Annotated in this window: 43 protein-coding genes and 2 riboswitches (2 of these 45 only partly in view); of the genes, 5 read left to right on the forward strand and 38 right to left on the reverse strand. The window is 33.6% G+C overall.

The features are described 5' to 3' along the window. The 4 genes from C8C83_RS06200 to C8C83_RS06215 form a co-directional block, all read right to left on the reverse strand. Positions 1-1,488 carry the 5' portion of a hypothetical protein gene (locus tag C8C83_RS06200; protein WP_121327087.1) on the reverse strand. 1,890 nt of this gene lie to the left of the window's left edge, so the window shows 1,488 of its 3,378 coding nt (coding positions 1-1,488); its start codon is at positions 1,486-1,488; its stop codon lies beyond the left edge, outside the window. A 41-nt stretch (positions 1,489-1,529) separates the two neighbouring features. Then, positions 1,530-3,185 carry a T9SS type A sorting domain-containing protein gene (locus C8C83_RS06205; protein WP_121327089.1) on the reverse strand — a complete coding sequence of 552 codons (1,656 nt, stop codon included), beginning with the start codon at positions 3,183-3,185 and terminating at the stop codon, positions 1,530-1,532. Between the two features lie 252 nt (positions 3,186-3,437). After that, positions 3,438-4,028, reverse strand: coding sequence for an outer membrane beta-barrel protein (locus C8C83_RS06210; protein ID WP_121327091.1), 591 nt, complete (start codon positions 4,026-4,028; stop codon positions 3,438-3,440). A gap of 184 nt (positions 4,029-4,212) precedes the next feature. Further along, a complete protein-coding gene (locus C8C83_RS06215) occupies positions 4,213-4,794 on the reverse strand; it encodes an outer membrane beta-barrel protein (protein WP_121327093.1) in 582 nt (193 codons plus the stop codon). 144 nt (positions 4,795-4,938) lie between these two features. Between C8C83_RS06215 and gldA the strand changes: the two genes are divergently transcribed. Both gldA and C8C83_RS06225 read left to right on the forward strand, forming a co-directional pair. Beyond that, positions 4,939-5,835, forward strand: a complete 897-nt coding sequence (gene gldA, locus C8C83_RS06220) for a gliding motility-associated ABC transporter ATP-binding subunit GldA (protein ID WP_121327095.1) — start codon at positions 4,939-4,941, stop codon at positions 5,833-5,835. Positions 5,836-6,325: 490 nt separating this feature from the next. Next, positions 6,326-8,449 carry an outer membrane beta-barrel family protein gene (locus tag C8C83_RS06225; RefSeq protein ID WP_132011694.1) on the forward strand — a complete coding sequence of 708 codons (2,124 nt, stop codon included), beginning with the start codon at positions 6,326-6,328 and terminating at the stop codon, positions 8,447-8,449. A gap of 517 nt (positions 8,450-8,966) precedes the next feature. Here C8C83_RS06225 and C8C83_RS06230 read toward each other — a convergent pair. The 21 genes from C8C83_RS06230 to C8C83_RS06330 form a co-directional block, all read right to left on the reverse strand. Then, entirely contained in the window at positions 8,967-10,133 is a 1,167-nt protein-coding gene (locus C8C83_RS06230) for a PepSY-associated TM helix domain-containing protein (RefSeq protein ID WP_121329967.1), read from the reverse strand. A 97-nt stretch (positions 10,134-10,230) separates the two neighbouring features. After that, positions 10,231-11,475 carry a DUF4374 domain-containing protein gene (locus tag C8C83_RS06235; protein WP_121327097.1) on the reverse strand — a complete coding sequence of 415 codons (1,245 nt, stop codon included), beginning with the start codon at positions 11,473-11,475 and terminating at the stop codon, positions 10,231-10,233. Positions 11,476-11,510: 35 nt separating this feature from the next. Continuing rightward, complete coding sequence (locus tag C8C83_RS06240) at positions 11,511-13,859, reverse strand: TonB-dependent receptor (protein WP_233566017.1); 2,349 nt, start codon at positions 13,857-13,859, stop codon at positions 11,511-11,513. Between the two features lie 288 nt (positions 13,860-14,147). Beyond that, complete coding sequence (locus tag C8C83_RS06245) at positions 14,148-15,560, reverse strand: pyridoxal-dependent decarboxylase (RefSeq protein WP_121327099.1); 1,413 nt, start codon at positions 15,558-15,560, stop codon at positions 14,148-14,150. 129 nt (positions 15,561-15,689) lie between these two features. Continuing rightward, positions 15,690-16,913: a dicarboxylate/amino acid:cation symporter gene (locus C8C83_RS06250; RefSeq protein WP_121327101.1), complete on the reverse strand. Its 1,224-nt coding sequence runs from the start codon at positions 16,911-16,913 to the stop codon at positions 15,690-15,692. A gap of 317 nt (positions 16,914-17,230) precedes the next feature. Then, entirely contained in the window at positions 17,231-17,884 is a 654-nt protein-coding gene (locus tag C8C83_RS06255) for a class I SAM-dependent methyltransferase (protein WP_121329969.1), read from the reverse strand. A 178-nt stretch (positions 17,885-18,062) separates the two neighbouring features. Further along, positions 18,063-19,019 (reverse strand): methylenetetrahydrofolate reductase [NAD(P)H], encoded by a 957-nt coding sequence (gene metF, locus C8C83_RS06260; protein WP_121327103.1) that lies wholly within the window; start codon positions 19,017-19,019, stop codon positions 18,063-18,065. 78 nt (positions 19,020-19,097) lie between these two features. Next, entirely contained in the window at positions 19,098-21,773 is a 2,676-nt protein-coding gene (gene metH / locus C8C83_RS06265; protein ID WP_121327105.1) for a methionine synthase, read from the reverse strand. A 494-nt stretch (positions 21,774-22,267) separates the two neighbouring features. Continuing rightward, positions 22,268-22,717: a hypothetical protein gene (locus tag C8C83_RS06270; RefSeq protein WP_121327107.1), complete on the reverse strand. Its 450-nt coding sequence runs from the start codon at positions 22,715-22,717 to the stop codon at positions 22,268-22,270. A gap of 52 nt (positions 22,718-22,769) precedes the next feature. Next, on the reverse strand, positions 22,770-23,207 hold the full coding sequence (locus C8C83_RS06275) for a hypothetical protein (protein WP_132011695.1): 438 nt from the start codon (positions 23,205-23,207) through the stop codon (positions 22,770-22,772). 4 nt (positions 23,208-23,211) lie between these two features. Beyond that, positions 23,212-24,216 carry a homocysteine S-methyltransferase family protein gene (locus tag C8C83_RS06280; protein ID WP_121327111.1) on the reverse strand — a complete coding sequence of 335 codons (1,005 nt, stop codon included), beginning with the start codon at positions 24,214-24,216 and terminating at the stop codon, positions 23,212-23,214. 317 nt (positions 24,217-24,533) lie between these two features. Next, positions 24,534-24,647: riboswitch (SAM riboswitch) on the reverse strand. A 213-nt stretch (positions 24,648-24,860) separates the two neighbouring features. Next, positions 24,861-25,673, reverse strand: coding sequence for a hypothetical protein (locus tag C8C83_RS06285; RefSeq protein ID WP_121327113.1), 813 nt, complete (start codon positions 25,671-25,673; stop codon positions 24,861-24,863). A gap of 26 nt (positions 25,674-25,699) precedes the next feature. Continuing rightward, a complete protein-coding gene (locus C8C83_RS06290; RefSeq protein ID WP_121327115.1) occupies positions 25,700-26,059 on the reverse strand; it encodes a TfoX/Sxy family protein in 360 nt (119 codons plus the stop codon). Positions 26,060-26,206: 147 nt separating this feature from the next. Then, on the reverse strand, positions 26,207-27,259 hold the full coding sequence (locus C8C83_RS06295; protein WP_121327117.1) for an NAD(P)/FAD-dependent oxidoreductase: 1,053 nt from the start codon (positions 27,257-27,259) through the stop codon (positions 26,207-26,209). A gap of 213 nt (positions 27,260-27,472) precedes the next feature. After that, on the reverse strand, positions 27,473-28,054 hold the full coding sequence (locus tag C8C83_RS06300; protein ID WP_121327119.1) for a bifunctional precorrin-2 dehydrogenase/sirohydrochlorin ferrochelatase: 582 nt from the start codon (positions 28,052-28,054) through the stop codon (positions 27,473-27,475). A 129-nt stretch (positions 28,055-28,183) separates the two neighbouring features. Then, positions 28,184-28,957, reverse strand: a complete 774-nt coding sequence (gene cobA, locus C8C83_RS06305) for a uroporphyrinogen-III C-methyltransferase (protein ID WP_121327121.1) — start codon at positions 28,955-28,957, stop codon at positions 28,184-28,186. Beyond that, positions 28,950-31,040 carry a HEPN domain-containing protein gene (locus tag C8C83_RS06310; protein WP_132011696.1) on the reverse strand — a complete coding sequence of 697 codons (2,091 nt, stop codon included), beginning with the start codon at positions 31,038-31,040 and terminating at the stop codon, positions 28,950-28,952. Before C8C83_RS06310 ends, cobA begins: the two co-directional genes overlap by 8 nt. Positions 31,041-31,122: 82 nt before the next feature. Continuing rightward, entirely contained in the window at positions 31,123-32,367 is a 1,245-nt protein-coding gene (locus C8C83_RS06315) for a GTP-binding protein (protein WP_121327123.1), read from the reverse strand. Positions 32,368-32,514: 147 nt separating this feature from the next. Then, positions 32,515-33,420 (reverse strand): sulfate adenylyltransferase subunit CysD, encoded by a 906-nt coding sequence (cysD, locus tag C8C83_RS06320; protein WP_121327125.1) that lies wholly within the window; start codon positions 33,418-33,420, stop codon positions 32,515-32,517. Positions 33,421-33,787: 367 nt separating this feature from the next. Further along, complete coding sequence (locus tag C8C83_RS06325; protein WP_121327127.1) at positions 33,788-34,498, reverse strand: phosphoadenylyl-sulfate reductase; 711 nt, start codon at positions 34,496-34,498, stop codon at positions 33,788-33,790. A gap of 27 nt (positions 34,499-34,525) precedes the next feature. Beyond that, a complete protein-coding gene (locus tag C8C83_RS06330) occupies positions 34,526-35,428 on the reverse strand; it encodes a sulfite exporter TauE/SafE family protein (RefSeq protein ID WP_121327129.1) in 903 nt (300 codons plus the stop codon). Positions 35,429-35,742: 314 nt separating this feature from the next. Here C8C83_RS06330 and C8C83_RS06335 point away from each other — a divergent pair, with 314 nt between their 5' ends. Then, the gene (locus C8C83_RS06335; protein ID WP_121327131.1) at positions 35,743-36,525 is read left to right on the forward strand and encodes a sulfite exporter TauE/SafE family protein; all 783 of its coding nucleotides are present in this window, start codon (positions 35,743-35,745) and stop codon (positions 36,523-36,525) included. Positions 36,526-36,611: 86 nt separating this feature from the next. Here the strand turns inward: C8C83_RS06335 and C8C83_RS06340 are convergent, their stop codons facing one another. The 11 genes from C8C83_RS06340 to C8C83_RS06390 all read right to left on the reverse strand — a co-directional run bounded on the left by C8C83_RS06340 (position 36,612) and on the right by C8C83_RS06390 (position 50,483). Beyond that, complete coding sequence (locus C8C83_RS06340; RefSeq protein ID WP_099710601.1) at positions 36,612-37,022, reverse strand: Rrf2 family transcriptional regulator; 411 nt, start codon at positions 37,020-37,022, stop codon at positions 36,612-36,614. 209 nt (positions 37,023-37,231) lie between these two features. Further along, complete coding sequence (locus C8C83_RS06345) at positions 37,232-37,759, reverse strand: alpha/beta hydrolase (RefSeq protein WP_121327133.1); 528 nt, start codon at positions 37,757-37,759, stop codon at positions 37,232-37,234. Between the two features lie 94 nt (positions 37,760-37,853). Next, the gene (locus C8C83_RS06350) at positions 37,854-39,026 is read right to left on the reverse strand and encodes an aminotransferase class I/II-fold pyridoxal phosphate-dependent enzyme (protein WP_121329970.1); all 1,173 of its coding nucleotides are present in this window, start codon (positions 39,024-39,026) and stop codon (positions 37,854-37,856) included. Between the two features lie 139 nt (positions 39,027-39,165). Then, the gene (locus tag C8C83_RS06355; RefSeq protein ID WP_121327135.1) at positions 39,166-39,591 is read right to left on the reverse strand and encodes an OsmC family protein; all 426 of its coding nucleotides are present in this window, start codon (positions 39,589-39,591) and stop codon (positions 39,166-39,168) included. Between the two features lie 77 nt (positions 39,592-39,668). Beyond that, on the reverse strand, positions 39,669-42,083 hold the full coding sequence (gene thrA / locus C8C83_RS06360; protein WP_121327136.1) for a bifunctional aspartate kinase/homoserine dehydrogenase I: 2,415 nt from the start codon (positions 42,081-42,083) through the stop codon (positions 39,669-39,671). A gap of 1 nt (position 42,084) precedes the next feature. Further along, entirely contained in the window at positions 42,085-43,068 is a 984-nt protein-coding gene (locus C8C83_RS06365; protein ID WP_233566018.1) for an alpha/beta fold hydrolase, read from the reverse strand. Positions 43,069-43,146: 78 nt separating this feature from the next. Then, positions 43,147-43,255: riboswitch (SAM riboswitch) on the reverse strand. A 265-nt stretch (positions 43,256-43,520) separates the two neighbouring features. Next, a complete protein-coding gene (locus tag C8C83_RS06370) occupies positions 43,521-43,712 on the reverse strand; it encodes a hypothetical protein (RefSeq protein WP_121327140.1) in 192 nt (63 codons plus the stop codon). Positions 43,713-44,326: 614 nt separating this feature from the next. Beyond that, entirely contained in the window at positions 44,327-45,415 is a 1,089-nt protein-coding gene (locus C8C83_RS06375) for an aspartate kinase (protein WP_121329971.1), read from the reverse strand. 152 nt (positions 45,416-45,567) lie between these two features. After that, the gene (locus C8C83_RS06380) at positions 45,568-46,872 is read right to left on the reverse strand and encodes an O-acetylhomoserine aminocarboxypropyltransferase/cysteine synthase family protein (RefSeq protein WP_121327142.1); all 1,305 of its coding nucleotides are present in this window, start codon (positions 46,870-46,872) and stop codon (positions 45,568-45,570) included. Between the two features lie 70 nt (positions 46,873-46,942). Next, positions 46,943-47,134, reverse strand: coding sequence for a hypothetical protein (locus C8C83_RS06385; RefSeq protein WP_121327144.1), 192 nt, complete (start codon positions 47,132-47,134; stop codon positions 46,943-46,945). A gap of 502 nt (positions 47,135-47,636) precedes the next feature. Further along, on the reverse strand, positions 47,637-50,483 hold the full coding sequence (locus C8C83_RS06390; protein WP_121327146.1) for a TonB-dependent receptor: 2,847 nt from the start codon (positions 50,481-50,483) through the stop codon (positions 47,637-47,639). 534 nt (positions 50,484-51,017) lie between these two features. On the opposite strand from C8C83_RS06390, the gene metK reads away from it, so the two are divergent. Continuing rightward, positions 51,018-52,268: a methionine adenosyltransferase gene (metK, locus tag C8C83_RS06395; protein ID WP_121327151.1), complete on the forward strand. Its 1,251-nt coding sequence runs from the start codon at positions 51,018-51,020 to the stop codon at positions 52,266-52,268. 307 nt (positions 52,269-52,575) lie between these two features. Here the strand turns inward: metK and C8C83_RS06400 are convergent, their stop codons facing one another. After that, entirely contained in the window at positions 52,576-54,042 is a 1,467-nt protein-coding gene (locus tag C8C83_RS06400) for a M28 family peptidase (RefSeq protein ID WP_121327153.1), read from the reverse strand. A 177-nt stretch (positions 54,043-54,219) separates the two neighbouring features. Between C8C83_RS06400 and C8C83_RS06405 the strand changes: the two genes are divergently transcribed. Continuing rightward, the gene (locus C8C83_RS06405) at positions 54,220-55,995 is read left to right on the forward strand and encodes a DUF4153 domain-containing protein (protein WP_121327155.1); all 1,776 of its coding nucleotides are present in this window, start codon (positions 54,220-54,222) and stop codon (positions 55,993-55,995) included. A 60-nt stretch (positions 55,996-56,055) separates the two neighbouring features. Here C8C83_RS06405 and C8C83_RS06410 read toward each other — a convergent pair whose 3' ends face one another. Beyond that, positions 56,056-57,671, reverse strand: partial view of a hypothetical protein gene (locus C8C83_RS06410; protein WP_121327157.1) — the 3' portion only. 607 nt of this gene lie beyond the right edge of the window; only the last 1,616 of its 2,223 coding nucleotides appear in the window; its start codon lies beyond the right edge, outside the window; the stop codon is at positions 56,056-56,058.

Below are 57,671 nucleotides of genomic sequence, written 5' to 3' on the forward strand. Positions count from 1 at the left end.
ACTCTTTATTTCCTTAACATATCGATTTGCTTCATAATCAAAAACAGTATAACCTCCTTCGGGATATATAATCTTTTCCAGAATTCCTGCTTTCATAATTATCTCATCAGCTTTCCTGTCTCCAGTGCCAAAACTTATATTTACTTCTTTTACCGCTATTGTTTTAATTACACCCACACTTGTTGTTGGAGGGATTAATGATCCTGTATTATTGTTCATATATCCCCAATAATCCTGAGCTGTTGTTCCTCTGCTTTTTAGTGGAGTGTTGTTGTATTCAAAACTATATTTTGTATTGTTAATAACATTTTTGACTTCTTTTAATCGCAATGCATAATATTTACTTTTTTGTATTTTTTCATTCTTTGCCAATGGATCTCCAACAGCGACCGGAGATATTCCTCCATTTCTATGATAGTAATCATAAGTAAAATCAGATTTTTTAACCAATGTATTTTTACTGTTAATTATCGAATATACCTCAACTGAATTTAGCTTATAATCATCTGCTAGATCTTGTCGATCAAGAGTTGATATAAAATCAATTTTACCATTTGGAAAAATAATAGTTTGTAAAAACTGTTTTTTAATTTTTACAGAATTCCCACCATCTCCCCTTGGATAATTTCCTTCAATATAAGGAGTGGTTCCTCCACTACTGTACACTACATTTTCGCTTGTTGCTACTGAGTAATCAATACTATTAATTGATTTATACTGAAAAGAAACGATTTCTGTTCCGTTTACGGCTATCATTTCTGTTAGATACCACGCTGAAATAAAATCTTGTCCCATGGATTGAACTAATTCGTTGGGATTTGATGTTACTTCTACTACTTCAATGCCTTGAAGATTTTTACCAAATTTATAGATGGTTCCATCATCTTTAATGATTTCAATTTCGGTATCCGAAATTATCCTAACCTTAGTATTTTGAAAATCTCTGAAATAGGCTTTATAAGAATCATTCTGATCAAAATAGAAGGATCCGGATAGTCCCGGTGCACTAACTATATATTCATCTGGTGCTGTATCTCGTTCACCTTTTTGCATATAATACAGCGCTTTGTAGTTTTCTCCAGTAAAAGCAAAACTGCTAGATAGTGCAGGAATAGGAGTCCAAAATTTTTGACTACTCAATGCGCTATCTGGTCTTCCTTTTGTATTTCTTACAATAGCTCCACCTGCATTTAAATTCCAACCAAGTCCGACCCACGAAGCGGTTTCGTTAAGTTGTATACCTGAGGTATTATAACTAAGTGATATCGGCACTGATAGCGCTTTGACCGCAATATTGTAGATTGGCACACTTACACTAAGTTTTCCTGTAAAATAATCCACCGGATAGAAACCTTGTTTGGCAAATGATGCTGCATTAGGACTTACAGGAAAATAATCAGGCAAGTCATTGGTTACTTGTGCAGTGGAACTATATGCAAATAAAACTAACATACACAAATGCGCTATTTTTTTTACTATTTCTTTCATTTTTATTAAAATTTGATGTTACGCAAAATGATTTTCATCACCTAATTTTTCCCTTTTCTAATCACTTTCACGCCATCGCTTTGTACATTCGTCTTTATATTTATCACATAAATTCCCTCTGCGTAGTAACTAAAATCAACCGGAATGGTTTTTCCGGATATATTAAATTGCTGTAGAATCCTGCCCGCCATATCAACAACAGTTGCAGTACCTGTTTCATACTCGTAGCCTATAATAATATTGGTATAAGTGACCACAGGATTGGGAATTACTTCTATGCTTTTTCTTTTGAGCTTATCCGGTTTTAATTGGTCTTTTACTTTTACAACCCAAAAATCATTACCTCCAATACTGGAATTTTTATTCTTTGAAGTGCTTGATTTTGATGTTCCCGCCATAAGATATCCGCCATCTCGGGTTTCAAACAATTTTTGTAATACATCTTCTCCATTACTTCCAATGATTTTCTCCCAGATTTTTTCGCCTTTTTCATCAATTTTCAGAGCGATATAGCCTTCTTCTTTATTCTTTTTTGTAACTCCCGTCGCTTTGCCTATTATTCCTTCTCTTGAAATATTTTCGCTCTGAGAATATCCTCCAACTAAGTAAGTTCCATCTGTATTTTCAATTAGTGAGGTTAAAATATCTGTCTTGCCAAAATCATAGGTTTTACTCCATACAACTGCTCCTTTTTCATCTAATTTTAAAACCCAGTAATCTGTACCATTACTAACAATACCACCTAATGAAGTAAGCGGGCTGGTACTGTTCGAATTTCCTCCTGCTATGTAGCCACCATCTAGTGTTTGATGAATTACATACAATTGATTATCTCCATTGCCTCCGTAACTATTTTGCCATTCGATTGCGCCTATATTGTCGATTTTCAGAATCCAGTAATCTCCTATTCCTTTAAGAGCTTCTGTTTTGTCGCCAGATTCAGGTGAATTAGAATATCCGCCCAAAATGTATCCGCCATCTATAGTTTGCTCCATACTTCTTAATATATCTGCATATTCTCCGCCGTATGTTTTTTGCCATTCTATCGTTCCGGTTTTATCGAGTTTTATGATCCAGTAATCCATATTCCCACGACTCTTTTCTGATTTATTGTATAGATCCGGTTTTTCTAATGAAGATGATCTCTCTATTAAATCCTCCGTTATTTCCGGACTTGAAGATGATGAACCTCCCAACATATATCCTCCATCTCTGGTCTGAAAAGCGCATAATAATTCATCCTGACCAGTTCCTCCAATAGTTCTTTGCCATTGTTCTGTTCCTGTTGCGTCTAGTTTTATTACCCAAAAATCAGTACCTCCTTTGCAAGGATCTTTTTTCTGAAAATCATTTGTAGAATTAGAAGTTCCGGCAAGAATGAAACCGCCATCTCTTGTATTCTTAATACTTTGTAATACATCAAAGCCGCTTCCGCCAAAACTTTTCTGCCAATCGAGATCTCCAGTTTCACTCATTTTCCAGATCCAGTAATCCAGATCGCCGTTATTGTTTCCTTCTTTATTACCGGTTTTATCAGATAAGGAACTTCCCGCTAGTATAAAACCATAATCAGCTGTAGGTTGAGCATCAAAAAGATAATCGGCGTGAATACCACCATAGGTTTTTTCCCAGAGAATATCTTGAGATTGCATTATTAGAGGAAAAAGAAATAAGAGCAGTAAGTAGTGATTTTTCATATTTTGGTATTACGTGACGGAAAAACAAATTAAAAACTGTAAGTTTTAACTTATTTTTAAGAACGTAATACTAGGGAGATTAAACAAGAACCACAATACCCACTTTTGGTGATTTTTTATAAAAAACTAAACCCTCTAATTATAGGGTTTATAATTGAAAAGCAAAAAGTTTATTTAAATCTCATTTTCTATAAAACGAAAAAAGCATCCGCCGCCGCGAATGCTTTTCTGAAATTGAATTATATCCTAAAATTAAAAATTCTTTGAAATCCCTACAGAAAATGCCTGACCAAAAGTAAAATCAAAACTATTTCGATCTGTTCCGCTATTATTGTCATTATCAAAATTCATACTTCCATAATTTAAACCTCCAATATTGAAGTTTAAACCAAAGCCCTTATTAACATTGATGAAAATTGCCGGAGTAATTCCAACATAAAATCCATTGCCTTTGTTAGTTGTATTAATCAGTCCGTTTCTGGTTGTAACTTTGCTGTTTTGATACCCCATTCCTAAATCAGCGTAAGCAGAAAAAGTTTGATTTAAAGGTTTAGAATAACGCAAAAAACCTCCTAAAGAAAAGGTATTTGTTTTTGATTCATAGACAGTACCATCTTCATTTTTTACCGTTGAAACCGCACCTGTAAGACCTGCAGTCCAATTTTCATGAAACTGATATCCTACTTTGGGTGAAAAACTGAAATAATGATAATTATTCTCAAAAGCTTCATGTCCACTGTTTTGAGAATTATAACCAATACTTCCCATAACTAAAACTGACCCTTTTTGGGCATTTGCAAAGCTAAATATAGCTAATGCAGCGATAACTAGAATTTTTTTCATAAGTGTGATATTTAAATTTTAGTAATCTTTTAACAAGAACAATGCCATCGCTGCTAAACTTTAAATAACTAACAAACATTCAGGTAATTACACAAGCATTTAACAAGCCTAAAAAGCTTTTAGACATAAAAAAAAGCATCCGCCGCGGCGAATGCTTTTCTGAAATTGAATATAAAACTTAAGATTAGAAGTTTTTAGAAACTCCAATGTTAAATGTTTGTCCAAAATTGAAGTAGAATTTACTGTAATCAGCACCGTTGTTATCATAACTTAGTGTTTCATATCCTAAACCACCAATACTGAAGTTTAAACCAAAACCTTTTTTCATGTTAATGAAAAGAGCTGGAGTTATACCTACATACATACCATCTGCTTTAGATTTTGCGAAAGCATTTCCTGGACCGTATACTTTAGACTTAGCATTTTGAAAACCAGCACCCATATCAGCAAAAATAGAGAACGTTTGGCTTAATGGCACTGAATAACGAACGAATGCTCCTATTTTGAAATTATTATCTTTAATTTCTCTAGTTCCATTGTCATCCTTAGCAGAAGCTACTGTAAATTCACCCCCAACAGTCCAGTTGTCATTAAATTGGTAACCAACTTTAGGAGAAAAGCTAAATTCATTGTTTGTAGCTTCACCAAATTGATATTCTGATTTTTCAGAAGTGAATCCGATGTTTCCACCAACTAAGATTGTTCCTTTTTGTGCATTTGCAAAACTGCAGATAGCCAATGCAGCCATCACTAGAATTTTTTTCATTGTAATTATTTTTTAATTTACTTTCCTTTTAACAATAACGGTGCCGTAGCTGTTGGCTTTTAAGTTTTTTTTATGATTTCTTTAAAAGATAAAAATGTAGCAATCGAGCGTATTTCTGTTTACTTTTGTACCAAATAAAAAGTCATGTCGATAGAAGTAAACAACATATCAAAAAGTTACGGATCTCAAAAAGCCCTAAATTCAATTTCGTTTTCTATTCAAAAAGGAGAAATTGTTGGATTTCTTGGTCCAAATGGTGCAGGAAAATCTACTTTAATGAAAATTTTGACCACTTATTTATTGGCAGATGATGGCTCAGCCCTTGTAAATGGTCACGATGTCATGACAAACGCTAAAGAAGTGCAACGTTCGATTGGATATTTACCAGAGCATAATCCGTTGTATTTAGATTTGTATGTTCGTGAGTATTTGGCTTTTAATGCCGATGTTTATAACGTGCCAAAATCAAGAATTGAAGAAGTAATTCAACTGACAGGACTGACACCGGAGAGCCATAAAAAAATAGGACAATTGTCTAAAGGATATCGCCAGCGTGTGGGACTTGCAAATGCTTTACTACACAATCCTGATGTTTTAATTCTGGACGAACCAACTACCGGTCTGGACCCGAATCAGTTAATGGAAATTCGAAATGTAATTAAAAATGTAGGGAAAGATAAAACGGTTTTTTTATCGACTCACATTATGCAGGAAGTCGAAGCTATTTGTGATCGTGTCATTATTATTGACAAAGGAGAAATTGTTGCCGATAAAAAATTAGATCATTTAGTTTCTGAAAATAAAGAACAAGTTATCGAAGTAGAATTTGATTATCAGATCCAAGAACAACTTTTGGCAAAACTCCCAAATATTACTTCTTATATTAACATTCATGATATGACTTGGGAATTAACTTTTGTTGCCGAAAAAGATATGCGTCCGGCAATATTTGATTTCGCCAACGAAAACGGATTAAAAACACTTCAATTAAATCAAAAAAATAAAAATCTGGAAGCTGTTTTTAGAGAAATTACCAAATAAGTTTTCAATTTACAGTCTCAGTTTTGCAGACAAAAAAGCAATTTATTCCATTTTGGAATAAATTGCTTTTTTTATTGAACATCATTTCTCTTCGCTGTTTTTCCCGAAATGTTAAGTCTTATTTTTTCTGGCTTTGTTGCCAAAATTCTCCCTTTAATCTAAACTTTTTACTTTTTTACAAAATCACGAACAACTAGCTATCAGCTTGTTAGAATTTCTTGTTGCAAATTTTAACTATATTTATTTAGACTTAATATAAATAGTGTTATATTTGAACTCTGAAACTCTAAATTTCCTGACATGTTATCAGCATTCGGCCTCATAAAGAATACTTTTTCTAAGCTTTTAAATTATATTTTACTTCTTCGAAATACAATTTCTGATAAACTAGAGAAAATAGTTTTAAAGTAGAAAGCTCTACCTAAAACGAGTTTTTTCTTTTCGAATAAAAACATCAAAATCCTTATCCAAAAAAATCAATCAATATATAATGAAGAATATTTTAACATCTATTATGCTCGCATTTTCAGTCTACGGGTACTCTCAGACGGAAAAAGAAAGCGACAGCATTGTCGAAACCTCGATCAATGTTTTGGATGAAATTGTTATCACAAAAAAGAAAGTTTTATATACTCAAAAATCAGACAGATTAGTTTTTAATGTAGAAAATAGTATTGTTTCTGAAGGCGGAACTGCTCTTGACGTTTTATCGCGCGCTCCGGGTGTTGTCGTTTCTCAGGATGGCGAATTATCGATTCGTGGACAACAAGGTGTTGGTGTGATGATTAATGGCAAACTAACACAGCTTTCGCAAAAAGAGCTTGCCAATTATTTAAAATCGACAACCTCATCAAACATTAAACAAATTGAAGTTATTACGAATCCTTCTTCGAAATATGATGCCACCGGAAAAGCCGGAATGATCAATATTATTCTAAAGAAACCAAATGCCGGCGGTCTTAAAGGAACGGTTTTTACCAATTATGGAAGAGGCCGAAAAAACAGAACGAATTCTGGTGTAAATCTTAGTTATAATAAAGAAAAATTTGGGGTTTACGGAAACTACAGTTACACTTTTAGAGGTGAAGAGGAACGCAAAGAATTCGATCAGAATCAATATACAGATAATACTCGTCAAACAATTTCGACAAAAAATCATCAAACATCAACGACCGATGAACCTTTGACTTCGAACAATTTTAAGATAGGAACGACTTATGAAGTTTCGCCTAAAACAAATCTGGAAGTTTATATTGATGCAAAATTAGGTCGATACGAAAACATCGCAAACGGTAGAAATACATTGCTAAATGCTATGGATCAAGTCCAATTTGATGCTTCTACATATAATGATAGTAGAGAAAAATGGAATGATTACACGTATGCTTTTTCAGGTGTTCATAAGTTTAATACCGAAGGAAAAAATATGTCTTTTGATTTTGAATATGAAACTTCAAAATTCAGATCAAATCAATTTCAAAGTGCCACAAATATAGATCAGTCCAATACAAATGTTATCAATGACCGAAGAGGTTTTATTCCGTCGCAATTGAAAGTTTTTACCGGAAAAGTTGATTTTACAAATCCTTTAAAAGAAAAACAATCTATAGAATGGGGTTTTAAAGCGAGTATAAAAAACAATGATAATCCATCTGTTTATGAATATAAAGACAACAATCAGTGGATTATTGATCTTAACTCGACGAATCATTTTGAGTATAAAGAACAAATTTATGCGGCTTATGCCAATTATAAATACCAACTCGAAAACTTCAACATTCAAGGCGGTTTAAGAACGGAATATACTACCATAAATATTTTGCAGAAAACCTTAAACGAAGAGCATAAAGACGATTATTTAAAATGGTTTCCGAGTGTTTCTCTAAAATACGAATTAAGCTCCAATCATTCTTTGCATGCTTCTTACAGTAAAAGAATTAACAGACCAAGTCAATTTGATTTGAATCCGTTCCGTTTCTATGATGATTCGTTCAACTATTCTCAGGGAAATCCGAATTTGGTTCCTGAAATTACACATTCAACTGAAATTGGATATGCCTGGAAAAGTGCCTTTATGGCTTCGTTATATTTCAGCAAAACCAAAGATGTTTTTACAGAAGTATATGTGTATAATCCGGCGAATAACACAACGGTAACTTCCCAAATTAACGTGGACAAATCGTATAATTACGGCGCTAATATTACTAATACTGCCGAAATTTATAAATGGTGGTCAGTAAATACGCTTTTCAATATTTTCGAAAATAAATTCATGGGGAATGTAGTAAATACAGACAAAATCGATCCTATTGTTACCTTGAATTTAAGTGTACAAAACTCTTTTACAATCTCTGAAAGCTGGAAAGCCGAAGCAAACGCACAATACCAGTCAAAATCTAATCTGGGCATTTATGAAAGAGATGCTTTCTTTGATTTTAGCATCGGAATTTCGAAACAGGTTTTAGCCAATAAAGGAAATATCAAATTGAATATTACGGATATTTTCAACACTAATAATTTTCACATTAATTCGGTTATCGCACAAACGAGCATTAATAAAAGATACGATCTTGACAACCGAATTGCAACAATAGCCTTTACCTATAGAATATAATATTTGGATCTTTGGTTTCCTTGTTTTTGTTTTTTTTTTGAATGAAAGAGCCTGTTTGTAGTTAGCAGGCTCTTTTTATTTCTTGTTTATAGATTAATAGATGGAGAAAAATGGCACGCGGATGATACGGGTTTAAACGGATTTATGCTGATTTTTTTATTTTATTTTGTTGTGTTTATAAACTTTTTGTCATCTCGATTTTTATATAAACCCATTTTTCTCTTCAACGGATTAAAATCCGTTACTACAATATAAATCATTCCTTCGGAATTTTTCTTTAAGAAGTTCCAGAGGAACAAAACATATTGTAGGGATGGATTTTAATCCATCCTTCACAAGAAGCTCCATAACGTTGAGTTACACATTTTTGCGGGACTTCGGCTTCGCTCAGCCTGACAACGTTTTTTTTGATTTATTTCTTTATTTATAACGCATAAAAAAGTCTTTTGGAGAATATTACTTCTCACAAAAGACTTTAGAAACTAACTAACAAAAAGGTCTAAAAATCAAATAAGTATTATGCTTTTGACTTCTGTTTTTTCTTTCTTCCCCACCAAATATAAAATCCGGTAATGGGTAAACTGGCACATATTAAACTGGCGGTGAAATATATAATCTTGGTCGGAATTCCTCCTATTGCACCAATGTGAAGGCTATAATTAGATCGCATTAACCAATCTGAAAAACGTTCGTTGTTGATGTGTTTTTGAGAATTTGGAAGTAATTCAAGCGTTTTAGAATCAAAGTATAAATCTCTCCAAATACCTTTATGCATATCTGTGCAGGCATAAATATCTTCTTTTGGATCATCCGGAAAATGAATTATTACAGCTTCTTTATTTTCTTTGGCAATTTCTGTTCTCACTTTTTTCCAAATAAAATCGGCGGCAGCCAACTTATCAATTTGTTGTTTGGATAAAGTGTCTTTTTTAGCAGAAACAACTTGTTCTTTTTTATCTTTCTCGTCTGCCCAACCTCCGCTAATCCAATACGTGCTTTCGCGAAGCCAATGAAAACTCATTAATAATCCTGTAAAAGAAATTAATACTGCCAAGATGAGCGCATAAAATCCCATAACGTTATGTAGATCATAATTAAGGCGTTTGAATTTGGCATCCCATTTAATTTTAAAACTACTATTTCGGGTTGTTTTATTCCATTTTTTCGGAAACCAAAGTATAAGTCCGCTTATGAGCAAAAAGAAGAAAATAAACGTTGCCCAAGCTGTTATTTGAGATCCAATTTCACGATCCAGCCAAAGATTCCGATGCCCTTCATCAACAATATGAAAAAAATCTTCATGGTCTACCATTCCGGTGATTTTACCGTTATAAGGATTTACATAAATCAACGAATCCGATTCTATATCGACTTTAACTGATTTATCTAAACCATTATACCAAACGCCATGAATTTCTTTATTGGGTAAAACTTTATGAACAGCAGCGTAAATTTGCGAAGGCGGTAATAATTCCTCCGGGCTTTGAGCTTCAACATTTAACCAAGGCGATGTAAACTGTTTTATTTCGGGTTCAAAAACCAAAATGCAACCTGTAATTGCCATAATAAACACAATTATTCCGGAACCCAATCCAAGCCATAAATGCAGCCAGGCATTGATTTTACTAAAACGTGATTTTCCTTTATTGGGTGGTTTACTGGAACGGCTTTTAAAAATATTCATCGAAGTATAATTTGAAAAAAATAATGCTTTTAAGTAATACATAAAAAGGCCTGAGGATTACCGAAATAATACCTCAAGCCAATTATAAAAAATTAATTTAGTAAGTCAATTTACCAATCGCTGGCAAGTAAAGACCTTCTTTGATAAGTGCTCCGGCTTTTGCAGTTCCCGTTGCAATATCTATTTGATAAACGCGAGCCTGATCACCTGTTACGAAACTTTTGTATGCTTTTCCGTTTTCAACAAACATACTGCTTAGTCCAAAGAATTCATCTCCTCCGTGATCCGGTAAACCTGTAACAGCTACGATCGTTTTTGCAGATAAATCAAGAATTGCTGATTTAAAAATTGGCTTTGTATTCAGGAAACTATATACTGCATTTGCCGCATCTACATCATTAGGAATGTAAGAGATAAAAACTTTTTCTCCTCCTAACGGATATGCCGCCAAAACTTTTCCTTTTAAAGTGCTTGCTTCAAGGTCAAAGAAGTAACCCGGATCAAATTTTGCATCTCCTTTTTTAATACGTAAAACACCCGAAGTAACCGTTTTAACAGGATATCCACCCGCACGAGCATTAGATGAGAATGTATAAATATCTCCAGACTCAGTTTGCACAATTCCTGTATTTGTGTAATACATTCCAATGGCAGTTGTTCTTGTATCTTTTATTGTAGTTACATATTCTAAAGACGGATATTTGTAAACTCTTACCGTAGCATCAGATGATAATACTTTATTTGTTCCATCAGAAACATCTTTAATATAAACCGGTACAAAAAGTTTGTCTCCGGAAACTGCAGCTCCGGTTGGCCAGTACAATACTTTTTTATTTTCAGGAGAAACTGTAAAATCATTGAATTTTCTTCCATCAATAGAAACCGTTGTTGGGTTGTAAATCATAAGTTCATAATCTGATGAACTTCCATCCCAGGTTGCACCAATATTGATCATTTTTTTATCATCTGTATAACCTACAGCATAAGATGATTCGAAAGCAAGTTTATCTCCGGCTACTAATTTTCCGGTGGTATTAAGGTGAAATGAAACTGATCCTTCGTCATTTGTGCTTAATGCAAAAAATGTATTGTTAGCAGGAAAACAACTTCCATCTTGCTCAATTCCGACTCCTTTTGCACTAATTTCTCCAGTCATTAATTGATCTGTAGAAGCAAAGTCTAATATATACTGCGTATAATCTGCCAACCAATAAGAGGCAACGTATTTAGTACCATTTACAGCTGGCGTATCGTCTTTTGCTGCATCATCACTGCTGCATGAAAAAATAGTTAAGGACAGAAAAGCCAATGCAAAGCATTTTGCGAATTTGTTTACAAACATGATTATAATTATTAAGGGTTATTATTAAAATTGAATTACTGAAGAAAGTATCTGAACTTTACTGAAAAAGCACGTCCCGGTTTTTGAACTTTGAAATAATCGTACACTTTTACATCTGTAATATTTCGACATTCAAAAGCCATATTGTATTTTCCGTTCAAGAAAGAATAGGCAACCATTGCATTTTGAGTAAATTGTTCCGGAATTGATTTTTTAGTATCTAAACTTCCTAAAACAGGCCAGGTCAGATAAAAAGCATCGATATAATTTGCACTTACATTTAGAGAAAGTCTATCGTCTTTATATTTGATGTTTTTAAAATTAAAAGTCAAATCAGCATTTCCGTAGAAGATTGGAACGTTTGGCAATTGCGCATCATATAATACATCCGGACTCGTAGTTCCTACTTTGTATTTGTTTTTATTGAGGCTTTTTTGATAGGTTCCATTTACTTCAAAAGTCACTAAATCTTTATAACCATATTTAAGAACACCATCAATACCTGTTATTTGCACATTTTGAAGGTTTTCAAAAACAGTTTTATCTCCAACTTGCTGTTCTCGAATAAAATCTTTGGCTTCTCTGTAAATCAAACTTGTCTCTGCCGCAAACTGATTTTTATTTTTTTGAGTAAGAAATGCCAATCCTAAATTTGCATTATCACTACTTTCCGGTTTTAATCCTATGTTGCTGTTTATTATTAGCCCGTCTCCAAGCATTTCTATATCCGAAGGCAAACGGTAAGCATGTTCGTAAGATCCTTTTATTTGAAATTTATCTGATAAATGATACGCCGCCGTAGCTCCATAACCAAAGTTCGTTGACGAAGTAGATTCACTGACATTATTAAAAATCATTTTGGTAGAAAGGTCAAACATTTTCCCAAATCCCGAAATCGCCAATCTATTGTCTAAACCGCTAAAATTATAGCCTAATCCTAAAATATTTTTATCAATAGTAGGTTCCCCAAGTTCTACTACTTTTAAGTACTCTTCGGTTTCTTTTCGCTTATATCCCAGATAAGAATAATTTACAGCGATCGAATGTTGCTCATTTAGCTGATATTTTAAATTTGTTGTCACCTGCGCATTCGCCTCATCATAAACATAGATCGTTTTGTTTCCTAATTCGCCTTTATCATTGGCTCCGGCAAATTGTCTGTAGACATAATTTCCTGTCCAGTCATAAACCCTTGAAGAAGTATCAACTGAACGGTTATTTACCAAAGCATAAGTGCTGTTAATGTTCAACGTTAATCCTTTTGTAAAAAGATCACTTTTTTTAAATTTTAATGAAGTAATAAAACTTTCACTATCAGTAAAGGCTTGTCCAACGACTCTTTGCATTGTTCGACCTTGCTGAATTTCTTTTTTATTCCCCGCCATAGTAAAACCAACAAGCAAATAATCAGCAAAACTTTTGTTCTTAAAACCAGCTTCTGCCATTATAGTTCCGGATTTATAACCATCGTGAAAGTGCTTGTATTTTTGTTCGGGCAAAAACTTCGATGTGTTTTTATCTACAACACTTACATCTACTTTATAATCGTTGTCTGAGTAATTTGCAAAGGCGTTTATGTTTGCAATAAAACCATCTCTGCCAGAAAATCTGGTATTAACAGCAGCTCTGTGTGTATTAAACGAACCATAACTGTAAGAAGCATCAACATAACGGCTTACATTTTTATTAGTAACGATATTTACTGCACCACCCAAAGCATCTGCGCCCAATTCTATAGGAACCACTCCTTTGTAAACATCGATTCTTTCCGCCATATTTACGGGAATATTATTCAGCGTAAGCGCAGAACCATAGCTATCCATTGGAACTCCATCTAGAAAGAACTTCACTTGATTTCCTGAAAATCCGTTCAACGAAAAATTAAAAGCAGATCCTAAACCTCCATATTCACGAATACGAACTCCTGTAGTTTTATTCAAAACCTGATTTAAATCGGCAGACGTATTGTATGTCTTTTTCAGATCAATTGCGGTAATATTATACGCTTGTTCGCGTGCTCGTTGTACTTTAGATTTTCCTGTTATAGCAACTTCACTTAAAGTTGCCATATCTTCTTCCATCGTAATATTCTGAGTAAATTTTCCGCCTTGTTTTAGATAAATGGCTGTTTCTGTTGTTTTATAACCAACATGAGTAACAGACAAAACATAATTACCTGCATCTGCGTTTATTTTATATTCTCCTTTTGAGTTTGTCAAAGTTGCGTATTCCGTTCCTTTTAGTGCTACCGAAACTCCTTCAGCAGGTTTTCCAAGATTGGTTACGATAACCCCAGTTAAGCTTACTTTGTTTTTTTGTGAATACCCTTGAAGTGAAGTAAAAAAAATCGTAATCAAGAGTAATAATCTACCTATTTGCATCATTTAAGTTTGGTTTGAAAATTAAATTAGCAACAAAATTAGGGTCTCCAAAGAGTTTTTCCAATTTATTTTTAATTATTCTAAATAAAAATTATAATTAACTTTTAAATCGAAGAATCAATAAAAAATATCCGTATCCTTAACAAATAATTAAATTTAAATTAAGATTTGCTTAAAATTAGCTATCGAAAAAGTTATAGTATTTAAGCTCAATTTTAGCAAAGACTTGGAATTAGCGCATAAAAAAGCCCGCTTATCAAATAAGCGGGCTTTAAAATTTTAAAGATTTTATTATATTTCCAGATCTAAAATTGTTTCTTTTAGCTCTTCCATTACAATCTTAACGTCATTTTCTGTTGTACGCCAATTCACAAAAGAAGCTCTGATTCCTTTACGATTTTGATACACTGTTGGCGTCATAAACACTTTTCCCCTGTCGTTTAAACGAGTCAAAAACTCACTTACTTTATCCTGATTGTGATTTCCTTTTAAAGTAAAACAAACATTATTTAATCGAATTGGCGCCAGAAGTTCAAAATTCCCATTTTCAATAAGTTCATTTCCGAAGTGCAAAGCAAGATGAGCGCTATTTTCTATAATATCCTGAAAACCATCTTTTCCATAAGCCAACAAAGAAAACCAAACTGGCAAAGCTCGCAATCGTCTTGAGTTTTCCGGCACTACATTTAAGTAATTAAAATTTTCTAACGGATTACCTAAATAAGGTGCATTTGAATTTTGAAAAGTTTCGATCTGTAAATTTGTATGTTCTTTTTTAATCAAATAAAAAGCACTTTCATAAGGCACATTTAGCCATTTATGACAATCAATAGTAATACTGTCTGCTCCTTCCCATCCTTCTACAAGATGTTTGTATTTTTCCGAAACAGCAGCAAATCCACCGAAAGCAGCGTCAATATGCCACCAGAATTTGTATTTCTCTTTTAGCTTTGCAATAGCTTTAAAATCATCAAAATCAGCCGTATTTACCGTTCCTGCACTCGAAATTAAGATGAAAGGTTTTCCGTCTAACTTTTTAATATTTTCTTCTAAATCAATTATATCTATTGCTTCACGATTACCTTCTATAGTTTTTATTACGGTATAATTGTTACTTCCGATACCTAACATTGCCAGTGTTTTTACAGAAGAAGAATGTGGTGTTGCAGTTAGAATATTTATAGTTTCAGAAATTCCGTTTTTCGCAAAATCTTTCCCTAATTGGTTTCCAAACCATTGTCGTGCAACTCCCAGACAGGTAAAATTTGACATTGTCGCACCAGTTACAAATCCGCCTAAAAAAGAATCCGGTAATCTTAATAATTGCAATAACAGATTGATGGTTTCAAATTCTATCAATGCCGAGTTTCCTCCTTGTGATTTTATCGATTGCGCATTTTGATCATAAACAGACGACAACCAATCTCCCACAAGAGAAGCCGGAGTAGATCCTCCGGTTACAAAACCCAAATATCTTGGTCCCGAAGAAGCAACCATTAAAGGTGCCAATCGTTCTTTAAATTCTTCTAAAGTTGCTAATGATCCTAAACCTGATTCATTTAAATTTCTTGTTGTTGGATCAATTGATTCTTTTTTGGAAGTTGGAACATTTTCAATATTATTCAAGAAATCTATTCCTTGTTGTTTTGCCTGATTAAGAATATTTTCGATATCGTTTAAATCATGCTGAAGTGCTAAATTCATTATATATTGCTGTTTTAGTGCTTAAATCCATAACTTTTCGTTGCTAAAAAATAGCCCCAAAATCGCATAGATTAAGCGGATTAATATTGATTTAAAATAAGTTTTTTGTATTTGTTTAAAAGAACTGTGCTACCACTTGGTTTTTTCAGAGAATCGCGAAACCATCATAGAACAAATTACATCTCCGTTTGCATTCAATAAAGTTGCGATTGGATCAACAAGAGTTCCTAAAATCATGGCAACCGGCAAAGCTTGTTCCATTGGCAATCCATAAACGGTAATGGCGAGAACTTCTCCTATATAGCCTCCGTTTGGAATTCCGCCTTCGACAATCGACACTATTATCGTAATTCCTAATGCTAAAAGAATAGTTGACGGCGAAGTAAAATCTTTTCCAAACATGGCAAAGAGAAAGGTTATTTTTAAAATAGACGACATACTCGAACCGTCTTTATGTAATGGCGCTCCAAGCGGAATAACTAAATTCCGAACATGTTTTGGTATTCCCATTTTTTCAGCTGCATCCAGATTTGCCGGAATAGTTGCGATACTGCTGCAAGTTCCAATTGCCGTTAAGGAAGGCGTGATATTATTACTCCAAAAAACTACAAAAGCTCTTTTCGCTCCAGCTACTAAAGCATACAAACTAAAAAACACAAAGAAATAAAACACACAAGCGGCATAATAAACTCCTAATGGTTTGGCATAAACACCAAATAATTGCGGACCATAATAACTAACCTGATAGGCAAAATAAGCACCTAAACCTATTGGAGCCAATTTCATAATCATAGTCAAAAGCTGTTTCATAACTTCGTTTCCTGAGTCTAGAAAACTCTTGAAAGCATTACCTTTTTCTCCTGACTGCAAAGTGGCAAATCCTATTAGAAAGGAAAAGATAATAAGCGCCAACATACTTTTTCGGGACAATAATTCATAAAAATCATTTGTCGTAAGCAATTGTGCTATTTGATCTCCAACACTTCCGGATTTAATATTTTCAAGCGGAATTTTAGTAATTATAATGTTCTCATGAATTGGAAAAAGAGAAACAGCGATAATCATAACAATAGCCGAAATAAGAAGTGTTCCTAAAAAAACTGCAATCATTATAACAAATAGTCTTCCCAGCTTTTCTGTTTTTTCCAGATTAGCAATAGAGGAACTTATTGTAAAGAAAACAAGCGGAATAATTGCTGTGAAAAGCAAGTTTAGGAATATATCTCCCAAAGGTTTTATAACAGCAACTTTTTCTTTAAAAACTAACCCAAAAATACTCCCCAATATAATACCGCCCAAAAGCAATAATACACTGCTGTAGCTTTTTAGAAAATTGATTTTTTTAACCTCCATAATTTAATCGTATTACAATTTGGGAATAGAAATGTGAAAATAAAAATCAATTAAATTACTCAAAAATTGAGCACTAAAATTATTTTTCACCGCCACAGATTAAAATAATTTCAAATGATTTTTTAATTTATGCGAATTAAATGTGCCGTTAGGCACTAAATGTCGGCAGACCGTAGTTGGCGTGTCGTAGGTACGCAATAGATATCGGTTTGTCGCGTACCTACGGCACGCCAAATCTATTTTAATTCATGATTTCTACCAACATTTAGTACCTTACGGTACAAAATAAAGAGTTTACGTCATGAATTCGCTAACCATTATTTTTCTAAAACCAAAGTAGTAAAAGCTCTGTCGACTAATTCTCCTGTTTTGCTTTTTACTTTTTCGGTTAAAGTTTCCTTATTTATGATTTTGAAAGCCGATTTTTCAATTAGTTTTTCGGCTTTTTCAGTGCTGTAAAGTTCAAATTCAAATTGAGTAAAAGGAAGTTGCTTCATAAAACTTTCTTCGGCAAAAGTGATGCAGAAAATTCCTTTTGGCTGTAAAACTCTATAAATTTCTGAGAGCAATTTTTCTGGCTCTTGCCAAAAATAGATCGTGTTTACTGTAAATATTTTATCGAAAGAATCGTCTGAAAACGGAATTATGTTTCCATCGTAAAGCGAGAAAAAAGCTTGTTTTTGAGAAACATAATTCCTGTTGATTTGGCGCGCTTCCTGAAACATTAGTTCAGACATTTCAAGTCCGTAGTATTTCAGGTTTTCGGTTTGTTCAAATATAAATTCGACATGACCTGCATTTCCATGACCTAATTCAAGAATTGTATTTCCTTCTGCTATATTAAGATTCTGAATCGAATGGTACGTCATATTGATGTTTGTTTCATGCATCATATTTGCCATTTCGATCCCTTTTTCTCCCGTTGGATGTTTTAACTGAGAAGCTATTGCTTGTAATTCTTCTTGTTTCATAATCGTTATAATTAAATTCCAAATAATCCCGAAGCTTCGGGACCAAATTCCAAGCTTTCTTGTCATTGCGAGAAATGAAGCAACCACACAAAAAACTCCTCATAGAAAGTTTTCAATCTTTGTCGAATCACTAGTGTGATTTCTCCTCCGTCGAAATGACAATCTTTACGCTTAACTCTTAAAAAATCTGACTTGCGATTTGACGAATATTCTCAGATTTCCCCATAGAATAATAATGTAAAACAGGAACTCCGGCAGCTTTCAATTCTAGTGATTGCTGAATTGCCCATTCGATTCCTACTTGTTTGATTTCTGCATTATTCTTGCATTTATCTACGGCATCAATTAAATCTTCCGGTAAATCAATTCTGAAAATCTGTGGTAAAATTTGTAAATGTCTCTGAACTGCAATTGGCTTAATTCCGGGAATAATAGGAATTGTGATTCCTATTTCTCTTGCTTTTTCTACAAAAGCAAAATATTTAGAATTATCAAAAAACATTTGAGTTACTACGTAATCAGCTCCAGCATCGACTTTTTCTTTCAGTCTTTTCAAATCTGATTGTAAAGATGGAGATTCTAAATGTTTCTCCGGATATCCTGCAACGCCAATACAGAAATCAGCTTTATTATCGGCATCCATAACTTCATGCAGATATTTACCGCAATTTAAATCGTTGATTTGTCGAACCAAATCAATAGCAAACTTATTACCGCCTACTTTTGGCACAAAAGATTGCTCGTCTTTCATTGCATCACCACGAAGCGCCATTAAATTATTGATTCCCAAATATTGACAATCTACAAGCATGTATTCTGTTTCTTCCTGTGTGAAACCACCGCAAAGTAAATGTGGTACGGTATCAACATTGTATTTATGTTTTATAGAAGCGCAAATTCCAAGTGTTCCCGGACGCATACGGGTTAATTTTTTGTCCAAAAGTCCGTTACCTTTATCAATATAGATATACTCTTCGCGCGAAGTAGTTACGTCAATAAATGGTGGTTTGAACTCCATTAAAGGATCAATATTATCGTATAATTCCTGAATACTTTTCCCTTTCTGAGGCGGAATAAGTTCAAATGAGAATAATGTATTTCCTTTGGCGTTTTCTATATGTTCTGTTACTTTCATTATTAAGTCTTAAAGTTGTAAAGTCGAAAGTCGAAAGTCTTTCCTTTCGGACTTTATGACTTTTGACTTTAGACTAATTTAATCTGCTATATTAGGATTTAACCATTTCATTGCGTAATCTGTTGGCACATTGCGTCGTTTGGCGTAATCTACAACCTGATCTTCTTTTATTTTTCCAAGTCCGAAATACCTGCTTTTTGGATTTCCGAAGTAATATCCCGAAACCGATGAAGCCGGCCACATCGCCATACTTTCCGTCAAGGTTACTCCAATTTCTTCGGCTACATTTAAAAGTTTCCAGATTGTTGGTTTTTCCAAGTGATCCGGACATGCAGGATATCCTGGCGCAGGACGAATTCCTTTATAATTTTCTTTTATCAATTCTTCATTCGTTAAAGATTCTTCGGTATCATAACCCCAGAAATCTTTACGTACTCTTTCGTGAAGATATTCGGCGAAAGCCTCAGCAAAACGATCTGCTAATGCTTTTACCATGATCGAATTATAATCGTCAAGATCTTTTTCAAATTCAGCCGCCCATTCATCTACACCAAAACCAGTTGTTACACAAAAAGCTCCCATATAATCTTCTATTCCGCTTTCTTTTGGCAAAATATAATCGGCTAAAGCGATATTTGGAGCGCCTTTTGTTTTTTGCGACTGCTGACGAAGCGTTAAGAATTTCTCTAAAACTTTTCCGTTTTCATCACGCAATTCAATATCGTCATCATCAACCTGATTTGCAGGGAAAATTCCGTAAATACCTTTTGCGGTTAGCTTTTTCTCTGCTAAAATCACTTTCAGCATTGCCTGAGCATCTGCAAAAACCGAAGTCGCTTCTTTACCCACAACCTCATCCGTCAAGATTGCCGGATATTTTCCGTACAATTCCCAAGTCTGAAAAAATGGTGTCCAGTCAATATACGGAACCAAAACATCTAATTCTATTTCGATAGTTTGCGCTCCAATTACTTTTGGTTTTGTTGGAGTATATTCAGACCAATCTATTGGAAATTTATTTCTTCGGGCATCTTCAATCGTCAGGAAGTTTTTATCTCTTGAACGATTCAAAAACGTTTCTCTAAAAGAATCGTATTCTGCACGAATATCTGCCGCATATATTTTACGGTTATGATCCAAAAGGTTTCCTGCAACAGTAACGGCTCTCGATGCATCATTTACGTGAATTACAGTTTCTCTGTATTGCGGAGCGATTTTCACGGCGGTATGCGCACGCGAAGTCGTTGCTCCACCAATCATAATCGGGATTTTAATTCCTTGTTTGTCTAATTCTTTGGCCAAATAAACCATCTCGTCAAGCGAAGGTGTGATCAGTCCGCTTAAACCAATAATGTCTACATTATGTTCAATCGCCGCAGCAATAATTTTTTCCGGAGGCACCATAACACCAAGATCTACAATCTCGTAGTTATTACAAGCCAAAACTACCGAAACAATATTTTTACCAATATCGTGAACGTCACCTTTTACAGTTGCCATCAATATTTTTCCGTTTCCTTGTTTGTCTCCGGCTTGTTTACTAGCTTCGATATAAGGCAATAAATATGCAACGGCTTTTTTCATTACACGTGCCGATTTTACTACCTGAGGCAAGAACATTTTTCCACTCCCAAATAAATCTCCAACGACATTCATTCCCGTCATCAAATTGATTTCGATAACTTCAATAGGTTTTACAGCAGCAAGACGAGCTTCTTCAACATCTTCTTCAATAAAAGCGTCAACTCCTTTTACTAATGAATGTGTAATACGTTCCTGAACCGTTCCTAAACGCCATTCCTGAATCGCTTTTTCATCTGATTTTACTTCGCCTTTTACGTTCTCAGCAAAGTCCAAAAGTCTTTCTGTTGCATCATCGCGTCGGTCAAGAATTACGTCTTCAACGTGTTCTAATAAATCTTTTGGGATATCATCATAAATCGAAAGCATCTCTGGATTTACGATTCCCATTGTCATTCCGTTCTTGATCGCGTGATATAAAAACACCGAGTGCATCGCTTCACGAACCGTATCATTTCCTCTAAAAGAGAACGAAACGTTACTCACACCACCACTAATATGCGCGTGAGGCAAGTTATCACGAACCCATTTTGTACCTCTAAAAAAGTCCAAAGCATTTAAGCGATGTTCTTCCATTCCAGTTGCAACTGGGAAAATATTCAAATCGAAAATAATATCCTGTGGCGGAAAACCAACTTTGTTAACCAAAATATCATACGAACGCTGACAGATTTCAACTCTACGATCGTAATTATCAGCCTGACCCACTTCGTCAAATGCCATAATAATAGCTGCAGCTCCGTAACGTTTGATTAATTTAGCATGGTGAATAAAGGCTTCTTCGCCTTCTTTCAACGAAATCGAGTTTACAACGCTTTTCCCTTGTACTACTTTTAGACCTGCTTCGATGATTTCCCATTTCGAACTGTCGATCATAATCGGCACTCTCGAAATATCCGGTTCTGATGCAATTAAATTCAAAAATTTAGTCATCGCCTGAACCCCATCAAGCATTCCCTCATCCATATTAATATCGATGATCTGCGCTCCTCCTTCTACCTGTTGTCTTGCAATATCAAGTGCCTCGTCATACTTCTCTTCCTTGATTAATCTTAGGAATTTTCTTGAACCAGTTACATTCGTACGCTCTCCAATGTTTACAAAAACACTAGTTGGCGTAATAATCAACGGTTCTAATCCTGCTAATACAAGGTCTCTTCTATTTTCTGCCATTTCTTTTTTTCAATTTTCAACGGAATAAATTCCGTTGCTACAATATATTTCGTTCCTCTGGAACTTTTATTTCAACGTCTTGCTTGTCTTTGCGAAGAACTAAGCAATCTTACTCTATTATTTTACAATCTTAATTTTGTTATTTTGGGCGTGTCCCTCCGGGTCGGGCTATTCGTTCATAGTCCTCGCACTTCCTTCGTCAGGCTGTGGGCTAACCACTTCTATCCCTCACGCGAATCTCGGTTTCAAAACATTTTTTTTATTCTTCACGATTTCAATTATCGTTTTTGAAACAATTTTTCGTTTGCTACCGATCTGTCGTTCCTACGGAACTTTTGTCTTGCGTCTTCTTTCTTTTCAACGGAATAAATTCCGTTGCTACCAAAATATTGTTCCTACGGAACATTCATATCAACGTTTTGCTTGTCTTTGCGAGGAACGAAGCAATCTCATTATAACACTTCACATTCTAAAAGATTTACAAATCTTTATATCTATTTCCACTTTGTTTTTTCTATATATTTACAAGTTACACCTGCGTCATATATGTAATATTTAACTTTAGTAAAACCAGCTTTAACTAATGTAATTGAATCAGGTTTTAATTCTTCTTCTAAAACAATATGGTTTTCTTCGGGTTTATTTAAATCGTATTTTAACTTAAAAAACTTATTTAAAATTCCCTTGCCATATTCCTTAACATAAATTACCGATCTAATTTTTTTATCCAGATAAAAATAATATTGTAATGTATATCCGTGTTCATCATGATCTCTTTCCCGAGTTAGCAATCCTATAGTTTCTCCTTTAAAAGATTTTATATAATCATCCTGTTCTTTATCATTATAATACATTGCATATATAAATGAACCAACCAGTACAAAAAAGACGATTACTTTTATCCAATTCGTTTTATGAATTATTCTAACGTCTTCTTTTATCATTTTACTTTCAATGATTACAATTATCTAAAAGATTTTAAAAACCATTTATTCACTATTTCCACTTTGAGTACTCTATATATTTACAAGTTACACCTGCATCATATATATAATATTTAGTTTTGGTAAACCCTGCTTTAACTAATGAAATTGAATCAGGATCTAATTCTTCTTCTAAAACAATATAGTTTTCTTCTGGATTATTTAAATCGTATTTTACTTTATAAAAGTTATTTACACGCCCATAATCTTTAATGGAAACTTCAGATAAAACTTTTTTATTTGCGTAAAAATAATATCTCAAAGACCTAGTTTTTCGATGATATTTGGCTCTAGTTATAAGTCCTATTGTTTCTCCCTTAAATGTCTTTCTATACTTTTCAGATTGATCATGATCAACATCCTTACGACTAAAAAGAATCATTAGCATTATTACTAATATAAAACCTGCTGCTGCTAAATAATTTGCTTTTGCATCGTTTTTTTCTTCCATAATATTAAGCAAAAACCGGCGCCACACGTGGCTTATAATCCTTCGCAACCTCAGCAATTAATCTAATGTGATCCGGAGTTGTTCCGCAACAACCACCAATTATGTTGATTAAATTATCGTCTAAATATTCTTTGATGAAAGCCTGAGTTTGTTCAGGTGTTTCATCGTATTGCCCGAATGCGTTTGGCAATCCTGCATTTGGATGTGCCGAAACATTGAAACTTGTATGTTGTGATAATGTTTTCAAGTATGGTTTCAACAAATCAGCCCCAAGAGCGCAATTAAATCCTACACTCAGTAACGGAATGTGCGAAACTGAAATCAAAAATGCTTCTACCGTTTGTCCAGAAAGTGTTCTTCCTGAAGCATCTGTAATTGTTCCTGAAACCATGATTGGAATATCAAGATTACGTTCGTCTTTTACTTCTTCGATTGCAAAAAGTGCTGCTTTTGCATTTAAAGTATCAAAGATTGTTTCTACCAAAAGTAAATCGCAGCCACCATCCATTAAGGCTTCTACTTGTTGTTTGTACGCAATTCTTAAATCATCAAATGTTACGGCTCTGTAACCCGGATCGTTTACATCTGGTGACATACTTGCCGTACGGTTTGTTGGACCAATTGAACCGGCTACAAAACGTGGTTTGTCCGGATTTTTGGCTGTAAATTCATCAGCTACTTGTCTTGCAATTTTAGCCGATTCGTAATTTAATTCGTAAACCAAATCTTCCAGAAAATAATCGGCCATACCAATTGTCGTTCCTGAAAAGGTGTTGGTTTCTACGATGTCTGCACCCGCTTCATAATAAGCGGCGTGGACATCGCGAATTGCTTGTGGTTGTGTTATGGATAGTAAATCGTTGTTTCCTTTTAATGGATGCGGAAAATCTTTGAAACGCTCTCCACGAAAATCTTCTTCGGAGAAATTATAGCGCTGCAACATTGTTCCCATTGCTCCATCAAGGATTAGGATATTTTTTTTTATTGCTTCCTGAATTGTTATTGACATGATTTTCCCTTTCTTGCTAAGACATTAAATGCCAAGCTTTTTTAATTCTATTATTATCTTGAATATATACCTAACAGGTTTTTGAAACCTGTTAGGATACGTTATTTTGATTCACATTAATTCCAAAAATTCACTTTTGTTGGCTCATTAGCCCCGATTGAGCCGGTATCCTCGCAATGAAATGGAGAGATATAGGCGAAAGCGGGAACGATTGACGGCAAAAATGCTCAATGATTCGCTCATGATACCAAAGTGAATTCGGTAAAATTATATTGTAAGTTGTCAGGAAATGTTTTGAGAAATACTTTTATGTATTTGTGTTATCTATCTTAGATACTATGATTAGTACAAAGTAGAATGTAGCACCTTCTTTATGATAAAGGGTTGCTAAGGTTTCATCGGGTCTTTCCCTCCGCCTTTCGTGATAACTTTCAGTAATTTTAAGAACAGTGCAAAGTAAAGACATAACCTGAACAATTGCAAGTGTTTTTTTAAGTTTCTCAGCTTCTGAGTTGCTAAGGTCCTAAGTTTAAAATTTTATGTATATTTTGCTTATGCTTTTTGAAGAATTTCATTACTCCTTCATGATCTGTAAATTCGATTTCTTCTTTTGATAAATTTTCAAACCAATCTTCCGCAACTTTTTATTTGTAATAGGTTAATTCAAAATTTTGGACCTGATTTAAGTAGAAATAATTTGTAATTAATTTTAGCAAAATATTGATTTTCTCCTGAAGCTTTTCTGCTCTTTCAGTTGCTCTTTTTTTATTATATCTGCGATCTTCCTGATTATCTACATTCTGACTTTCTTCGTCTGCAACATATTGAATCAAGGTTTTGATATACAAATCTTTTTGCTTTTGAAAATTATATTTCTTTTCAAAATATTCTTTCCCTTTTGATAATTGATAAATAGAATATTCTACAGACGCATTTAGTCTTTTATGTTGATGTCCGTAATAAGTTCCGCTATAATTTAGACCTTCGTAAAGTCCGTTTAATGCACGATACAATTGGATTAGGTTTTCTCTTTCTGATTTGAATTTTTCTTCTCCGTTTTTTTGCTTGAGATAATACGCATACACTAAACAAAATTCATCTCTGCCAGCTTCACTCCCAAATGTTATAGATTCTTCTTCTCCGTCTTGATTAATATATTTTTCCCATGCTTTACCTGCGTATGATTCATTTGGGTTTGAAGGAAATTCTGATTTGAATACAGGAAAAAGTTTCTCGATTTTATTCAGTTCATTTTTAGAAATTATTAAAGAATCATTGCCTTCTTCAGCATAAATTAATACTTTTTCATTTTCAAGTTTAGGATTATCACTTAGATGAGGCAGACATTTATTGGTACTAACTTCTGTATCTTCTTTGACAATTGCTTCTTTTTTAGGTTCATTACAACCAACAAGAAAAACAAATAAACCCAATAAAAAAACGCTGTAATTTTTCATTTAATTTGCTTCTGATCTTTAAATAATTATTTTTTCTTACTTGCTTTTGCAAACGGATTATAATCTAAACAAAGTTGTATCCAAAATGCTAAATCCTGACTTTTTTGCCAACCGTTTTCTGTAACAAAAATGTAGTTTTTCATTGGTCTTTCTGCATTTGGCATCGGTAATACATCATCTTTTTCTATTGCTTTTGCATAAGCTTTATCATCGATTCGGCATAACAAAAGATTTTCTCCAATTTGTTTGTCAAGACGAGTTCCGCAACACAATTTATTATCTACCATAAATACAAGTCCGCCAAACATTTTCTTTTCGAAAAAATCGGCGCCTTTGTGTTGGAGAAATGTTCGGATTCTTTGTGCGTTATCTTCGTCGAAAGCCATTTTTTTGAAGGTTCTGAGGTTCTGAGTCGCTAAGGTACTAAGTTTTGAAATTAATATTTCATAAAAGACTGTAAACGAGAAAGGTTCTGAGATGCTAAGTTAAAAAACTTAGAACCTTAGAACCTTAGTATCTTAGAAGCTTAAAAACTAAACAATCGCCTTAACAACTGCTTTTGGAGCTTCTTTACGAGTTCCGTCGAAACCGTCTACACCAGAAACTGTCGTATATTTCAATACGTATTTTTTACCTGGATTGATGATTTGGTAAGCTGCCTGACACATTAAAGTTGCTTCATGGAAACCGCAAAGGATCAACTTTAATTTCCCAGGATATGTATTCACGTCTCCAATAGCAAAGATTCCCGGAATATTTGTTTGGTAATCTAATGCATTGTTTACTTTAATGGCATTTTTCTCGATATCTAATCCCCAGTCTGCAATTGGACCTAATTTTGGTGTTAATCCAAAAAGTGGAATAAAGAAATCTGTTTCGATTTTACGGTGTGCGCCGTTTTCTTCGATATCTAACGATTCAACATGCTCAGCACCGTTGATTCCGATAACTTCTGCTGGTGTAATTAATTTAATTTTTCCCGCAGTTTTTAATTCTTGTACTTTTTCTACAGAATCCAAAGCTCCTCTAAATTCATTTCTACGGTGAATCAAAGTAACTTCTGAAGCTACATTCGCCAAGAAGATACTCCAGTCTAATGCTGAATCTCCTCCTCCGGCAATTACAACTCTTTTATCTCTGAATTTCTCCGGATTTTTGATGAAGTATTTTACTCCTTTATCTTCATAAAACTCGATATCTTCGATAAGTGGTTTACGAGGCTCAAAACTTCCTAAACCTCCAGCGATAGCAATAACCGGCGCGTGAAATTTAGTTCCTTTGTTTGAGGTTACAATAAAACTTCCGTCTTCTTGTTTTTCGATTGTTTCAGCACGTTCTCCTAATGTATAACCCGGCTCAAACTGCTTAATTTGTTCTTGTAAGTTATCAATTAAATCTCCTGCTAAAACTTCTGGGAAACCAGGGATATCATAAATAGGTTTTTTTGGATACAATTCCGAAAGTTGTCCTCCAGCTTGTGGTAAAGCATCTAAAATATGACATTTTAATTTTAATAATCCTGCCTCAAAAACGGCAAATAAACCCGTTGGTCCTGCTCCAATTATAAGTATATCTGTTTTAATCATTATGTTGTTGTTTATAATCATTCTTAATAATACAAAGAAACGAATAATATATTCTATTGTCAAATGATTTTTATCATTGATTTCTTTGCGAAATTTTTCATTGGGTTAAACCCGATAGCTATCGGGACGACGCTATAATATAATTCGTCCCTCCGGAATCATCGGGTTAAAACCCGACGCTACAAAATTTGTCGTTCCTCCGGAACTCTTTTATTATTCTTTATTTTTCAATGACGCCGTTATCTCGTTCATTTTTTTAACCTTGTCTTCAAAATCACCTTTTAAGGTTTTCCTGTATTCATTGAGATTTTCAACCATTTGATTGATATCTTCCGGTATTACTTCTTCAAAAAACTCCCGCAGTCTTTTGGCTGTTGTTGGTGATTTTCCGTTAGTTGAAATCGCAATTTTTACATTTCCTTTCGTTACAATTCCGCCTAAATAATAGTCACACAAATCTGGTGTATCTGCAATATTGCAAATCAAATAACGCTTTCGGGATAAATCGTATACCTTTTTATTGACTTTTAAATCATCGGTACACGCAATAACCATATGACGTTTTTTGAGCATTTTCTTTTTAAACTTCGATTTAGTTAACGTAATCGAAGGATGTTTCTCTGCCAAAACCTTTATTTCTAAATGGAAATTCGGCGCTACAACCTCAACATTTGCATTAGGACTTGACTTTAGTAAAAAAGACAACTTTTCTAATCCTACATTTCCTCCTCCAACAATTAAAACATTCAGATTATGAAGTTTTAAGAATATTGGATATAATTCATTTTGTTCCATTTTAATTTAATTTCATCCAAACAAAATTAGATGATTTTATTGAACATTAGGAAAATCTAATATTGCAATGTTTATCGTTTTCCCCGGGTTAAAACCCGACGCTACAATATAAATCGTTCCTTCGGAACTTTATCTAGTGATTTCTTTTGATAGAAATTCTTCGTAAAATCCTTTTAATTTATTGCTTTCGCGAACAACGTTTCCCAAAACAATAATTGCCGGCGAACTTAATTGTTGCTCTTTTACAATTTCTAAAATCGAATCTACCGTTCCAACTCCTACTTTTTCTTCAGAAGTTGTTCCGTTTTGAATAATTGCAACAGGCAAATTTCCTTTTTCTTCTTTTTGAAACAAATCAATAATTTGTGGTAATTTGTGCATTCCCATCAAAATAACAACTGTCGCAGATGATTGTGCTGCCAAAGCTACATCTGAAGATAATTTTCTATCAGAAGTTGTTCCCGTAATCGCCCAAAAACTTTCTGAAACGCCTCTTTTTGTAATCGAAATTCCCTGACTTGCAGGAACAGCAACTACCGACGAGATTCCGGGAATTACAATCGTTTCAATTCCGAAACTTTCAACAAATTCTATTTCTTCACTTCCACGCCCAAAAATAAAAGGATCTCCGCCTTTTAAACGCACTACATTTCCATACGTTAATGCATTATCTACAATTAACTGATTGATTTGATCTTGTGTATAAGCGTGATTTCCGATCTTTTTTCCAACAAAAATCTTGATGGCATTTTTAGATGCGTGCGCTAATATTTCGTCATTGGCCAATGCATCATACAAAACCACATTTGCTTCAGCTAGTGCTTTTACACCTTTGAGCGTAAGCAAATCCGGATCGCCTGGACCTGCGCCAACTAAAGTTACTTTTGGTTTGATATTAAGCATTTGCTAATTCTTGAGCTCTGTATTTTTCTATAGTATCAAAAAATGAAATTCCTTGTTGAATGTATACTTTTGCAAACGCTTCTGAAGGTTCATTTTGATTGATTTGATATACTAATTCTCTAAATGTTGTTGCCAATTCTATTTTAGAACTTGTTACAAAAACAGTATCAAATAAGTCTACAATTCCAGCGTGATTGTTTGTTTTTTCGTTTTCTGCAAGCAATAATGCTTTTGCTCCATTTACAAATCCGGCATAAGCATGGTAAATTGCATCTGACCATTTTCCTTCGTCAAAAGATTCTTGCGCAAACGTTAATTTGTCTTTTGCTTCTAATAATAAAGTAGCTACTAAATCGATCACAACTCCGGCACATTCTCCAACTCCAACTGCTTTTACATAGTTATCTGCGTTACCCCAGTCTACGAAATCAGCTTCGGTTAAATTGGTTACATCTGCAAAAGGTTTTAAAATTTCATAGAAATATTTCTCTCCTTTCAGATCGTAATAGTTTAGGAATTTCTCTCCGTTTGCATTTGTATCAAAATCATTTAAGATTGTACGCAAAGCATCTGGTCCTCTACGGCTTGGAATTTTGATTACTTTATCAGCAAAACGTCCTGATCCATTTCCTAATCTTCCTCCGCCTAATAAAACTTGTAAAGCCGGAGCTACTAATTTTCCTGAATTGATTGACATTCCCTGGAAACCAATTGCCGACATATTGTGTTGTCCGCAAGCATTCATACAACCCGAAATTTTAATCTCAATTTCCTGATTGTTTAAGTATTGCGGATATTCTGCATTCAGTACTTTTTCCAGTTCTTCTGCAATACCGGTACTACTTGCAATCCCCAAATTACAAGTATCTGTACCCGGACATGCCGTAATATCTGCAGTAGAATTATAACCTAAATCAACAAAATTCAATTTGGCTAATTCCTGATAAAAGAATGGCAAATTAGCTTCTTTTACGTGACGTATTACAATATTTTGACGCAATGAGAAACGTAGTTCATTTGCTGCGTAATTTTTAATTAAATCGGCTAATAATCTGGCTTTATCAGTATAAAAATCTCCTAATAAAACTTTGATTCCAATAGCGTAATAACCTTCTTGTTTCTGTGCAATTACATTCGATTTTTTCCAGGCTTCATACGCTTTTGTATCTTCGATTGTAACTTGTGGTACTTGTAATAATGGTTCCGGAATTGGACCATCAAAAGCAGTGGTATCTATTTCGTAAGTTTCGAAAGCGATTGCTTTTTTCTCTTTTTCAACCAAATCAAGGAAAACATCTCTTCCCATTTCTTTGATTAAGAATTTCATACGCGCTTTCATTCTTTTTGCACGTTCACCATATCTGTCAAAAATACGGATGATTCCTTCTGCTGTTGGAATGATTTCGTTAACCGGAACAAATTCCGAAAGTAATTCTGCATGTGCCGGCTGAGATCCTAAACCTCCACCAAACATAATTTTAAAGCCTTTTTCGCCATTTACAATTTTCGGAATAAATCCTAAATCGTGTAAATAACTTAAAGCTGTATCTTCGTCTGAAGAAGAGAACGAAATTTTGAATTTACGCCCCATTTCCTGACAAATTGGGTTTCTTAACAGATATTGAAAAAGTCCGTGTGCATAAGGCGAAACATCGAAAGGTTCGTTTACATCGACACCAGCCAATTCACTTCCGGTAATATTTCTAACAGTATTTCCGCACGCTTCACGCAATGTAATATCGTCTTTAGCCAAATTTGCCCAAAGTTCCGGAGTTCTGTCTAAACTTACGTAGTGAATCTGGATATCCTGACGCGTTGTAATGTGCAAACGTCCTGTAGAATATTCATCAGAAACTTTAGTAATACGTACCAATTGCTCGCTCGTAACTTTCCCGTAAGGCAATTTAATACGAATCATTTGAACGCCTTCCTGACGTTGGCCGTAAATTCCGCGCGCTAAACGAAGACTACGAAAACGCTCATCATCAATTTTCCCTCCACGGAATAAATGAATCTTTTTTTCTAAATCGATGATCTCTTTCTGAACAATCGGATTTTCTATTTCTGTTCTAAAACTTTCCATTTCTTTTTAGTTGTTGGTTGTCTGTTGTTGGTTGTTGGTTTGCTGGCAGAATAACTATCAACTAAAAACCATCAACTAGCAACTAGCGAATGAATCCTACTCCTGCTGTTGTATTTGTTGCTGTATCAATTAAGATAAAAGCACCATTTGATTTATTATCGTTGTAGGCATCAAAATATAAAGGCTTACTTAGTTTGATACTTACTTCACCAATTTCGTTTATGGCTAATTGTGACGCTTCTTTTGTTCCTGAGTAGTCAGTTGAGATTGTATTTTTGATACTTTCTACTTTTGCTAAAACCGAATTTGTATTGTGCTGAACGATATATTTTGTACCTGCAACTAGTTTTTTACTGTCCATCCAGCAAACTGTTGTAGTGATTTCTTTTTCAATTTTTGGAAGTTCTGATGATTTTACAATCATATCTCCTCTTGTAACATTGATATCATTTTCTAATTCGATTGTAATCGAAGATCCTGCAGCGGCTTCATCAAATTGTTTATCGAAAAAATGAATTTTTGAAACTTTTGATTCTGTTAAAGAAGGAAGAACCGTAACGGCATCTCCAACTTTAATAGAATTTCCGTATAATTTTCCCGCATATCCTCTAAAATCATGATATTCTTCTGTTTTAGGACGAATAACGGTTTGAACCGGAAAACGTGCTTTTCCTGTTTCAAAAACATCATGAGAATGTAATCCTTCTAAATGTTCTAAAACGGTTTGACCATCATACCAAGGCATATCTTTTGATTGATCTACTACGTTTCCTCCATTAATTGCACTCAACGGAATGTAACTTACGTTTTGCTCTTTGAAAGTACTTTTAGCGTTTAATGCCTGAAAATCGGCTTTGATTTTATTGAAAACTTCTTCAGAATAATCTACTAAGTCCATTTTGTTAATCGCAACAATTACCTCTTTCACTCTCAATAAATTATTGATAAAAAAGTGACGGTATGTTTGCTCAATAACTCCTTTTCTGGCATCAATTAAAATAATAGAAACCTGAGAAGTCGAAGCTCCTGTAACCATGTTTCTGGTATATTCTACGTGACCCGGAGTATCGGCAATAATGTAACTTTTCTTTGCTGTCGAAAAATAAATGTGCGCAACATCAATCGTGATTCCTTGTTCTCTTTCGGCAACCAAACCATCTGTTGCTAATGAGAAATCCAGATAATCATATCCTTTTTGTTTACTGCTTTTCTCGATTGCTTCTATCTTATCAGTAGTCAATGATTTTGTATCGTACAATAATCTCCCAATCAAAGTGCTTTTTCCGTCATCTACACTCCCTGCTGTTGCTATTTTTAAAACTTCCATTCTTGTAATTTTGTTTCAGGTTTAAATTTTTTGTTTCAGGTTTCAAGTTGTTGAAACGCTTTCACAAATTTTAAATCTGTATGTTTTTTTTGAATTTTACTTTCCAGTATTTTTAATTAATAATTTATAATTCACAATTAATAATTATTAAAAATACCCTTGTTGTTTTCTCTTTTCCATTGCAGCTTCAGAACGTTTGTCGTCGATTCTGGCTCCTCTTTCAGAAATTGTTGATTCTCTGATTTCGCCTACAACTTCTTCGATTGTTGCTGCGTAAGATTCAACTGCGGCTGTACAACTCATATCTCCAACGGTTCTAAAACGAACAATTCTTTCTTCGATTTGTTCGTCTTCTTCCTGATACACAAAAGGAGAATGTGACCAGATTAAACCGTCTCTCAAAAAAACTTTTCTTTTATGTGAAAAATAGATCGATGGAATCTCAATATGTTCTTTTTCGATATAACTCCAAACATCTAATTCTGTCCAGTTTGAAATTGGGAAAACACGAACGTTTTGTCCATTTTCGATTTTTCCATTCAAAATATCAAATAACTCAGGTCTTTGATTTTTTTCATCCCATTGACCAAAATCATCACGCACTGAAAAAATACGTTCCTTTGCTCTTGCTTTTTCTTCGTCACGACGTGCTCCACCAATACAAGCATCAAACTTAAATTCTTCGATTGCATCTAAAAGTGTGATTGTCTGTAAGCTGTTTCTACTAGAATATTTTCCGGTTTCTTCAACTACTTTTCCTTCATCAATAGCATCCTGAACATTGCGAACGATTAATTCTAATCCTAATTCTTCTACCAATTTGTCTCTAAAAGCAATTGTTTCAGGGAAATTGTGTCCTGTATCAACGTGCAATAGAGGAAACGGAATCTTTGCCGGAAAAAATGCTTTCTGTGCCAAACGCACTAATGTTATAGAATCTTTTCCTCCAGAAAAAAGTAAAACAGGCTTGTCAAATTGTGAAATTACTTCTCTGAAAATGTATATCGCTTCACTCTCTAAAGCGTTTGTTTTTAATACTGAACTTGAACTCATTTGATATTTTGTTTAATGCTTGACAGTTTTTCTAATTTTAGATTGTTGTGAGTTTAATCTAAAACCTATAAAGCTATCGTTATTCTGTGTTTTTTGTTTTTGTTTTTTCAACGAAATAAAATCCCGTTACTTCAAGGCGTTCCCTTCATCAATCTTCCCCGGATTAAAATCCGGCGCTACAATATAAATCTTCCTTCATTGATTGGGTTGAAATATCACATTGCAATCCTCAACCTCCCCCGGATTAAAATCCGGCGCTACAATATAAATCGTTCCTTCGGAACTTTAATCTATTGCCTTAAATCTATATTCTTTATTCTATTCTCTTGTATCTTGCCTTTAGCTTCTTGCCTCTAAAAATCTAGACCTACTCTTTCTTAGCGCTATGCAAACCACACTCTTTATGGCTCGATTCCCACCACCATCTTCCGGCTCTGATATCTTCGCCAGGAAAAATTGCTCTTGTACAAGGCGCGCATCCAATACTTACGAAACCTTGTTTGTGCAAAGCATTTTGAGGAACATTATTTTCTGATAAATACGTTTCTACTTCTTCTAAAGTCCACTTTAATAAAGGATTGAACTTTATGATTTCGAAACCTCCATCGTATTCAAACAATTGTAAGTCGTTTCTATTCTCAGATTGTTCAGCTCTTAAACCTGTAATCCAAACCGAATTTCCTGCCAAAGCTTTTCTCAACGGAACCACTTTTCGAATAAAACAACATTCTTTTCTATTTTCAACCGAATCATAAAAGCTGTTTGGACCTTTATGTTTCAGTAAATTTTCGACTGCAGTTGCTTCCGGAAAATAAACCTCGATTGGCTTTTTATACTTTTTTAATGTTTTATGAAAAACATCGTACGTTTCCTGAAACAATCTTCCGGTATCTAATGTAAAAATCGTGATATCCTGATTACTTTTTGCGATAAAATCTGTAATCACCTGATCTTCCTGTCCAAAAGAAGTCGAAAAGATTACTTTGCCAGGAAATTCACTTGCTAAAAAAGCTAATGTTTCTTCCAGTGAAAAATCTTTTGTTTCATCTAATAATGATTGTATAATCGTCGCACTCATAATCTCTTCTTTCCTTTCTAAAAAATATTACAATAATTTAGATAATGTTTTTAAACTCAATAATATAATTAAAATTCCAACCGCAACCATCATTGGTTTTCTTTTGATTTTGTTAACCAAATAAGCCGCTAAAGGTGCCGAAATTACGCCTCCTATAATCAACCCAAAAATAACCTGCCATCCATGAATTCCTCCAAAAAGCATAAACGTGATTCCACTTGCAAATGAAATTGCAAACTCAGCTGCATTCACAGAACCTATTGTATATCTTGGATTTCTGCCTCTTCCTAATAATGTAGAAGTTACAATTGGTCCCCAGCCACCGCCACCAACCGAATCCATAAAACCTCCAAAAGTGGCTAAATATCCTAATTTTGTTGTTTTCTTTTTTACAACCGTTTTAGACAATGCTTTTTTGATAATAACAGCTGCCAAGATGATCATATAAACCGCAATAAATGGCTTAATAATATCTCCGTTAATTACATCTGATAATAAATAAGCTCCTGTAATAGAACCTAAAACACCTGGAATTAATAAATGCTTTACCAGTTTTTTATTGATGTTCCCAAATTTATGATGCGAAAGCGCCGATGCTCCTGTTGTAAACATTTCAGAAACGTGAACTGCTGTACTGCTCACAACTGGCGGAACTCCATAAGCCAATAAAAATGACGTTGAAGTTGCTCCGTAACCCATTCCTAATGTTCCATCAACCAATTGAGCAAAAACTCCAATTCCAAAAAATACTAAGAACTCCTGATTGAAACCTCCAACAAACCCACTCCATGAAAACTCATTGTAGTGATTAAAAATTAATGTAGATAATAAACCTACTAATAAAACAACTGGTATTACTACCCATAATTTCTCTTTTATAGAGACATCAGATCTAACATCATAATTATTTATTTTCAATTCTTTTTCCATACTCTCATGGTTGGTTTTGGCTTGCAAAATCTATTACCCTATCGGGTTAATAGATTACTATGCAAAATTAATACTTATTTCTAAATATCAAAGCATTATTTAATTTTTTTACAACTCTAATTTTCTACAGGTTAACCAAAGAGCAACTTTAAAAAATATAACAAATTAACCTTTTAAGTTACAAATCATATTAGACTGTATTACAACTAAATAAACTATAAATGATATACATTTGCAAATATAACATTTTAAAGTCTACCATATCCATAGGATAATTATAAAATTGTTATTATTTTTACCGCAAATATTTATTCATGGATTTTCAAATAGGTCTTGTAATTGCTGGTTTGGTTGTAGGTTTTGTAGTTGGGTTAACCGGCGTTGGAGGCGGCTCCTTAATGACTCCAATATTATTATACTTCGGAATCCCACCAACTACAGCCGTTGGCACTGATTTATTATATGCTGCTTTTACCAAAATGGGAGGCGTATTTGTACATCACAGAAAGGGAAATATTAATTGGAAAATTACAGGCTGGCTTACTTTAGGAAGTGTTCCGGCTGCATTACTGACTTTGTGGGTTTTAAATAGTATCAAAACAGATATTTCAACTATTAATGCTGTAATCAAATACAGTTTGGGCTGGGCATTACTTTTTACTTCAATCGCTATCTTATTCAAAAAGAAACTACTAAAATACTCTCAGAAACATGCGGGAGATAAATTTCATAGCGAAAGTCATACTCAAAATATGCTAACTATTGGAATTGGTATATTACTTGGAGCAACTGTAACATTAACATCAATTGGCGCAGGAGCTTTAGGAACAGTAACATTATTCTTTTTATATCCGCTTTTACCAACGCCTCGTTTAGTAGGAACAGAGATTGCGCACGCAGTTCCTTTAACGCTTGTTGCCGGAATAGGTCACGCTTCTATGGGAAATTTAGATCTAGTTTTACTCGGTCAATTGCTATTAGGATCGCTTCCAGGAATCTTTATAGGAAGTATGCTAAGCGGAAAAGTTCCGGATTTATTTCTTAGAAATGCTATTGCAGTAATGCTTTTCTTAGCCGGATATAAATTGATTTTCTAGAAAAAGCATAATTAATCATAAAAAAAAATGCCCATTTCATTAGTTATGAAATGGGCATTTTTGTATCATTATTTAAGCAATATTGCTTAAAATGCAATATCTGCTAATGAATTACTTTCCAGAATTTTAAGTGTATTATCACGAACCTCTGTCATTAAACGTCTTGCTGCACAGGTAGTTTCATCATCACAATCATCACATTTTTCATAAAAGTTATGACTCGCGCACGGAAGCAATGCTATCGGACCTTCGAGGATACGATAGACTTTTGCCATACTGATATCTTTTGGATCTTTTATCAGATAATAGCCACCGCCCTTTCCTTTTTTCGCTCCTAGAAAACCTGAATTTCTGAGGAGTAATAAAATACTTTCTAAGAACTTAATTGAAATATGTTCGCTTTTTGCAATTTCTGCAATTTGTACAGGATCATTATTTTCTCGTCTGGCTAAATATGTTAAGGCTTTAATTCCGTATTTTGTTTTCTTTGAAAGCATTTTTATATTTTAGATCGTAATTATAAATTCTAGTTCTAAAGTTATCAAAAGAATTAAAACAAACATTACGCATATTTTCTTCAACAAAAATAATCTTTTTAAATGAGAATATAACAGATTCAATCTATATTCTACTAAATTAGTATAGTTTAAAGAAGTACAAACTAAAAACAGCCTTTGACTTTATCTAATTTAGCAGAAAATCATTTTTATAACAACGATTTCAAAATATCACTACAAATTAAAGACACATTATTTTTCATCAAATATAATTGATGATTATCGTCTTTGATAATTTCGTGATTTAAATTCAAATCCAAATACCATTGTGAGTGAGGTTTGTTTGAATCTTTTTCTCCAAAATATAATTTCAGTTCACAATTTGGAGATTCCGTTTCATATCGCAATCTAGTTGAAGAAACAGCAAATAAATTTGAAACTTCAAGACCTTTCAAAGCAGCTTTCCACGCTATTGTTCCACCAATACTGAATCCTAAAACTAATACTTTTCCTTTTTCTAAGTTGAGTAAAGTTTCAACCGCTTTATCGATTCCTCCGTTAAGAAACTGAGCATGAATATAACTTTCTGAAAAATTAGCCGAATCAATTTCTGCAAGTTTTAATACATCGTAATACCGAATCTCAAATTTAATCTTCAGTAAATCTATATATTGCTGAATCCATTCCTGATTATCTCCTCCATATAAATCTGATAAAATAAGTAATCTTGGTTTCATAGAGAATAAAATAAAAATGTCAGACTGCACGAGAACAAAGCTAAATCTACAACTTTGAATTCGTTCAGTCTGACAACTATATTAATTAATTCACTTAAGAAAGTGCCTGATCTAAATCAGCAATAATATCTTTTACGCTTTCCAAACCTACAGACACACGTACTAAACCTTGTGTGATTCCTACTGCTAATTGATCTTCTTCAGATAATTTACTATGTGTTGTTGATGCCGGATGTGTTACTATAGTTTTTACATCTCCAATATTTGCCGAAAGTGAGCATAGTTTAATCTTATCCAAGAATTTTCTTCCTGCTTCAAGCCCGCCTTTAATTTCAATTGCGATGATGTTACCACCTAAAAGCATTTGCTTTTTAGCAATCTCATATTTTGGGTGTGATTTTAGAAACGGATATTTCACACTATTTACATTTGGGTGACTCTCTAAAAACTCTGCAACTTTTAATGCATTTTCGCAATGTTTGTCAACGCGTACAGCCAAAGTCTCTAAACTTTTTGACAAAACCCAAGCATTAAATGGTGACATTGCCGGTCCTGTATTTCTTGAAAACAAATAGATTTTACGAATTAACTCAGCGTCTCCAACTGCAACTCCACCTAAAACACGTCCTTGTCCGTCAATTAGTTTTGTAGCAGAATGGACAACCAAATGTGCGCCGTATTTAATAGGCTGCTGAATGTATGGCGTAGCAAAACAGTTGTCGATTATTAAAATCAAATTGTGCTTTTTTGCGATCTGACCTAACAATTCCAAATCAACTACGTCTACACCAGGATTTGTAGGCGTCTCAGCATATAAAATTTTAGTATTTGGCTTAATAAAACCTTCGATTGTTTCCGGTTTATTGATATCAAAATAGGTTGTTTCAATATTCCATTTTGGAAAATAAGTCATAAACAACGCGTGAGTCGATCCAAAGACACTTCCCGCAGAAACGATATGATCTCCTGAATCCAACAGTGCTGCAAATGTAGAATATATAGCAGCCATTCCGGTTGCAAAAGCATAACCTGCTTCTGCACCTTCCATAGCACAAACTTTATCTACAAACTCCGTTGTATTTGGGTTACTAAAACGGGAATAAATATTACGTACTTTTTCTTCTGTAAAAGAAGCTCTCATATCCTCTGCATCTTCAAATACAAAACTTGATGATAAATACAAAGGAGTTGAATGTTCCTGAAATTGCGATTTTTCTAAATGTGTGCGTATGGCTAAGGTTTCAAAACCTAATTCTTCTTCGTTCATTTTTTTAGTTTTTCTAGTTTCAAGTTCCAAGTTCCAAGTTTTTTCGATAGATAAAAACCAGAATTTAAAACTAAAACTATAGTGAGTTTTAAGTCAACATAAAAATTATCTAATTTTCTATTGGACTAATTTTCTAATTCTATAATATTTCGTTGTTCAATACAACTTTGTAATTTATTGTAGCTGTTGGTTCAATTGTTTTAGAAACTGAACAATATTTTTCGAAAGAAAGCTGCGCTGCTTTTTGTGCTTTTTCAGGGTTAATATCCCCTTCTAAGTAAAAAACTACGTTGATTTCTTTAAAAGGTGTTGCTTCTCCAACTTTTACACGTTCTCCTTCAACTTCAGCATTGAATGACGTTATTTCCTGACGTTGTTTCTTCAAAATCGAAATCATATCAATGGCGCTACATCCTGCAACTCCCATTAATACTAATTCCATTGGGCTTGCACCTAAATCGCTTCCGCCAAATTCGGCTCTGCTATCTACATCAACTACATGACCTCTTTCATTTTTGAGTTTAAAATGAAACGCGTCGTTTACTCTGTTTAAAGTTACTTTCATTGTGTTGTTCTTTTTTTTGTTTTTGTTTGAGCTCAAATCAGAAATCTAAACTCTAAAATCTGCATTCTAAAATCAAATTACCCTTTATCAGATAATCTCAAAATATCTCCAAATACACCTCTCGCTGTTACCGCAGAACCTGCACCGGCTCCCTGAATAACGATTGGACGATCTCCGTAAGATTCTGTATAAATTTCGAAGAAAGAATCCGAGCCTTTTAATCCGCCCAAAGCAGTATCTGACGGAACTGAAACTAATTTTACTTCGAGAATTCCTTTGTCATTTTGCAAATCTCCAGACAATTCACCAATGTATCTTAATACGTGATTGGGCTTTTGATCGGCTTTTATTTTCTCATAAATTGGATCGAATTCTTTTAGTTTTGTCAAGAAATCAGAAACATTTCCTTCACGTAAATGTTCCGGAATTAGGTTTTGAATTGAGATTTCTTCAAACTCATTTTGCAAATCTAATTCTCTTGCTAAAATCAATAATTTTCTTCCCACATCATTTCCGCATAAATCTTCACGCGGATCTGGTTCTGTATATCCGTTGTCGATTGCTTCTTTCAAAATTTCGCTAAACGGAACATCTTTCGCAGAGAAATTATTAAATAAATAGCTTAATGTTCCGGAGAAAACTCCTTTTATTTTTGTGATGTTTTCACCAGAAAGATGCAATAATTTTATGGTATCAATTAATGGTAATCCTGCACCAACATTAGTCTCGTACAAATAATTCTTCTGATTATCTGCCAATGATTTTCTTAGTTCTTTATAAAAACCATAACTCAATGTATTCGCTACTTTATTGGATGAAATTAAATCAAAACTGCTTTCAATAAGCGGTATATAATTCTCAACAAAACTTGCACTTGCTGTATTATCAATCGCAATTAAGTTCTCTAAATGATATTCATTTGCATAAGCGATAATATCTTTGATTGTATAAGCTTCTCCTTTACTTGCAATATCATTTTTCCAGTTTGAAGTTACGCCATTTCTATTTAAAAGTAACTTTTTAGAATTTGCAATTGCAAAAACATTCAGTTTTACATCTTTACGTTTCTCAATCGCCGCAGCCGATTCTAAAATTTGATTAATCAAAGTTCCTCCAACTAATCCGTGACCGAAAATAGCAATGTTGATTTTCTTAGAAACTCCGAAGATTTCTCCGTGAATTACGTTTAAAGCTTTATTCAGTTCTTCTTTTTTAACAACCAAACTCACGTTTTTACCCGTAACGGTATTGTTGAATAATATTGGAACTATTTTGTTTTTAATTAAAGCCGTGTAAGGTTTATGGAAAGTACTTAAATCCTGTCCAATAATCGAAATTACCGAAACATTATCTGTTACTGTAATTTGGTTTACATCTTTAGAATAAAAGTCGTTTTCAAACTCTTTTTCTAACTCGACCATTGCAAGAGTTGCTTTATCTTTTGCCACAACCAGTCCGATTCCTCTTTCTGAAGAACCTTGAGAAATAATACTTACACTGATGTTATGATCGCCCATAACTTTAAAAATACGAGCATCAACACCTGATTTCCCAAGTAATCCACGACCTTCAAGATTTACCAAAGAAACATTTTCTAAAACAGAAAGTGTTTTAATCCCTTCTTTAGCAGAATCTGAAGTAATTAAAGTTCCACGGTTTTCATGATTAAAAGTATTTAAAATACGAAGCGGAATATTTTTTTCTAATAATGGAATTATCGTTTTAGCATGTAGAATTGTTGCTCCAAAATTGGCCAATTCATTTGCTTCATTAAATGATAAATATTCAATTTTTTTAGCATCGGCTACCAAATCAGGATTTGCGGTATAAATTCCGTCTACGTGTGTAAAGTTCTGAAGCTCTTCAGCATCCAAATAATTAGCAATTAACGAAGCGGTGTAATTACTTCCGTTTCTTCCTAATGTTGTGGTGTCGTTGTTGTTGTTTGAACCAATGAAACCTGTAACGATATTAACTGTTTCTCCGTTATGTAATTTGAAATAATTGATTACATTTTTTTTCGAAAGTTGTTCTAAAGGCTGTGCATCACCAAATTTCGAATCGGTTTTTAGCAATTCTCTTGTATCAACAAAATTCGCAGGAATCCCTTTTTCAACTAAAATTGAAGTCAATAATTTAGCAGAAAGCAATTCGCCTTTAGACAAAATCTGATCTTTAATTTTATTGCTGTAATCTCCTATCAGGCTAACTCCTTCAAAAAGTTTATCCAAAATATTAAACTCTTCAGATAAATCAACTTGTGGAAAATCTGAAGCTTGATATGCTTTAAAGCTTTCTAATAAAGGTTTGTAATTACCATTTTTAGCCGCTATTCTTAAAATATCTTCAAGTTCATCTGTTGCATTTCCGCGGGCAGAAACTACTACGGCAATTTTTTCGCCTTGATTTACTTTATCTGAAATGATTGAAACTACCTTGCTAAGTCCTTCTCCGTTTGATAACGATTTGCCTCCAAATTTTAATATTTTCATTTTATTTTTCTATTGTTTCTGCCTTAAAAATATCGGCAAGTAAATGATCTAATTGTTTGTACTCGATTAAAAAAGCGTCATGTCCGTGAACTGAATCTATTTCGCTATAAAAAACATTGTCTTTGAACTTTTTTAAGTCCTGAAAAGTTTCCCGATTTTCTTTTGGTGTAAAAAACAAATCCGAATTGATTCCGATAATATGAATCGCTGCATTTGTTCTAGACATTAAAGTTTCAAAATCGTCACTATTTCTGGTAATATCTATGGTTTTAAGTAATTGGTTCATCAGTTTATATGATGCCAATTGATATCTCTTTTGTAGTTTTTCACCGTGATGTGCCAACCAGCTTTCGATATTAAAAACAGAAAGATTGGCATTGATTGTACGCTGAAATTTTTCTTTGAATGATTCAGGAGATCTGTAACACAACATTGCATGAATTCTGGCATCTTCAATAGGACGTGACGAATTATTAAGAATCTGCTCTTGCAAATAGCAATTAGCAATCATCCAGTCCGTCGATTTCCAGTCTGTAGCAATGGGAATTAGGTTTTGAGTAATATTAGGTTCTAATGCAAGAATTTCCCAAGCGATTCCTCCGCCAACAGAACCTCCAATAATGGTGTGTACCTGATTAATATTTAAAGCTTCTAAACCTTTTATAAATATTCTGGCAATATCTCTGGTGGTAAAATCCAGATAATTTTCAATTATAAACGAATCGTTTCCATTTCCCGGAACATCAAATGCCAGGATAGTATATTTTTGGGTATCAATCGTTTTTTCTTCGCCAATTAAATCATTCCACCAGCCATTTTCTCCAGTTACCTCAGCGTTTCCTGTCAAAGCATGATTAACCAAAACTATAGGCGCACTATGTAAAGGCAAACCAGAAAGCGTAAAACTTAACGGTAATGAAAGATATGCTGCACCACTTTCGGTGATGAAATCTTGAATTATAATGGGACTTGGTATATTTTCCAATTTCAAATCTTTTTATTATTGATTTGTATGTGGAAATATTAGAAAGAAAGTACTAGAGTGAAACTAGAAAAATTCTTGTTGTTATCTTTCCACGTTTGGGCGTGGTAGAATGCAGCACCTTCTTCGATTTAACGAAGGGTTGCTAAGGATTCATCGGGTCTAATCCCTCGTCCTTTCTTTATAACATTTCAATACGTTTTTGAACTTAAAGGTGCAAATTAACTACTTATTTCTTAAACTAACAAATTTTATCGAAACTGATTCTGCAATTTCTTAAACATAATTTAAAATAAGTCGAAAGTTTAAAAGTCATAAAGTCAAAAGAATTGGCATCAATTAAATACATCAATCTCTTTTGTTTACTATTTAAAAACTATTATACGCAAAAAATTACCGAACAATTTGCCCAGTAAAATTTAGCAGGTTTCCCTTATTTTATGACACTTTCTGATTTAGATAAAAAGTGTTTCATTTTCTTTTGAATACATCAAAAACAATAAAGAATTTGGTTCTTTTTTCTCCGCTTTTTTATCTGTTTCAGTTATTCCGAAACTTGGATGAATCAATTCGTTTACTGGCGGTGGATTATTTCTTTCGATTTTGCTTCTGAAAAGTTTTTTTCTTAAGTAGTTAATTGTGCTCATGATATTTAAGTTTATGTTAGTTTGCGTTTTATAATCTTTATTGTTTGTTTAATTCTTTGTTATGGTAACCAAATGGAATAAAAAAACCCTTTTGGGTTTTTAATACCAAAAGGGTTTAAGTTTTTTACAACTTATATATACTTTTAGTATCAACAGACGCATACACAAATACGTGCGACGTTAAACATCTTGTTCATCTGTAGGGATTTATTCATCTTTGATTTACTTGCTATTTTAAAAAAATCTTGCATTTGTTTGTCTTTAAAAGCTTCTCGAAACTGCTGAATTATTTTTACTTATTTTTCCTCTTCAAAATCAATAAGATATAAAATTCATCAACGGTTTTATCCGATTAACATAACTATTATTTAGAATAACTAAATTTATCTTCTTGGTGTTTTTGAGGTATTACAAATGTGCGAATATTTTTTCAATTACGCAAGTGAGGATCAACAAATTAATCTTAAAAAACGTTAAAAAACATCATTTTAACGTTAAAAAACATCTTACAAAATTGGCTTTTGTTAAAATGAGAGTTAAAACCTACAAAAAATACGTTACAAATTTTCCTGTTTCAAAATATCAAAGAACAACTAACTACTATTAAAAGCCACTTACAACCAAACTGCTTCTTTATTTTTAATTTTTTCAGCCACTTTCAAAATGTCAGTAATTACTCCTCTTGAAATAGCTTGTTTGCATGCCGATGCACTCTGAATTACGATTGGAACATCTGCGTAAGATTGGGTATAAATTTCGAAAATAGTATCAGATCCTTTTAGTTGACCAATTGCCGACGAAACCGGTTCTGAAACCAATTTTACTTCTAATGTGTTTTTCTCCACATCAAATTCTCCTACATATCTTAATACATGATTATCCGCTTGTGTGATTTTTGCAATTTTGAACGATTTATCGACTGCTTCTTTATTAAGAATACCATTTTGTTCTAAATGTTCTTCCCTAAGCAAAGAATCGATTTTTATATCCGACAGATCAAAATCCTTCCCGATTTCTCTCGTCAAAATCAGTAATTTTCTGGCGGTATCATTTCCGGATAAATCTTCTTTAAAAGTCGATCGCATTAATCCGAGTAAACTCGCGTCTTTTAAAAGCGAAGAAAAAGTGGCTTCTTCTGTAGCAAATCGGTTAAAAACATAACTCAGATTATCTGAAAAAACACCGCGAATCTTTGTAATTTTCTCTCCTGAATGATACAAATCTCTTAAGGTCTGTAAAACAGGAAAACCAGTATCAACCGATGTTTCATACAAAAACTCTTTATCATACTTTTTAAGATTTGACCTAATCTCTTTATATAAATCAATTGGCAATGTATTGGCTTTTTTATTTACCGCAACAATATTAAATCCGTTTTCAATCAATGTATTATAATGATGAATGAGTTCGTCACTTGCAGTTGCGTCAACAGCGATTAGATTCTCGAATTCATTTTCTTTGGCAAATGCAATAATATCCTGCACTTTAAAAGGAACGGCCAATTCTAAGAAATTGGTTTCCCAGGCATATCCAACGCCTTCTTTCTCGAAAAAAGCTACTGTTGAATTTGTGATAATCGGAAAATGAAAATCAACATTTCTACTTTCGAGAAAAAACTCCTGACTTTCGATAATTTGATTGATCAAAGTACTTCCGATATTTCCAATTCCAAAAAGGATGATATTTATTTTAAGCTTTGACATAATTTTTAATTTATTGGGGTTAATTAAACCGTAATCCATTTTAGACGCACTACTGTGCGCCTCTACATATATTGGTTTATTTTCTATAAAAAATCACCTCTAGTAGAACTCACACTACTAAAGGCAATTTTTCAAACAAAAAACAAAAAAACCTAATTTTTATTAATGCTGTATTGCGATTGTGTTACGCTTGCGAAAACGGTTTGCAAATCAGCTATTAAATCCTCTATATCTTCAATTCCAACAGAAAGTCGGATTAAATCTTTTGAAACTCCAGTTTCTAATTGATCAGCATCAGACAATTGTTGATGCGTTGTACTTGCCGGATGAATAATTAATGATTTTGTATCACCAATATTCGCCAAAAGCGAGAACAATTTTGTCTCATCGACTACTTTTTTAGCAGCTTCAAAACCACCTTTTAATCCAAAAGTGATTACACCACTTTGTCCTTTTGGTAAATATTGCTGCGCCAGATCATAATATTTATTGTTTTTTAAACCTGGATAATTTACCCAAACTACCTCATCTTGCTTTTCTAACCATGAGGCCAGAGCCAAAGCATTTTCGCTATGTTTCTTAATTCGAATTGGTAAAGTTTCTAATCCCTGAATAATTTGAAAAGCATTAAACGGACTCAAAGCTGCGCCAAAATCACGCAATCCTTCGATTCTTGCTTTTGCTATGAAAGCTGCATTTCCTAAAGCTTCGTGATAAACTAGTCCGTGATATCCTGCTGAAGGTTCTGTAAACTCAGGAAATTTTCCGTTTGACCAGTCAAATTTTCCTGCGTCAATAATTGCGCCTCCTAAAGAAGTTCCGTTTCCTGAAATATATTTAGTTAAAGAGTGAATTACGATATCCGCTCCGTACTCAATTGGATTCAATAAATAAGGAGTAGCAACCGTATTGTCTACAATAAAAGGAACTTTGAAGTTTTTGGCTTCCGCCGAAATTCCTTTCAGATCTAATACATCTAATTTTGGATTTCCCAGAGATTCTACAAAGAATGCTCTTGTGTTTTCTTTGGCCGCTTTTGTGAAATTTTCGGATTTAGACGGATCTACAAAAGTTGTTGTGATCCCTAAACGCGGCAAAGTTACATTTAGCAAATTATAAGTTCCGCCATACAAACTGTTTGAAGCCACGATATGATCTCCCGCTTTTAGCAAAGTCAATAATGCTGTCGAAATTGCCGATGCTCCAGAAGCTGTAACGACAGCTCCAATTCCGCCTTCAAGCGCTGCTAATCTTTGTTCTAAAACATCGTTTGTTGGATTATTTAATCGAGTGTAGATAAATCCGGCTTCGGCAAGACCAAATAAATTGGCAGCATGATCTGAATCATTAAATACATATGAAGATGTTTGATAAATAGGCACTGCTCTTGTTCCTGCATTTTTAGTAACATCGTGTCCTGCGTGTAGTGCGTTTGTTGCAAATTTTTGTGTGCTCATGATCTTAGTTTTTTAGGTATTGTTAATACTATTATATATTGTTATTGAAATTGTTTCTTTTGAAATTGACTTATTGTATAAAAAAATCTTCTCCTTCTTCTTCAAGGCTATACATTAGAAGCAGTAATGATTTTTGACTTTTTATGTCTTGTTCTACATTTAGTCTTATAACTTCTCTTGATACATCTTCAGATTTATTATTGTTGTTTTGAGAGTCGTTTCTCAATAAATACTCTACTGCAATTGAATTTAATGTTCTCATAATTTGAAATTTTAAAAGTGTTGAAATAAAAAAAGCCCTTTCGGATGGCTACCAAAAGGGCTTATAGTTCTAACTATAACAAAGATTTACTCTTTCACTTTTGGCAACAGCAATTTTGGATGCACACTTGCATCATCTCACAACATATCATCATATTATTTGCTATTGTTTTCATTTTCGTATTATTTAAATTAATTCATTTTTAAGTTCGACTAATTTGATAGAGTAAATATAGAAACTAATTTTAGAACTACCAAATTAAAAAATGATATTTTGTATTATTTTTTTTTAAGCCCTGTAAATGCTGGAGTTTGCTTTTAAAAAATTTAGCCCGCGGATCTTGCGGATTAAACGGATTTGCACCGATTTATTTTATTTGTTTTGCAATTAATTAAAAAGTTTAACCACTCCCGATAGCTATCGGGATAAAGGATTAAAATGATTAAAAAAAATCTGTGCAAATCCGTTTAATCTGCCAAACCCGTGGCCAATCTTTATATTTTTAGAATTTGAAACTTAGTCTTGCAAAACCAAATCTTCCGTTCAATCCAAATTGTGATACTGCTCTTGAATAAGCAAACTGATTTGCGTTTGTCAAATCTGTACTTGGCGCAGGAGACAATGTTGGAGTTGTATTTGTAAATGCCGGAGTTGCAGGATTATTTCTATCCGGATAAACGTCTCCTATATTATTAAACCCAATCGTAAATCTGAATTTTTCGTTGATTTGATATCCTGCTGATAAATCGGTTACAATTTTTGCACTATAAACAGGATGTTCGTAAACTGAAGATGATCCGTCTAAGTTTACATCTGTCGCTCCAGGATCAGTAACTTTTCCGAAATAGCTGTTTCTTAAATAGATATCCAGTTTTTTAATACTGAAAGTTGTCATCAAGTTCGCTTTCAATTTAGGAATCGCTTCTTCTAAATAAATTCTGCTTGATTCCGGGAAAAATGAATATTTATAAGGATCTCCACCTGCATCAATAATAGATTGAGGAACATTTAAATCTCCTACTCTTTTTGTTTCATTATAACTTAAAGCAAGATCATTTCTGATCACAAAATCAGGAATAACATCATATTTCTGAGAAATTACAACATCGATACCTTTAGTTTCAGAGTTGATTCCGTTAGTCCAGAACGAAGCTCTTTCGACACCTTTTAAATCAAATGCTTGTTGAAACAATGTCAATGCCTCCTTTTGTGCCGGCGATGTTGCGGCATCTATTTGCGCAGTTGTTGGTCTTGCATATTGTCCTGTCAATACAACTCTGTCGTCGATTCTTGTAAAATAAGCATCTGTTGCAATCGTAATATTTGCTTCAGGAATTTTGAATGTGAATCCTGTACTGATACTTTTAGATTTTTCAGGTTTCAAATCTTCAACTCCAATACTTTTTGCCGCTTGAGAATCATTTGTAAAATATCCAACCTGATAAGGAGAACCGTTTATAAATTGTGTAGAACTGCTTTCAAAATATTTTTGCTGTAATGATGGCGCTCTAAAACCAGTTTGTCCTGAAATTCTCCAATTGATATTATCTGTTAATTTCAAAAGAGACGCTAATTTAAAAGTAACTGTACTTCCAAAATCAGAATAATTCTCATAACGTGCAGCACCATTTAAAAGCCATTTTTCTGTAGCATTTAATTCTAAATCAATATAAGCGGCACCACTTTTTCTATCTCTTTCTTTAGCATCAGATGGTTGAAATCCTGAGAAACCTTGTGCTCCGGCTCCACGTTTGTTTCCAAAAAAGTCTGTAACAATTAATGGTGAATTACTTGGTAAAATTCCCGAAACCAAATTTCCGTTTATATCATACAATCCGTAAGATGCTTCTTCTCCTGCTTTTATCTGATAGTTTTCATATCTGAATTCTCCACCAAAAGCAACGTTCAATCCTGCTAAAACATCATACTTTTTACTGAAGTCTAAGTTGGTTGTACTTTGTAAAAACGAAACTTTACCAGCATCAAAACTTGTAGGCGAATTTGTTCCTAAAGTTGCATTAATAGTATTGTTTACATCATATTTAAAAGAGTTTGATCCTAAGTTTGTACTTAAATCTGTATCAAAACCAAATAATTGAGTTGTAACTCCAACTGCTGCCGAAGCATCCAGAATGTCAGACTCTATTTCCGGTAAAAAACCATTTGAATACACTTGCGTGAAAGTTCCGGAACCATTTGGCAATCTGTTAAAAGCATACGATTTTCCGTTTCTATAAGATACTCCACCAAAAGAATATAAAGATGTAATATCGCTTAGCGGATATTTTGCATTATAATAAGCTTGTCCCGAAGCCAATTCTGACTGACCAACACTCATATTATAATCACTTCTTTGCTGACCTCTGTACGCCAATTCATTATTGGTTGCATCAAAATTCAAAGCTGTTTGCATTTGAGCAATAGTCGTAGCCGAAGAAATTGCAGTTTGCTGTGCAGTTGTAAAATAACTTACTTGCGGCGCATATTGTTTTAACGAACTAAGAATTTGCGCTGAGTTTGCTGTATTGTTAATATTGCTGAACAAAGAATTAATTTGAACACCATCCTGAGCTGCTCTGTTTTCGACAGCATTGTAACCATTAAAAATTGGGTTACTTCTAATTCCTGCTCTGCTTGTTGCTTGTCTGGTTACGGCACTGGCAGTAACATTTAGAAAACTTCCTGTTTTACCCAAAGAAGTTCCGTAATTCAAGTCTGCTTGAAGAGTTTGTCCATCAGATCCGCCTTTAAAATTATTAGATCCCGAAGATAAGTTAGTTCCATATTGAACCCCTCCCGAAATAAAATTGGCATTCTTTTTCAATACAATATTAATAACTCCCGCAATTGCATCTGAACCATATTGTGCTGCTGCTCCATCACGCAAAACCTCGATTCTCTCGATAGCAAATGATGGAATTGCATTCAAATCTGTTCCAACAGATCCTCTTCCCGGAGAACCATTAATGTTTACCAATGCACTTGTATGTCTGCGTTTACCATTTACCAAAATCAAAACCTGATCTGGTCCTAAACCTCTTAATTGTGCCGGATCTACGTGATCTGTTGCATCTGCAGTAGAAGTTGCGTTACTGGTAAATGATGGCGCAACATAATTTAAAATCTGAGTCACACTGGTTTGTGGCGAGCCTTTAGTGATTTCAGAAATATTAAAAACATCAACTGGAACAGGCACATCTGTTTTTACTCTGTTTTTACTTCTTGACCCAACTATTGTCACTTCAGACAATTCATTATTCTTTAAGCTGTCCTGCTCTTTTTTATTTTCCTGTGCATAAATGCCTGAAAATGTTAGAAGACCTAAAGCTATTACTAGATTTCTTTTCATTACTTCTTTTTGGTATTTATTATTACTTTGGGTTAAAAATGATTTACAATTTGGTTTCTTTTTTGAAATAAAAAAACCCCTGCTGTTTAGCAGAGGTTCTATGTATATTTTTTTGAAAAAAAACTACAACAGCGTCTCTGCGGAAGGCTCCGGCATCTTACAAGACATATTGCACATTGTTAATTTCATTTGTTGGATTAATTTGATGGGGCAAATTTGCAAACTATTTTTTAATCGACCAAACAAAAACAGAAATAATTTCTATTACCCTATCAAAATAGTATGTTATGTTAAATTTCTGCTTATAAAATTAAAAAAAACAGAAGTTTAATTTGCAAATCAAAATGGTTTTATACCTTTGCACCCGAATACAGAGGAAAAATTTGAACTGATTGCAACCTCTTCATAATGAAACGGTTCGTTATGAATACTGAAAGATTGATTTCAGTAGTAAAAAATGCTAAAGCAGAAATTCTCCTTTAGCCCTTTTTAAGCAATTTTTTTTCTCACTTAATTTTAATTTAATAAATTATTATGGCTTATTTATTTACGTCAGAATCTGTTAGTGAAGGGCATCCAGACAAAGTTGCAGATCAAATTTCGGATGCATTAATTGATAACTTTTTGGCATTTGACGCTGATTCAAAAGTAGCTTGTGAGACTCTGGTTACTACAGGTCAGGTAATTTTAGCAGGTGAAGTAAAATCGAATACCTATCTTGATGTGCAGCAAATTGCTCGCGAAGTAATCCGTAAAATTGGATATACTAAAAGCGAATATATGTTTGAGGCAAATTCTTGTGGAATTCTTTCGGCTATTCACGAACAATCTGCTGATATTAATCAAGGTGTTGACAGAGCTAAGCCAGAAGAGCAAGGTGCTGGAGACCAAGGAATGATGTTTGGTTACGCAACTAACGAAACTGAAAACTACATGCCATTGGCACTTGATTTATCTCATAAATTATTACAAGAACTTGCAATTTTAAGACGCGAGAATAGTGAAATCACTTATTTACGTCCTGATGCAAAATCGCAAGTAACGTTAGAATATAGCGATGATAACAAACCAACTCGTATTGATGCGATTGTAATCTCGACTCAACACGATGATTTTGATGAAGAAGCTACAATGTTGGCTAAAATCAAAAAAGATGTTATCGAAATCTTGATTCCAAGAATCATTGCAAAAAATCCAACTCACGCGCATTTATTCAATGATAAAATCAACTACCATATTAACCCAACAGGAAAATTCGTTATTGGAGGACCTCACGGAGATACTGGTTTAACAGGAAGAAAAATCATTGTTGATACTTATGGTGGAAAAGGTGCTCACGGTGGTGGTGCATTCTCTGGAAAAGATCCAAGTAAAGTTGATAGAAGTGCTGCTTATGCTACACGTCATATCGCTAAAAACTTAGTTGCTGCTGGTGTTGCTGACGAAATCTTAGTACAGGTTTCTTACGCAATTGGAGTTGCTGAACCAATGGGTATTTTCATTGAAACTTACGGAACTGCAAAAGTTGATTTAACTAACGGTGAAATCGCTAAAAAAGTAGAAGCTATCTTTGATATGCGTCCTTACTTTATCGAGCAACGTTTGAAATTAAGAAATCCAATTTATAGCGAAACTGCTGCTTACGGACACATGGGACGTACGCCAGAAGTGGTAACTAAAACTTTTTCTGCTCCGGGAGGACATGTAAAAACTGTTACTGTTGAGCTATTTACTTGGGAAAAACTTGATTTCGTAGACAAAGTAAAAGCTGAATTTGGATTGTAATTCAATCTGAAACATTTACATACATAAAGAGGCTGTCTATTCATTTAGACAGCCTCTTTTATTTTTACTGGATTTTGAATATTTAAATCTGTGTGTTTATTTGAACGCGGATGACACGGATTTACTTCGTAAAGACGCGGATAAAAACTGATTTTTTATTTTTAGTTGATTTAAAATCAGACGTTAATTATTTATATTCTGCTCAAAGCAAAATATAAACCAAGAAAAAAAATCCATTTTTATCCGCGTTTTCGCGATAGCGAATCCCTTTCATCCGCGTCTTATTCTCATACAAGTAAAATAGAATTTATCTCTCTAATTGTATATTTGGTAATGTTTTAGGACGATTCGCATCATTAGATAAAATCCAACCTGTACGATAAATCCATTCGGTCATTTTATGCAGTTTTACGAAATCAATATTTTCAGATTCATCCATTGGTGTGTGATATTGACTGTGCAAAACACTGGTATAAAAAACAGATGGAATTCCTTTTCTTGCATAAGGCAAATGATCTGAACGGAAGTAAAAATACTCCGGATGTTCTGGTCTGTCCCAAAGTTTATCCAAGTCAAATTTCGGACCTTCATCATTTGCTTTTTTAGCAATCGCAACCAAATCAGATGAGTTTTCATGAGGCGAACTGGAACCCAAAAGAGCCGCTTGATTTACATTATTTCTACCAATCATATCTCCGTTTAAAACTGCAATAATGTCTTTTTCCGGAACTGTTGGATGTGATGCATACCATCTTGAACCTAACAAACCACGTTCTTCTGATCCATGAAATACAAAAAGAGAAGTTCTTTTTCCCGGTTGTTTTTTATACGCTCTTGCAATCGCTAACATCGCTACACAAGTACTTGCGTTATCATCGGCTCCGTTATAAATAGAATCCTGACCGTATTTTTGTCTTACTCCATCATGATCCTGATGTCCGCTAAAAAGAACATATTCATTTTTTAATTTAGCATCTGTTCCTTCAATTTTACCAACCACATTTACTGATGGATATTTATAAGTTTCAGAAATCACTTCTGTAGACAATAAATCTTTAGTAGTTTTTAGATAATCCAATTGATCATTATGTACCCAAAAAACCGGCATTGTTGAACCAATTCTATCACGAACACCTTCAATTCCATAAATACCTCTTGTCATTTGTGGTTCTACTTGAGACCAGCTTTCTTCTGCTAATTTATCTGCAACCATTATTAGAGCTGTCGCTCCTTTTTTTACAACAAGATCATAATATTTATTTCGAACAAGACCAGGATAACGTCTGTCAAAAAGCGAAATATCATCTGCAATTCCTTCTTTAGATGCTAATAAAACAACTGCTTTTCCCTTAATATCTGCCTTTTCAATTTCTTCTTTTGTTGCAGCTCCTAAATATACTAATGGCGCATCAACTTTTATATTTGTGGTTTCTGCCACCAGAACATCTTTCCACAGTTTATATTCTTTTTGTCCAATTTTAAATTTTGTATTTGGAGTTACCTGATGTCTGTACAAATCAAAAAACTGAAAATAAGTTCCGTCATCGCCCGCTGGTAACATTCCTGCTTCTTTGGCTTTATTTGCCAACCACATTGATACTTTTAATTCATCTAAAGTTCCGGCTTCACGACCATTAAAATGATCACCTGCCATTTGGTACATATCGGTTTTAAGGTCTTTTTTTGTAATTGCTGAAACTAACGGTTTTTTAATTGCCTGCGAAAAAACTACTCCACTATAAGCAATCAAAACGAGGATCATTTTATTTTTCATACATTTTGATTTAGCAATTCAAACTTAGCAATTTATCACTAAAAAAAGACTTATTTAGATTTCAAACATTGTCGAATTGTTTAATCAATAAAATGCAAACGGTATTTTTTTCGCATTACTATTTTATTTGGATATCTCTTACAATTCACTTTACTTTATACAAAATAACTGACCAAAATGAGTAGACTTCCTTCGTTTCAAAACGTTCTAAACGCAACACTAAAAACAATTCTTAGATTTCCGTTAGAAATCATAACTGCAATTTCAGGAACTATTTTAGCAATTATTCTAAGTGAAATAAAGTACAATGATCCGAATAAAGAGCTTTATCAAAAAGCCTTTATGAGTTCTTCTTTATGTTTGGTTTTATTTCTATCTGTCAGTTTATTTTTTATAGCCTCAAAAAAGAATAATCTTATTCGTTTTATAACGAGTTTTGTACTTGGCTGTTTAATTACGCTCTTTGTTTTTAACTTTCATAAAAACTTCACTCAAGTAGAAATACAACAATTTTTAGTACTTAATATTGCGTTGCATTTACTTGTTTCATTCGCTGGATTTTTACCAAAAACTTACAATCAGGATGAATTTTGGGAATTCAACAAACAGCTTTTCCTACGAATCTTAACGGCTATTTTATATAGTGGCGTATTATATACTGGCTTGGCATTGGCAATTCTGGCAATCGACAAATTGTTTAATGTAGAATTTTATAATAATATCTACATGCATATCTTTTATATTATTGGAGGAATATTCAATACGCTATTCTTTTTAAACGGAGTTCCGGAAACCAATAATGAAAAAAATCCTCTTGTTTTAAAATATCCTAAAGGACTTAAAAACTTCACTCAATTTGTATTATTACCTTTAATAAGTCTTTATTTGGTGATTTTAATCTGTTATGAAGCCAAAATATTAGTCACACTTTCTTTGCCTGTAGGTTGGGTTTCTTATCTGGTTTTGGTATTTGCCATCTTCGGGATTTTGTCTTTTTTATTGGTACATCCTATTGCAACAGAAACCGGAAATCTGTGGATTCGAACTTTCAACCGTTGGTTTTATTTTCTGCTAATTCCGTTACTTGGATTACTTTTTTGGGCGATTTTATACCGAATCAATCTTTACGGATTTACGCATGAACGCTATTATGTTCTGTTATTATCTGTTTGGCTTTCTATTGTTGTGGCGTATTTTTTAATTCAGAAGAATCCCAAAATAAAATTTATTCCTGTAAGTATGTGTCTCGCGGGATTGTTTTCGATCGTTGGTCCTCAAAGTGCAAATTCAATTTCGAGAAGTAGTCAATTGTCACGATTTGAAACTTACCTGCAAAAATCAGATAACAAAAAAATGACTTTCGAACAAGAACAGGATTTAAGTAGTATTGTTACTTTTTTGGAGGAAAATTATGGACTTGAAGTTATGCTGCCATATGCTGATAAAAAGTTAGATGCATTATACAAAAAAGATAAAGATCCAATCGCACGTGAAATTGTGGAAAGTTTGGGCTTTAAATATCGCTCTAAATATGACCGAAAAGACGATACAAACGATTCTTTTAATTATTATTACTATGAAAATAATGATAATATAGTGGAAAATATTCACAACTATGATTTCATATTCACTATAAACCAATCTGATCCTTTTGAATGTAACAACTGTATTACTATAGAAAACAAAGTCTTTTCTATAAAAACAAAATCAACAGATTATGGTCAGGATTTACAAATTAATAAGGACATTATTCCTCTTAAAATAGACGATTTCATCAATTCAAATTCTGATTTTAATGACAGTTACAATTCAGATAATGAAATCAAGCAAAAAATCCAAAATTCAAAATACACGATTTTACTAACCTATTTAAGTGCCAATGGTATAATTGAAAATAATAAAAAAGCTCCAATCAATTATCGAATAAGAGTGATGGTAGGAATAAAAAAATAAAAACAAAACCCGACAAAATTTTGAATCTTGTCGGGTTCTTTTTTTTATAAATCACAAAACTTAATACGTTCCGTTTTGCATTTTAGTCAACGTTTCTTTAATCTCAGTTGCAGTTTCTTCTTCAACCTCTGCTGTTAAATATTTAACTGCTAATGTCTGTGTTTCTATTGCTTTTTGCTTTTGATCATCTTTGTAATATAACTGCGCCAAAGTATCTAAGTAATAAGGATTGTTTTTGGACACAACCAAACTATACTCTGACCAAGTAATTGCCGATTTTAAAAAATTCGAATTCTGTGGTTTCAAAACTACTGTCCAAGCCGCAGAGTTTGACAAGTTCGAATGATATTCTTTAAAAGCTTTCCAACCATTGTCATATTGATAATCAGAATCAGTACCTAAAGTAGAATACATCGCATCTAATTGTTCGATCACACTTTCTTTTCCTGCTGTCAAATGAGTATTAAAATAAGAACTAAACTCTTTTAAATAAGTCGTATTAGAACCATCTTTTTCTTCAGCTTCACCCAAATACGCGAAGTAATTTTGATAACAATCATAATTTGCTTTACCGCCAGCAATTAGCTTTTTATAAACTGAAATTATCTTACTTTGATTTCCATCAACTGAACCTTTTTCTTCTGCAAGATATTTATTCTGTTGTAAGGCACTCGTTATTTCTGTGTTCAAACTTCCAATTGCATGTACTTCTCCTTCTATATTATTAAATGCTATTCGCTCAGCTTCAATAGCATCATATTGCTTTATCAAGTAATCTATAGCCAGAAAATCTGTATCATTCAAAACTCTGTCCTCACTAAGAAACTGTTTAGAAAACCCCTGATTTTTAATTTCTTTCAAGATTGTTTCTACCAAATACATATTCGGTTTTGTATCTTTTTGATGTACTTCAATTAACTTTTTCCAACTTTGGTCAACTGCTTTTTGATCTGTAACGACTTTTGTTAACTTAAAATCGATTGTATCATTCTCAGTTGTTTCATAATCATAAGGTATTTCAAGACTTGAAACTTTATTAAACGCCAAAATCAAATTGGCATCTGTTACCTTTTTATTATTAAGCACTTTATTGAAATCATAAAATGCGTTTACTCTTTTTAATTTTTTACTGAAGCCATCATAGTAATTAAACTGATATTGTTTGTCTGCCAATTTAGATTTTGAAGTGGCTAAAATTACCCCATCGCCATTTAATACGACAAGACTTGGATTATCCTGAATTTTGTTCGTTTTAAGCCATTTTTTATCATTGGCTGTAGCCAAATAATAATTGAACAAATCATATTGCGGATCATAAACCTCGTACATATTGTAGCCAACTTGTGTTTCCTGATCTTTTATAAAAGTATCAAAGTCAGCTTTCGCCGAAGGATTTTTGCCATCAACAGCAACTACCAGAAATTTACTTTTAGATGCTGAAGTTGCGGCAATAGCTTTCTTTAAATCATTTTCTATTTTGAATTTAAAATCAATTTTAGGAGTAGCAACTGCACCTGCATAAGCAGTATCTACTGAAACTTCAGTACCAAAACCATTATCCGCAAGCGCATCTTTTCCCGGATATGTAAAACTAGAAACCGTTTTGTTTTCCAGCGGAATTACTTTTGAAATAGCATCCGGTTGAACATCTTTGGCACTTACAAATGCTATTGGAT

This window comes from Flavobacterium sp. 90 (assembly GCF_004339525.1).
Classification (GTDB): Bacteria; Bacteroidota; Bacteroidia; order Flavobacteriales; family Flavobacteriaceae; genus Flavobacterium.

Coding starts and splice junctions, on each gene's coding strand:
- C8C83_RS06270 (WP_121327107.1), bottom strand. CDS start 22,717: ATGATAAAAGAAGACGTTAGAATAATTCATAAAACGAATTGGATAAAA.
- cysD (WP_121327125.1), bottom strand. CDS start 33,420: ATGAGTTCAAGTTCAGTATTAAAAACAAACGCTTTAGAGAGTGAAGCG.
- C8C83_RS06310 (WP_132011696.1), bottom strand. CDS start 31,040: ATGGAAAGTTTTAGAACAGAAATAGAAAATCCGATTGTTCAGAAAGAG.
- C8C83_RS06315 (WP_121327123.1), bottom strand. CDS start 32,367: ATGGAAGTTTTAAAAATAGCAACAGCAGGGAGTGTAGATGACGGAAAA.
- gldA (WP_121327095.1), top strand. CDS start 4,939: ATGTCGATAGAAGTAAACAACATATCAAAAAGTTACGGATCTCAAAAA.
- C8C83_RS06400 (WP_121327153.1), bottom strand. CDS start 54,042: ATGAAAAATAAAATGATCCTCGTTTTGATTGCTTATAGTGGAGTAGTT.
- metH (WP_121327105.1), bottom strand. CDS start 21,773: ATGGCAGAAAATAGAAGAGACCTTGTATTAGCAGGATTAGAACCGTTG.
- C8C83_RS06325 (WP_121327127.1), bottom strand. CDS start 34,498: ATGAGTGCGACGATTATACAATCATTATTAGATGAAACAAAAGATTTT.
- C8C83_RS06355 (WP_121327135.1), bottom strand. CDS start 39,591: ATGAAAGTAACTTTAAACAGAGTAAACGACGCGTTTCATTTTAAACTC.
- C8C83_RS06235 (WP_121327097.1), bottom strand. CDS start 11,475: ATGTTTGTAAACAAATTCGCAAAATGCTTTGCATTGGCTTTTCTGTCC.
- C8C83_RS06280 (WP_121327111.1), bottom strand. CDS start 24,216: ATGTCAATAACAATTCAGGAAGCAATAAAAAAAAATATCCTAATCCTT.
- C8C83_RS06405 (WP_121327155.1), top strand. CDS start 54,220: ATGAGTAGACTTCCTTCGTTTCAAAACGTTCTAAACGCAACACTAAAA.
- C8C83_RS06245 (WP_121327099.1), bottom strand. CDS start 15,560: ATGAATTTAGCACTTCAGCATGATTTAAACGATATCGAAAATATTCTT.
- C8C83_RS06285 (WP_121327113.1), bottom strand. CDS start 25,673: ATGAAAAATTACAGCGTTTTTTTATTGGGTTTATTTGTTTTTCTTGTT.
- metK (WP_121327151.1), top strand. CDS start 51,018: ATGGCTTATTTATTTACGTCAGAATCTGTTAGTGAAGGGCATCCAGAC.
- C8C83_RS06295 (WP_121327117.1), bottom strand. CDS start 27,259: ATGATTAAAACAGATATACTTATAATTGGAGCAGGACCAACGGGTTTA.
- C8C83_RS06375 (WP_121329971.1), bottom strand. CDS start 45,415: ATGTCAAAGCTTAAAATAAATATCATCCTTTTTGGAATTGGAAATATC.
- cobA (WP_121327121.1), bottom strand. CDS start 28,957: ATGCTTAATATCAAACCAAAAGTAACTTTAGTTGGCGCAGGTCCAGGC.
- metF (WP_121327103.1), bottom strand. CDS start 19,019: ATGAAAGTAACAGAACATATAGAAAACGCCAAAGGAAATACATTATTC.
- C8C83_RS06210 (WP_121327091.1), bottom strand. CDS start 4,028: ATGAAAAAAATTCTAGTTATCGCTGCATTAGCTATATTTAGCTTTGCA.
- C8C83_RS06250 (WP_121327101.1), bottom strand. CDS start 16,913: ATGGAGGTTAAAAAAATCAATTTTCTAAAAAGCTACAGCAGTGTATTA.
- C8C83_RS06345 (WP_121327133.1), bottom strand. CDS start 37,759: ATGAAACCAAGATTACTTATTTTATCAGATTTATATGGAGGAGATAAT.
- C8C83_RS06390 (WP_121327146.1), bottom strand. CDS start 50,483: ATGAAAAGAAATCTAGTAATAGCTTTAGGTCTTCTAACATTTTCAGGC.
- C8C83_RS06350 (WP_121329970.1), bottom strand. CDS start 39,026: ATGAACGAAGAAGAATTAGGTTTTGAAACCTTAGCCATACGCACACAT.
- C8C83_RS06230 (WP_121329967.1), bottom strand. CDS start 10,133: ATGAATATTTTTAAAAGCCGTTCCAGTAAACCACCCAATAAAGGAAAA.
- C8C83_RS06300 (WP_121327119.1), bottom strand. CDS start 28,054: ATGGAACAAAATGAATTATATCCAATATTCTTAAAACTTCATAATCTG.
- thrA (WP_121327136.1), bottom strand. CDS start 42,083: ATGAAAATATTAAAATTTGGAGGCAAATCGTTATCAAACGGAGAAGGA.
- C8C83_RS06240 (WP_233566017.1), bottom strand. CDS start 13,859: ATGATGCAAATAGGTAGATTATTACTCTTGATTACGATTTTTTTTACT.
- C8C83_RS06370 (WP_121327140.1), bottom strand. CDS start 43,712: ATGAGCACAATTAACTACTTAAGAAAAAAACTTTTCAGAAGCAAAATC.
- C8C83_RS06385 (WP_121327144.1), bottom strand. CDS start 47,134: ATGAGAACATTAAATTCAATTGCAGTAGAGTATTTATTGAGAAACGAC.
- C8C83_RS06205 (WP_121327089.1), bottom strand. CDS start 3,185: ATGAAAAATCACTACTTACTGCTCTTATTTCTTTTTCCTCTAATAATG.
- C8C83_RS06335 (WP_121327131.1), top strand. CDS start 35,743: ATGGATTTTCAAATAGGTCTTGTAATTGCTGGTTTGGTTGTAGGTTTT.
- C8C83_RS06340 (WP_099710601.1), bottom strand. CDS start 37,022: ATGCTTTCAAAGAAAACAAAATACGGAATTAAAGCCTTAACATATTTA.
- C8C83_RS06275 (WP_132011695.1), bottom strand. CDS start 23,207: ATGGAAGAAAAAAACGATGCAAAAGCAAATTATTTAGCAGCAGCAGGT.
- C8C83_RS06380 (WP_121327142.1), bottom strand. CDS start 46,872: ATGAGCACACAAAAATTTGCAACAAACGCACTACACGCAGGACACGAT.
- C8C83_RS06290 (WP_121327115.1), bottom strand. CDS start 26,059: ATGGCTTTCGACGAAGATAACGCACAAAGAATCCGAACATTTCTCCAA.
- C8C83_RS06255 (WP_121329969.1), bottom strand. CDS start 17,884: ATGAAACAAGAAGAATTACAAGCAATAGCTTCTCAGTTAAAACATCCA.
- C8C83_RS06330 (WP_121327129.1), bottom strand. CDS start 35,428: ATGGAAAAAGAATTGAAAATAAATAATTATGATGTTAGATCTGATGTC.
- C8C83_RS06225 (WP_132011694.1), top strand. CDS start 6,326: ATGAAGAATATTTTAACATCTATTATGCTCGCATTTTCAGTCTACGGG.
- C8C83_RS06215 (WP_121327093.1), bottom strand. CDS start 4,794: ATGAAAAAAATTCTAGTGATGGCTGCATTGGCTATCTGCAGTTTTGCA.